The 57,671-nt window shown below is 63.1% G+C and carries 42 protein-coding genes (2 of these 42 cut by a window edge); 33 read left to right on the top strand and 9 right to left on the bottom strand.

Going from position 1 to position 57,671, the window contains the following annotated elements:
* The 8 genes from ABLE86_RS17070 to ABLE86_RS17035 form a co-directional block, all read right to left on the bottom strand.
* On the bottom strand, positions 1-1,012 hold the 5' portion of the coding sequence (locus ABLE86_RS17070; protein ID WP_348780164.1) for a hypothetical protein. It extends 980 nt beyond the left edge of the window; only the first 1,012 of its 1,992 coding nucleotides appear in the window; the start codon lies at positions 1,010-1,012; its stop codon lies off the left edge, out of view.
* 220 nt (positions 1,013-1,232) lie between these two features.
* A complete protein-coding gene (locus ABLE86_RS17065; RefSeq protein WP_348780163.1) occupies positions 1,233-1,967 on the bottom strand; it encodes a hypothetical protein in 735 nt (244 codons plus the stop codon).
* An 11-nt stretch (positions 1,968-1,978) separates the two neighbouring features.
* Positions 1,979-3,235, bottom strand: a complete 1,257-nt coding sequence (locus tag ABLE86_RS17060; protein ID WP_348780162.1) for a glycosyltransferase family 4 protein — start codon at positions 3,233-3,235, stop codon at positions 1,979-1,981.
* A 2-nt stretch (positions 3,236-3,237) separates the two neighbouring features.
* On the bottom strand, positions 3,238-4,077 hold the full coding sequence (locus ABLE86_RS17055; protein ID WP_348780161.1) for a class I SAM-dependent methyltransferase: 840 nt from the start codon (positions 4,075-4,077) through the stop codon (positions 3,238-3,240).
* Entirely contained in the window at positions 4,074-6,326 is a 2,253-nt protein-coding gene (locus ABLE86_RS17050; protein WP_348780160.1) for a glycosyltransferase family 2 protein, read from the bottom strand. Before ABLE86_RS17050 ends, ABLE86_RS17055 begins: the two co-directional genes overlap by 4 nt.
* Positions 6,327-6,415: 89 nt before the next feature.
* Positions 6,416-7,183, bottom strand: coding sequence for a calcium-binding protein (locus tag ABLE86_RS17045; protein ID WP_348780159.1), 768 nt, complete (start codon positions 7,181-7,183; stop codon positions 6,416-6,418).
* Positions 7,184-7,542: 359 nt separating this feature from the next.
* Positions 7,543-8,955, bottom strand: coding sequence for an HlyD family type I secretion periplasmic adaptor subunit (locus tag ABLE86_RS17040; RefSeq protein ID WP_348780158.1), 1,413 nt, complete (start codon positions 8,953-8,955; stop codon positions 7,543-7,545).
* The gene (locus ABLE86_RS17035) at positions 8,952-10,721 is read right to left on the bottom strand and encodes a type I secretion system permease/ATPase (RefSeq protein ID WP_348780157.1); all 1,770 of its coding nucleotides are present in this window, start codon (positions 10,719-10,721) and stop codon (positions 8,952-8,954) included. Before ABLE86_RS17035 ends, ABLE86_RS17040 begins: the two co-directional genes overlap by 4 nt.
* Before the next feature lie 193 nt (positions 10,722-10,914).
* Between ABLE86_RS17035 and ABLE86_RS17030 the strand changes: the two genes are divergently transcribed.
* The 12 genes from ABLE86_RS17030 (at position 10,915) to rfbD (ending at position 25,238) form a co-directional block, all read left to right on the top strand.
* A complete protein-coding gene (locus tag ABLE86_RS17030) occupies positions 10,915-11,484 on the top strand; it encodes a MarR family transcriptional regulator (protein ID WP_348780156.1) in 570 nt (189 codons plus the stop codon).
* A 42-nt stretch (positions 11,485-11,526) separates the two neighbouring features.
* A complete protein-coding gene (locus ABLE86_RS17025) occupies positions 11,527-12,747 on the top strand; it encodes a glycosyltransferase family 4 protein (RefSeq protein ID WP_348780155.1) in 1,221 nt (406 codons plus the stop codon).
* A gap of 211 nt (positions 12,748-12,958) precedes the next feature.
* The gene (locus ABLE86_RS17020; protein ID WP_348780186.1) at positions 12,959-14,431 is read left to right on the top strand and encodes a DUF6212 domain-containing protein; all 1,473 of its coding nucleotides are present in this window, start codon (positions 12,959-12,961) and stop codon (positions 14,429-14,431) included.
* Entirely contained in the window at positions 14,418-17,090 is a 2,673-nt protein-coding gene (locus ABLE86_RS17015) for a glycosyltransferase (RefSeq protein WP_348780154.1), read from the top strand. The genes ABLE86_RS17020 and ABLE86_RS17015 overlap by 14 nt, the downstream gene beginning before the upstream one ends.
* 41 nt (positions 17,091-17,131) lie before the next feature.
* Positions 17,132-18,310 (top strand): polysaccharide pyruvyl transferase family protein, encoded by a 1,179-nt coding sequence (locus ABLE86_RS17010; protein ID WP_348780153.1) that lies wholly within the window; start codon positions 17,132-17,134, stop codon positions 18,308-18,310.
* 46 nt (positions 18,311-18,356) lie between these two features.
* Positions 18,357-19,529 carry a polysaccharide pyruvyl transferase family protein gene (locus ABLE86_RS17005; RefSeq protein ID WP_348780152.1) on the top strand — a complete coding sequence of 391 codons (1,173 nt, stop codon included), beginning with the start codon at positions 18,357-18,359 and terminating at the stop codon, positions 19,527-19,529.
* A gap of 43 nt (positions 19,530-19,572) precedes the next feature.
* Positions 19,573-20,652 (top strand): glycosyl hydrolase, encoded by a 1,080-nt coding sequence (locus ABLE86_RS17000; RefSeq protein ID WP_348780151.1) that lies wholly within the window; start codon positions 19,573-19,575, stop codon positions 20,650-20,652.
* Positions 20,653-20,757: 105 nt separating this feature from the next.
* Entirely contained in the window at positions 20,758-21,783 is a 1,026-nt protein-coding gene (locus ABLE86_RS16995; RefSeq protein ID WP_348780150.1) for a hypothetical protein, read from the top strand.
* A gap of 42 nt (positions 21,784-21,825) precedes the next feature.
* A complete protein-coding gene (gene rfbA, locus ABLE86_RS16990; RefSeq protein ID WP_348780149.1) occupies positions 21,826-22,707 on the top strand; it encodes a glucose-1-phosphate thymidylyltransferase RfbA in 882 nt (293 codons plus the stop codon).
* Positions 22,700-23,263 carry a dTDP-4-dehydrorhamnose 3,5-epimerase gene (rfbC, locus tag ABLE86_RS16985; RefSeq protein ID WP_348780148.1) on the top strand — a complete coding sequence of 188 codons (564 nt, stop codon included), beginning with the start codon at positions 22,700-22,702 and terminating at the stop codon, positions 23,261-23,263. Before rfbA ends, rfbC begins: the two co-directional genes overlap by 8 nt.
* Entirely contained in the window at positions 23,260-24,339 is a 1,080-nt protein-coding gene (gene rfbB / locus ABLE86_RS16980; protein WP_348780147.1) for a dTDP-glucose 4,6-dehydratase, read from the top strand. The genes rfbC and rfbB overlap by 4 nt, the downstream gene beginning before the upstream one ends.
* Entirely contained in the window at positions 24,336-25,238 is a 903-nt protein-coding gene (rfbD, locus tag ABLE86_RS16975) for a dTDP-4-dehydrorhamnose reductase (RefSeq protein ID WP_348780146.1), read from the top strand. Before rfbB ends, rfbD begins: the two co-directional genes overlap by 4 nt.
* Positions 25,239-25,514: 276 nt before the next feature.
* On the opposite strand, the gene ABLE86_RS16970 is transcribed toward rfbD, so the two are convergent.
* Complete coding sequence (locus ABLE86_RS16970) at positions 25,515-26,456, bottom strand: helix-turn-helix domain-containing protein (protein WP_348780145.1); 942 nt, start codon at positions 26,454-26,456, stop codon at positions 25,515-25,517.
* Between the two features lie 220 nt (positions 26,457-26,676).
* Here ABLE86_RS16970 and ABLE86_RS16965 point away from each other — a divergent pair, with 220 nt between their 5' ends.
* From ABLE86_RS16965 to ABLE86_RS16865, 21 genes are all read left to right on the top strand, one after another.
* Positions 26,677-27,651 (top strand): ABC transporter permease, encoded by a 975-nt coding sequence (locus ABLE86_RS16965; RefSeq protein ID WP_348780144.1) that lies wholly within the window; start codon positions 26,677-26,679, stop codon positions 27,649-27,651.
* A 24-nt stretch (positions 27,652-27,675) separates the two neighbouring features.
* Positions 27,676-28,671 (top strand): sugar ABC transporter substrate-binding protein, encoded by a 996-nt coding sequence (locus ABLE86_RS16960; protein WP_348780143.1) that lies wholly within the window; start codon positions 27,676-27,678, stop codon positions 28,669-28,671.
* Positions 28,672-28,736: 65 nt separating this feature from the next.
* On the top strand, positions 28,737-30,851 hold the full coding sequence (locus ABLE86_RS16955; RefSeq protein ID WP_348780142.1) for an SMP-30/gluconolactonase/LRE family protein: 2,115 nt from the start codon (positions 28,737-28,739) through the stop codon (positions 30,849-30,851).
* Positions 30,848-31,948, top strand: a complete 1,101-nt coding sequence (locus ABLE86_RS16950; protein ID WP_348780141.1) for a strictosidine synthase — start codon at positions 30,848-30,850, stop codon at positions 31,946-31,948. Before ABLE86_RS16955 ends, ABLE86_RS16950 begins: the two co-directional genes overlap by 4 nt.
* Positions 31,945-33,441 (top strand): sugar ABC transporter ATP-binding protein, encoded by a 1,497-nt coding sequence (locus ABLE86_RS16945; protein ID WP_348780140.1) that lies wholly within the window; start codon positions 31,945-31,947, stop codon positions 33,439-33,441. The genes ABLE86_RS16950 and ABLE86_RS16945 overlap by 4 nt, the downstream gene beginning before the upstream one ends.
* Complete coding sequence (locus ABLE86_RS16940; protein ID WP_348780139.1) at positions 33,441-36,116, top strand: AMP-binding protein; 2,676 nt, start codon at positions 33,441-33,443, stop codon at positions 36,114-36,116. Before ABLE86_RS16945 ends, ABLE86_RS16940 begins: the two co-directional genes overlap by 1 nt.
* 142 nt (positions 36,117-36,258) lie before the next feature.
* The gene (locus ABLE86_RS16935; RefSeq protein WP_348780138.1) at positions 36,259-38,061 is read left to right on the top strand and encodes an acyl-CoA dehydrogenase; all 1,803 of its coding nucleotides are present in this window, start codon (positions 36,259-36,261) and stop codon (positions 38,059-38,061) included.
* 165 nt (positions 38,062-38,226) lie between these two features.
* Positions 38,227-39,486, top strand: a complete 1,260-nt coding sequence (locus tag ABLE86_RS16930) for a TetR family transcriptional regulator (protein WP_348780137.1) — start codon at positions 38,227-38,229, stop codon at positions 39,484-39,486.
* An 87-nt stretch (positions 39,487-39,573) separates the two neighbouring features.
* Complete coding sequence (locus ABLE86_RS16925) at positions 39,574-40,365, top strand: SDR family oxidoreductase (RefSeq protein ID WP_348780136.1); 792 nt, start codon at positions 39,574-39,576, stop codon at positions 40,363-40,365.
* Between the two features lie 51 nt (positions 40,366-40,416).
* The gene (locus tag ABLE86_RS16920) at positions 40,417-41,304 is read left to right on the top strand and encodes an SDR family NAD(P)-dependent oxidoreductase (RefSeq protein ID WP_348780135.1); all 888 of its coding nucleotides are present in this window, start codon (positions 40,417-40,419) and stop codon (positions 41,302-41,304) included.
* A gap of 127 nt (positions 41,305-41,431) precedes the next feature.
* A complete protein-coding gene (locus ABLE86_RS16915; RefSeq protein WP_348780134.1) occupies positions 41,432-42,634 on the top strand; it encodes an acetyl-CoA C-acyltransferase in 1,203 nt (400 codons plus the stop codon).
* A gap of 725 nt (positions 42,635-43,359) precedes the next feature.
* On the top strand, positions 43,360-44,952 hold the full coding sequence (locus ABLE86_RS16910) for a long-chain-fatty-acid--CoA ligase (RefSeq protein ID WP_348780133.1): 1,593 nt from the start codon (positions 43,360-43,362) through the stop codon (positions 44,950-44,952).
* Positions 44,953-45,097: 145 nt separating this feature from the next.
* Positions 45,098-45,787, top strand: a complete 690-nt coding sequence (locus tag ABLE86_RS16905; protein WP_348780132.1) for a TetR/AcrR family transcriptional regulator — start codon at positions 45,098-45,100, stop codon at positions 45,785-45,787.
* A 104-nt stretch (positions 45,788-45,891) separates the two neighbouring features.
* Entirely contained in the window at positions 45,892-46,269 is a 378-nt protein-coding gene (locus ABLE86_RS16900; protein WP_348780131.1) for an SDR family NAD(P)-dependent oxidoreductase, read from the top strand.
* A 307-nt stretch (positions 46,270-46,576) separates the two neighbouring features.
* A complete protein-coding gene (locus ABLE86_RS16895; RefSeq protein ID WP_348780130.1) occupies positions 46,577-47,605 on the top strand; it encodes an ABC transporter permease in 1,029 nt (342 codons plus the stop codon).
* Between the two features lie 27 nt (positions 47,606-47,632).
* Positions 47,633-48,622, top strand: coding sequence for a sugar ABC transporter substrate-binding protein (locus tag ABLE86_RS16890; protein WP_348780129.1), 990 nt, complete (start codon positions 47,633-47,635; stop codon positions 48,620-48,622).
* 84 nt (positions 48,623-48,706) lie between these two features.
* Complete coding sequence (locus tag ABLE86_RS16885) at positions 48,707-50,839, top strand: SMP-30/gluconolactonase/LRE family protein (RefSeq protein ID WP_348780128.1); 2,133 nt, start codon at positions 48,707-48,709, stop codon at positions 50,837-50,839.
* A gap of 38 nt (positions 50,840-50,877) precedes the next feature.
* Positions 50,878-51,879: a hypothetical protein gene (locus ABLE86_RS16880; RefSeq protein WP_348780127.1), complete on the top strand. Its 1,002-nt coding sequence runs from the start codon at positions 50,878-50,880 to the stop codon at positions 51,877-51,879.
* Positions 51,880-51,884: 5 nt separating this feature from the next.
* Complete coding sequence (locus ABLE86_RS16875) at positions 51,885-53,381, top strand: sugar ABC transporter ATP-binding protein (RefSeq protein ID WP_348780126.1); 1,497 nt, start codon at positions 51,885-51,887, stop codon at positions 53,379-53,381.
* 508 nt (positions 53,382-53,889) lie between these two features.
* The gene (locus ABLE86_RS16870; protein ID WP_348780125.1) at positions 53,890-54,810 is read left to right on the top strand and encodes an AraC family transcriptional regulator; all 921 of its coding nucleotides are present in this window, start codon (positions 53,890-53,892) and stop codon (positions 54,808-54,810) included.
* A gap of 277 nt (positions 54,811-55,087) precedes the next feature.
* On the top strand, positions 55,088-57,671 hold the 5' portion of the coding sequence (locus tag ABLE86_RS16865; protein ID WP_348780124.1) for a hypothetical protein. It continues 5,387 nt past the right edge of the window; 2,584 of the gene's 7,971 nt are visible here — the first part of the coding sequence; it begins with the start codon at positions 55,088-55,090; its stop codon lies beyond the right edge, outside the window.

Genomic DNA, 57,671 nt, shown 5'->3' with positions numbered 1-57,671 from the left:
GCAATGTAAGTTCCAGGTAGAGGGCCGAAGACGGATCGCCCCCCGGTAGCCGCGCATGGGCGACGAAGCCATGCCTGTGGCCGCCGTGGCCGAATGCGCGCGAGAAGGCGGGGTGCTCTGCGAAGGCATCGGTCACATCGGTTCGGTCGAGCCGGCTCCAGCTGTCGTCGAACCGTGCTTCCCGGTTGTGACGGCGCAACTTCACGCTTTGGACATGACCGTCGGGGTCAAGCAGCCAGCCGGAGACAAGAAATCCCGCGCCGTCGACCTGGAATACGCCGTCTACACCCATGCGGACCGGAAGCGGCAGGCTCGACACCGTCTCGGTGCCGTCGAAACTGTTGGCTGCCGCGCGCAGACGGAGCAGAGCTTGCGGGGTGCTGTTTGCCCGCAGCAGCACCGAGCGGACGTGGCCAGGTGTTTCCAGCGGTCCTGCAATCAGCTTGCGCTCGTGGACGGCCACATGACGCCAGCCGTGGCGGCCGCGCCAGACGAGGCCCTCGATGCCGCCAGGACTGATCGCGCCGTCGGCATTGAGAAGTCCGGCGAAGGCCGAGGCTCCCTGGGGAAGGTCCTGCCGTGCGTAGACGGCAATTGCGCTCTCCGCGACGGAAGGCCTCTCGCCGTCGGCCACCGCGGGGCCCATGCCAGGCATGACGTCGTGGGCCCAGCCCTGGATGAAGGTTTCCCCGTGCTGGCCTTCGCCGAGCAACTCGATGAAGCCGTTGCTCCCATGCGCCGCCTTGACCAGGGTGACGATGGCCGACAGCCTGTGAGGGTCGGACGGAGCCGCGATGAGCAAATCCGCCAGGGCGTCGATGGTCGCCGCCAGTCGGCTGCCGCAAAGCTCGGCCAGCAGCGCGGCAGCTTCGTTCACCGAGACTGTTCGAGGCGTGAAGACGTAGCGCTTGGGCGCGCCTTCCAGCTCGAACTGCACGGTCGCGAAGGCGATATCGGCGCTGTTCGTGGGCAGAAGGGCCGCGAAGCCGTGCGTGGCGGTCGGCAAGGACATCCCCAATCGCCAGCTGACGACGGCGGCAGACGAGATCCCGGCGGGATCGTCATTGAGTGTTGCAGGTGCCGCGCTTGGCATCGGGCCGCCCGTGCCGATCACGAGCAGGGTGGAACCGCCGATCGGGCAACCGGTTACCCTTCCGGCCCTGGGGATCCTGCCGGTACGCCGGGGCGCGGCGGTCAGGGATGGGGGAGGTCCATTTTCCACGGCTAGCATGTCACATCCTGGCAAGGAGCGTCATGGCAGCACCCGCCGCAAAACCCACCAGGACGAAAAGCAACAGCAGCATCGGCTTCAACTCCCCGTTGGAGCGCTTCTGCAGTCCGCTCAGGGTCTTTTCCATCCCCGCGACCACGCCGTCGAGCCGCATCAGATGCACGTCGAGATCGCTCAGCCGCTGCGTGATCTCGATGCGGAGGCCGGCAACGGCGGTGCTGATGTCGATGAGCCCGACCGTCTCGGCCTCGCCGGTGTCGTCGATCTGCTGCGTCCGCATGACGGAGCGCTGGGAGATCTGCAGCTGCCGCTGCGCCGCCATCAGAACGTCCAGCTTGTCGAGGACCTTGGTGAGCGGCGCGGCGATTAGGGCTTCAGCGGCCTGCTCGTCGGGGAGGGGGACGCGCAGCGCCTGCTCATTGTCCGGCCCGTTCACCGCCACCACGACGAGATCGGAAGCGCGCGAGGCCGCTGGCTCCGGCAGCGCGATCTCAAAGGCGTGCTTGCCATCGCCGATGCCGTTGCGCCGCAAGTCGGGACGATCGCGGTCGGCAGCCGCCTCGGCTATCGTCTTGCCGTCCAGGACAACGCGGATCGCCACCCGTCTGTCCGGCTCGGCGGGGTCGAAGGCCCAGCCGAAGACGCGGCCCTGGTCGATGGCGTCGACGCGGCCATTCACCGGCTTGGTGTTGTTCTGCTCGGCCATTGCACTTGGTTTCTCGGCACCAACAGGCATTCAGCTGTTCCTCATGCTGCTTGGACACGTGCGGGCTCGATCGCCTCGATCAATTCGAGGTAGCGCCGAGCGGTCGTGTCGATGTCGTCGGGCCGGCGTGCGTTGCTGGAAAGCCGACGCCGCAGTTCCGGCTCTTCAGCGATGCGGCGCATCGCCGAGGCGAGCGCGCGCGGATCGTTGGGCGAAACCCCCAGGCCATTGACCCCATCTTCGACCAGTTCGGCCATGCCGCCGATGTTGCTGGCGATGACGGGCCGCCCTTGTGCCTGGGCCTCCTGGATGACGAGCGGTGCATTCTCCCACCATATCGACGGCACAATCGTGCAGTCGACGTCGGCAACGAACTCGGCGACGTCCTCGCGCCGATAGGGCCCGCGCCTCTGCACCGTCGGCGCGGTGTCGCTGAAAAGGCGGTCGATCTCGGCGACAAAGGCGTCGCTTTGGAACGGTGTTCCGCCGTGGACGCGCAATTCGAACTCGAGCCCTTCGGCGATGAGCAGCCGGGCGGCCTCGAGCAGAACGGTTGCCCCCTTCCAGGGATTGAGATTGCCGAAATAACCAAACACCGTCGGACGTCCGGCGCCGTCTGGCGCGGCCGCAGGCGTGGGCCGAAGCGGCAGGCCATTGGGGATCACGCTTATGGCCTCCTCGGCAAGCTCCCAGTCGACAAAGCGCTGCCGCAGGAACCGGCTCGGCGCGACGAAGTGGTCGACCGTGCTCAGCAGGGCCTTCAGATGGCGCTCCCGCAACGCAAAACGATCGAGAGGGATGTCCTTGAAGCAGGCGTGGCAGCGGTCCGGGCTCGCGGCGTGGCAGAGCTCCTTGCCGCTGGTGCGGACCATCAGGCCGTCATGGTGGCAGATCGGATAGTAATCATGGAGCGTCATGACGATGCGGCAATCCGGCAGCGTTCGCCGGACGATATGCGGGAACTCGGCGCCGATCAGCAGCAGGTGATGGATATGCACCACGTCCGGCCGAAAGTCGGACAGCAGCTCCACCAGATCCGGAACGACCCCGTAGAGATCGATCTGGCTCATGTAGAAACGGTCGAAGTGGCCCGACCACAGCAGCACTTCGTCTGCCGCATCGCCGAGCCCTTGGAAACTCGTGCCGGGCCGGATCTGGCGATGGACCTGGTTCGTCGCGCCGAGGAAGAGCGCTTCGTGGCCGGCGCGCTGGTAGGCGCGGAAAAGGTCGTGCGCGAAAATCTCGGTACCGCCAGGATGGAGGGCCGGATGGTTGTGCGCCGCTACAAGGATGCGCATGCTTACCGCTGGGCTCCCCGGCATTCGGCCACATAGAGGTCCTGGTAGTGGTCCGCGTCCTGGCCGCGCCAGTGGCCGAAGGATTTGAGTGTGATCACCAGCCCGGCCCTTTCCAGGGCCTGATCCAGGAAGCCGTCGTCGAACCCGACGGCGGCGAGCGGCGGCATGTCGGGAACAAACCAGCAGGGCCCGTCGCCATCGCGCACGAAGCCAAGCCTGGGATCGCGCCTGCCGGATGTGTTCTCGGCAGCGATGCCGTCGACCACAAAGGCGGTCATGAACAAGCGCCCGCCCGGTTTGAGCAGCCTGGCGACCTCGCTCAGGTGAACGAGAACCTCGTCGGGCGGCAGGTGCGTGACGACGGAGGTCATGATCACGAAATCGAATTGCCGCTCGGCGTAGGGGAGTTTCAGCGCCTCGCCGCTGATCTTGCCCTGGGGGTTGTAGAGCTTGTGCGCAATGTCGAGCCGCTGGAACGTGAAGTTGGGATAGGCAGTGGTGATGAAACGCCGGCACCAGGCTATGCCGCCCTCGACCGGGTCGAACCCGCTGTAGCGTCCCTTCTCCACATCCAGATACTGGGTGAGCGGAACGGCCATGCGGCCAATGCCGCAGCCGATGTCGAGCACGCGGTGTTCCGGCCGCAGGCCGCCCAGGCGGATGAAATGGCCCAGAAACTCCGCGCCGACGGCCCGGAAATCTCCGTCCCCGACGAACACGCTGCCCGCATCCGGCTGCGGCAGAAAGCGATTGCGCAGGACCGCCTCCATCAGCCAGGCTACGCGATCCTCCTGGACCGTCGCTGCCGGCCCGATTTCATGGCGGAGAACCGCTTCGCTCATGCGGCGTTCCTTTCCCTCGCTTGGATTTCGATGGAGACGCCCGCCCCGTGTGCGCCGTCGCAGTAGGCAGGCATCAGCGCGGCGATGTCGTCTTCCCAGCGCTGGGTGTGCAGCCAGGAATTGTATTGGCTGGCGACGCCGCGCATGTAGTCCTGGCTGCGGCGGATCGACCGGCGCTCGAAATGATAGAGGCAGGCCGCCGGTTCATAGGCGATCTGCAGACCCAGCCGCCGGATCTTGAGGCAGAGGTCGCTGTCTTCGTAGTCGCCTATGACATAGTCCTCCGTATATCCGCCGACCCGCTCGTAAGTTTCCCTGCGCGTCACAAGGCATGCGCCCGTGACGCCAGGAACGGTGCGGGCGACCTGCGCCGGCGGATAGCGTCCCGGCATCCCCTTATAGAAATGGTGGTTGAGCCAGATGCTGCGCTGGTCGCGGCCGAAATAGAGCCCGGCATGCTGCAGCGAGCCGTCCTCGAAAATCAGCTTGGGGCCGATGGCACCGAGCTTCCGTTGTTTGATCAGCGGTCGCGCCAGTAACTGGAGCCAGCCCGGTTCGCGTGGCACGACATCGGAGTTGAGCATCACGAGAACCGTGCCGCGCGCAAAGCGCGCGCCCGCGTTGCAGGCCCGGGCATAGCCGCCATTGCGGTTCATCACGACGAGCTTCATCGGCAGGCCGTGCAGGATGTGAAGCCCGCCCAGCATGTGCTTCGTCTCGTCCTCGATCTCGGGGGAATCCAGGACAAAGATGATCTCGGCATTTTCCGCCAGCCAGGGATCGGTGGCCATGCCGGACAGTTGAAAACGGAGGAAGTCGAGGACCCGATAGAGAGGCACCACGATCGAGACGAGCGGCGCCTTTCGAGGCTGGCCGTAGTCCTTCGTGTGGTCGACCCCTATTGTCTTGCCCAGTTCACGTTCGGCACACTCGAGGGCCGGGGCAAGAATGGTCCGGAACGCTTCGTCCACGGCATGCTGTGGGGGTACGGCGCGCAGGATGCGGTTGCGCTGCGCTACTGGCTCGAAGGGCTGCGGCTTCGGTACGAGCGGTTTCACCGCGCCTGAGGCGAGCCGTATCTGGAAGCGAGGCTGGAGCAGTGGGCCAAGCGGCTCGTCCAGCGGAAGCCAGGCGATGAAGCCGGTCACGTCGGTCTTTGCTTTGGTCCTCGCGTCACGGCTCCAGGCCGGGAACTCGTACCAGTTGCCGTCGAGGGGCAGGACCGTACCGTCCTCCCTGAGATAGTCGATGCCGGCAAGGGTGACGGTCGGATCCTTGGTCCAGCCACCCGCGAGCAGGCCGCCTTGCAGCGAGAGGGCGAGATCGATCTCGGCAGCGGCATGCGTCTGCGAGCTGGCGACCCGCCGGGCCGGAAGCGGAGCCCGCAGCTGGAGGTCGATTGCAGCTGCCGGGCCGCTGCCGGGCAGGTTTGACAGTTGCCGCACGACGAAATCGCGCAGGCCAGAGTCGCCGCGCTGCTCAGCCCACCATTTCTGAAGACCGGGGAAGCGCGGATTGCAGTTCGGCAGATTCCGGACTGCGATGCCCCTTTTGCCCAGGAACATGATGTGAAGCGGCCGGGCAGGCTGCGGCGAGTCGAGAATGAAATGGCAGGACTGCCACCCCCGCCCCGAACTGTTGCCGATGACAAATTGCGACGGCAGCGGCAGAACGGAACTGGCGCCGATGGCATAGATGCCGCTGATCTCCAACTCAGGACTGATGTCGGTCTCGACGAGATAGCGCCGCGGAGCGATCTGGCAGACGGAATTGGCAAGTCGCGGCGCCGGCACAAGGGTGAAGACGGCATCCTCGACGACAGTGCTGAAAAGCTCGTCGCGGGACAGCCGGAAGGCACTGCGCCATACGGTCAGAAGATTGTTCAGGAACTTGACGCGGCCCTCGGGCGAGAGGTTGCCCAGCAGGGCCTCCACGTCGAGGAGCGGCAGCCGTGCGGTCGGTTGGAGCGCGAATGCCTGCAGCGTGTTTCCGTCCGCCGCGGCAATCTGCGCGTCTTCCGCCTCGCTTCCCGGCTTCATTGCCCACAGCACGCACTGCCCGCCATCGGCCCGCGGTAGAGTCATGCTGACAAGCGGGACCGGCTGGGATTGCATGGCCAGGGTGAATTTGCCCAGGGCTGGTAGCTGCGGGGGCATGTCCCAGACCACGACAGCCACCTCCGAGCAAAGCTGGAAGGCCTGCGCAAAGCTGGAACCGCCGCCGGCGACCTTCGAACAGTCGGACGTCACGCGTTGGTCCTTTGGATCGTCTGGAGGGGATACGGCGCGCCTCGCCCGGGGGGGGGGAGGGGGGGAGGGCGGGGCGCGCCGTCTCAGGCTCAATGAACCGTGAAATATTGGTCCGGATGAGCCTGCATGTCTTTGGCGTCGACGTTGATCAACGTCAGGGTGTCGCCATGACCGAGATCGATCACGACATTGCCGCCGACCTTGATGATCCGCGCAGCCAGATCTTCCGGGGAGGAAATGTCGAGGCCATTGATGTTCTTCGCTATCTGCAGCATGTCTTCGCCGGGGGTGAAATCGAGGATGACGTCGTTGCCGCCGCCGCCTTCGAAGACAAACAGGTCACTGCCCTTGCCGCCGACCAGGATGTCGTCGCCCGCGCCGCCATTGAGGATGTCGTTTCCGTCGCCGCCGAACAGGAAGTCGCTACCCTTGCCGCCCATCAGGATGTCGTTTCCGGCGCCCCCGATCAGGATGTCGTCGCCGTTTTCGCCGTAAAGTATGTCGTCGCCGGCACCGCCGATCAGGATGTCCTTGCCGTTTCCGCCATAGAGGATGTCGTTTCCGGCACCACCGGTCAGGATGTCGTCGCCGTTTCCGCCAAAGAGGAGGTCGTCGCCGGGCCCACCGTTCAGGATGTCGTCGCCATTTCCACCATATAGGATGTCATTGCCGTCGCCGCCGAACAGAATGTCGTTTCCATTGTCGCCGAACAGCACGTCGTCGCCGCCGTTCCCGAAAATGATGTCGTTCCCGTTGTCTCCTTTGATGAGATCATCGCCGCCGAGGCCGCGAATGATGTCGTCAAAGCGAGTGCCAAACAGGACGTCGTCATATGCGCCGCCTTCCAATGTGGCCATTTGCTTTTCCTCTTCGCCGTTTGAATGCGTGCATCGTCGGTGGGATCCGAGGATTACGCGAGACCATTGTGCAGTGCAAAGAAGATAAGTGCAACACGTTCAAAAGCATAAAATGATGTTTTTTGATAAAAGATTGCACCATAGAAGTAAATGCATCTAATATGAAAAGAAAGCATAGAAACAATACAAAGACTATAATTGTGAATTGCACGCAAAGCACTTCAAAATTCAAACTAAATTCCTGGCGCGTTCGTTGATCGGCCACGCGCCGCCAGCCCGCGTGGGGAGCCGCCAGAAGGCCCCCAGGCTGGGGTGGATTTGGCCGGCGACCCGCAAGCCCAACTCACGCAGCGGTGGGGCTAGTCTTCCCTGAATGCGCGATTGAAGCTGTCGGCGATAGGAGAAACCAGGTAGTCGATCGCCCGGCGCGGCTTGTGCACGATCAGCACTTCCGCCGGCATGCCGGGATAGAGGCGCATATCCGGATTCGCGGCCAGCGAGTCCGGGTCGACCTGGGCTCGCGCGACGAAGTAGGCCACATTCGATTTTTCATCGACCGACTGGTCGGCAGCCACATAGATAACCTTGCCGGCCACGGGCAGGTGCGAGCGCTGGTTGTATGCCGTCAGCCTGATCTGGGCCTGCGAGCCGACCGCGATGCTGTCGATATCGCGCGTGCTGACATGCATCTCGATGAGGAGCGGCTCGCTTTCCGGCACGATGTCGAGCAGCGGTTCGCCGGGCGTCACGGCACTTCCCGGCGTGCGCACGCGGATGTTGGTGACGATGCCAGCCTGGGGGGAGCGGATCTCGAGGCGGCGCAATACATCCTTCGCTGCGACGATCCTCTCCTCGGCATCTGCGAGTTCGAGGCGGGCTGTGGTGATCTCGCCGGCGATTTCCGACTGAAAGTCGCGTTCGATTCCCGTCAGCGCAAGTTCGGCGCCTGCCTTGGCTTTCACAGCTTGTGCTCTTTGGCCGGCGAGCTCGCCGCGCGAGGCCGCGAGTTGGCTGAGCCTTGAGTCAATCTCTATGAGCTTGGCGCGCTGGGCAAAGCCTTTTTCCACCAAGGTTGCGATGGCAGTTCTCTGTTCGTTGACGAGGCCGATCTGCCGGTCGACGGCGTCGATCTGGATCGTCAGGAACTTCGACCGCTCGGCAAACTCCTCGATCGTCGTCCGCTGGATGCCGCTGCGCCCGGTCTTGGACTCGCGGCGCTTCTCGAAGTATGCATGTTCAGCCGCCATGGCGTCATGGATCGCAGCGTCGCCGCCGCCGCCAAATTCGTCGGGAAAGCTTATCGCCTCGGTGCCGGCCTGCTCCGCCCTTAGTCGCGCCAGCTTGGCAATCAGGCCGATACGCCGGCTTTCCAGGCCTTGGAGGTCGGCGCGGGCCCGCGTGTCCTCGAGTTTTATCAGTGGCTGTCCGGCGGCGACCTGATCGCCCTCCTGCACCAATACGCGGCTCAGGACGCCGCCCTCGAAATGGCTCACCGTCTTGCGCTTCGAATCGACAACGACCGTGCCGCTGGCTACCGAGGCGCTGCTGAGGTCGGCGAAGAACGCCCAGCCGAGAAATCCGCCGAACGACACCATGATTGTCGTGAACCCCGCTACGACAAGGCGCCGGAGCGGCGAACGGCCTCTGCCCTCGGCTATCTCCAGTTCCTCGGCGGTTGCAAGTCGCGGCGCCCGCGGGTGGTGGTCCGGGGCATCGGGCCTGCGGGCAGGCTGAACCTCGGTCCGTGCCGACTGAATCGACTTGCGCATCATGATGCCACAACCTCGCGCGACGATTGAGCGGACGCCATCGAAGCCACCACGTCCGTGCGTTCCCCGAACTGGGTGATGCGCCCGTTTTCCAGGACCAGCAGCTTGTCCGCGACCTCCATGATTGTCGGCCTATGGGCGATCATCACGACAATGGCGCCATCGTCTCGGGCCTTTTCGACCGCGCGGACAAGCGCACGCTCGCCTACGGCATCGAGATTGGCGTTCGGCTCGTCCAGCACGATCAGGCGGGGACGGTCGTAGAGGCAGCGGGCCAGTGCGATGCGCTGCTTCTGTCCGCCCGAAAGCGTCAGGCGGCCGTCGCCGACCGGCGTGTCGTAGCCCAGGGGGAGGCGGCCGATCATGTCGTGGACATCCGCCAGCCGTGCGGCCTCGAGTACCCTGTGCGGATCGCCGTCTTCCATCCGCGAGATGTTGTCCCGGATCGTCCCTTCAAGCAGCGAAACCGATTGCGGAAGATAGCCGGCCACACGGCCGAAGGAGCCGCGTTCCCAGAGATAGACATTGTTGCCGTCCAGGAAGATGCCGCCCGACGTGGGCTTGAGGACGCCGACGAGCAGCCGCGCCAATGTCGATTTGCCCGCCGCGGAGGGGCCGACCAGGCCCAGCACCTCGCCGGGGGAAAGGGAAAAGGAAATGCCCTTGATGATCGGCACGTCCATGCCCGGCGCCGCGTAGACCAGCTTGTCGACGACGAGGTCGCCGTGTGCATGTGGCGTCGGCATGGCCTGGCGCACCGCCAGATCCTCGTTCAGGGTCGCCTCGAGCCGGCGCCAGCCGGCGATCGCCAGAACCCATTGCCGCCAGTTCTCGATGATGGAATCGAAGGGCACGAGCAGCCGGCCGACAAGGATGTTTGCCGCCATTATGGTGCCGGGGGTGACTTCCTGTTCCAGCACGAGCAGGACGCCGGCTGCGAGCGTAACCGCCTGGATGATGTAGCGGAGCACGCGGGTGATTGATGACATCGCCCTGCTCCTGCTGCCGCTGCTTTCAAGCGCTTCCAGCGAATGCATCTGTGCGCCGCGCCACCGGTGCGCCAGCGCCGGCAGCATGCCCATCGCCTCGATCGCCTCCGCGTGGCGTAGTGACGCAGCGATTTTCGACACTGATTCGATGTTGGCCTGGCTTGCCTCTTTCATGAGCTGGCGCGTGAGCAGGTCTGTAACGACACCGCAGCACAGAAGCAGTGCCACCGAAATCGCGCCGACTACGCCGAACAAGGGGTGCAGCAGGAACAGGGCGCCCAGGAAGATCGGCGACCAGGCGGCATCGAGAGGGGCGCTGACCGCTGGTGAGGTGAGGAAACTGCGCAGTTCCATCAGGTCCCGCAGGGATTGCGTTGCCCGGGAAACCCCCTGGTTGACGGAGGCCTGAACCGCGGCCGTCAGAAGCGGCAGGTTCAGCCCCCGCGTCACGGCGCTGCCCATGGCCTGAAACGAAAGGGCACGGATGAAATCGAGCACGCCGTAGACCACCAGGGCGCCGACCGCCAGGATCGTTAGCATGACGAGGGAATCTATGCTCTGGCTGTTCAGCACCCGGTCGTATACCTGCAGCATGAACAGGGGCATCGTCAGCTGCAGCAGGTTGATACAGGCACTCAGCAAGGCTGCATAAAGGAGCGTCACGGCAAACACACGCCTTGCCTGCAAAACGAGCAACCTCGGATTGAGCGTCCCGTTTTGGGCGACAGCCGACCCATTTTGGCCCTTGCCAACTGGGTTTTTTCGAACAGTATCAAGCATGGGCGATTTGGCCTGGGGCAACCGTGTTTAGTGATTTGAGGGTGTTATCCGCGTAGCATGCAGAACATATTGCAGTATCGCTGTCGTCAGTGTGACACAACAATGATGGCATTCTCAAGAGCGGGAATTATGGGTGGGGCGTTATTGAATTTTACTTCAAATTTTGAAGTAAATTACTGAAATGGAGAGAGGGATGACACAAGGACTTCTCCACCCATCCATGGGTTTGGAAGATGCAGTACTACTACGGAACGGGAGCGATAGACTGCATGTCGCCCCTGACGAGCCGCGCCGGGACGAGAACAGCGATGGCCCGCAGGTGTCATGTTTCGACCTGGCTCGTCTGCTCGAACGGTCCAGCCGGCGCTTCTCAGGCCTGATAGGCGCGGAGCTTACGCGGCGCGGCGTCGACGACATCGGGCCGGCCCAGGTGATGGTTCTGTTGGCCATTGGCGATACCGAGGTCTCTGTCGGCGAACTGCTCGATCGCGGCAACTATGTGGGCTCGAACATCTCGTACTACCTGAAGCAACTGACCGATGGCGACTACATCGAGCGCGTCACCTCCCAGCGTGACAGGCGCTCGGCCCGAATCAGGCTGACCGAGAGGGGCAGGCAGCTCTGTGCCGACCTGCGGGACGCGGCGAAGGCCTTCGAGCGCAGCTTTTGCGTGGAGCAGGACCTGCGGGATCTCGCAACCGCCTTCCAGGCGCTGCACCGGCTCGAACTGATGTGGGCCAATGCCGCACGCTACGGCGTCTGACGTGCGCCTCAAGGGCGGCTCCTTGTCGCGGGCTTGCCAGGCATGCATGTAGCATTCGTGCATCGGCGCGGTTTTGGCCAGTTCGCCGCCCTGGCTGCCCATCTGGCGCAGTCGGGGAACGAGGTGAGCCTTGTAGCCGAGACGGTGGACCAGCGGATCCCCTCGGTTCGTGTCGTGCGGCATCGGACGGAGGCGGGTCCGCGGGCGCATCCGCTGATGGCCCGCCATCTGGGCATACCCGACCACCATGTCCGGATCGGGCACCGAGTCGCCGAGACGTTCGACGCGATGACGGGTCAGGGTCAGAGCCCGGACATCGTCATCGGGCACATCGGCTGGGGCAGCATGATGTTCGTGAAGGACGTGCTGCCGCGTGTGCCTGCGCTCGGCTATTGCGAGTTCTTCTACCAGGCCGAGGGGGCAGATGTCGGATTTGCCCCTGATGATCAGCCTGATCTGGAGACACGCAAGCGGCTAAGGCTTCGCAATATGGCGCAGCTCATTTCGCTGGAGGCGCTGGAAGGCGGCATCAGCCCGACCCAGTGGCAAAGGAGCCTTTATCCGGCCGATGCGCGAGCGCGCATTGCTGTGTGCCACGAGGGGATAGACACGCGACGCTTCCGCCCGGATACGGCGGCTTCCTTGACGCTTCCGGACGGACGCGTGCTCAAGGCCGGCGATCCTCCCATCGTCACCTTTGTCGCACGCGACCTGGAGCCCTACCGCGGCTTCCCGCAGGCGCTGGAAGCTGCATCCAAGGTCATCCGGAAACATCCCGACGCCTTGTTCGTCTTTGTTGGCGGGGACGGCGTGAGCTATGGAACGCCACCACCTGGCGGGGGGCCATGGAAGGAGCACCTTCTCGCATCGCTGGATCTCCCAAGAGACAGGGTGCTTTTCCCCGGCGTGGTCCCACACCCGGTCTTGCGTCAGCTTTTCCAGATTTCCGCGGCTCACGTCTATCTGACCTACCCTTTCGTCCTTTCCTGGTCGGTCCTGGAGGCGATGGCCTGCGGCGCTCTCGTCATCGCCTCCGACACTGCTCCCGTCCGGGAAGTCATCTGCTCGGGCCGCAACGGCATCCTGGTGCCGTTCTTCGACGCGGACGCTCTTGCCGAGTCCATCCTGGAAGCGTTGAAAAGCCCGGACAGCTTCGCCGAACTGCGGATCGCCGCACGTCGGACGATCGAGCAGCGCTTCGGGCTGGACGAGTGCATCGCGAGCCAAGCTGCCCTGATCGGAAAAATGATGGGCGCGGATTGAATTCCCGCCGGTCAAGCGCAGATTGCGCGAATATTACTTCAAATTTTTAAGTATAGTTGGCCGAATTTATTTCGGCGCTTTTGTTGTTGTCTCGCGATATATTTATTGATACGTGTCCATTGGAGTGGATTTCCAAGGCATTATCGCGATCGATTGCCAACTAATAGTTTCAACGTGTAATGCTGTTTCAAGGATTTGCGTGAAAATGTTGATGTCTTCTGGCGGGAAGCAGTCGACGACAAGTATAAAGCTGATTGCCGCGTCAGATATTGACCGGGCCAATATTGAAAAGGCCGGAATTGAACATCTGGTCGTCTTTCTTGGCGGCGGCGCACGTTCGCAACCGACCCTGAAGAACAGCTTTCCTCTCCTTGGCGTCGCCTTTTCGGAGGAAGCTGAAGCTGATTTGAGGGATTCTCTCGTCTCGCTCCGACGGCTTGCCACGGTGCCGGAAGTCCCCGTCCAGCGGCTCGATGCGCGAAACGGCGCCGAGATGTGCGCGCTCATCCGTACGCTTGCCGAGGGCGGCCTGGAGCGGCTGTCCCGGTTCGCCACCTCGATGACCTCGGAACTGGCCATGCTTCGCCGGGAGCGCGAAGTGCTGTTCGAAAACTACCGCGCGCTCGAAGACGCGTTTCAGACGCACAACTGGGAGCCCGTGGCGGAAGTTTTCGGGCACGATCCCCATGTCGACCCAAAGGACGAGGGCATCGGACAGTTGCTGTCGAGCGCCTATGTCGAGCAGCTTCTGCCGGTCTCCAGCCGGGGCGTGGCCGGCGTCGCCCTCCATCTCAATTCGGTTCCGAAGGACGGCGCCGTGCTCGTCGTCACGCTGAGCTATGTCGAGAGTCGCGAGGGCGTCGCCGAGTGGAGCGTCCCCGCTTCAAAGCTCGTCTCGAACTGGAATTTCTTCTCGCTGCCGCGGGCATGCGGATCTGGGGCGAAGACATTGCGGCTGCGGGTGTCGACCACGGGTCCCGAGACGGTGGGGCTGTCGCTCGGCTTCCCGATTGCCAGCGAGCGCTACACGGCGCGGTCGGAAGTCTCGCATCCCGACCTGGATCTCAGGCCGCTGGCATTCCGCGTGTTTACGGGACTGCCCGGCGTCAGGCCAACCCGAATACCCAACATGATCGCGCCCACCGAGCTGCTCGACGGCCAGTTCATCGAAGACTACCGCCTGGCGCCGGACCTGCTGAGCCGAATCGTCGATGTTTCTGTCTCGCCGGTCGTGCCCGAGTTCCAGACCGTCCGCTTCCTCGAGCACGAGCACGCGGTGGTGTGTCATCCGCTGCAGAGCGGAATTTCCGCCGGCGCCGTCAGCCGCGCAGTCGAGCCCGGAACCATTTCGTTCTCGGCGAGCGCCGTGATCGACCATCCGGAAGGAGCTCCGGCGGCTGTCAGTTTCCTGCTCGCCCCGGCCAATTCCAACGCACGGTCCGAGGTGGCGGAGTTGGTGCGCACGGGCTCGGCAAAACCGTCGGCCTTCTTCAGCGGCTGGCGTGAGGTCGGCCCCGATCGGGCGATCAACATCAATATCCAGATGGACGAGCCGGTGCGCGCGCCCATGGATCTCATGATCCTGAGCCGTGCCGTCACCGATTCAGTCGATTTCTCCTGGCTCAAGGTGTCGGGCTTCCGACTGGTCAAGCAGTCGGGGGAGGCGGCCAATGTCCGCCAGTAAAGACGATCTGATCGCGGTGGCGATGCCGCTTTACGGCCATGCGGCGCTGGCCCTGGAAGCGCTGGAATCCGTCCTTGCTTCGACGGCTTCCAACTGCAGGATTGCCATTGTCGTGTCCGTCGACGGCGACCCGCGGCACGAGGCCTTCGACCTGCTGCTGCTTTATGCCGCCAGGTATCCTGACCTGCATGTGGTGTTCGGCCCGAATGCCGGACCGGGCGGGGCGCGCAATCGCGCGATCGACTACGTGCTCGAAAACCTGCCGGAGGCCAAGGCAGTCTATCTGCTCGATGCCGACAACAGGGTCCTGCCGGGCACCATCGAAACCCTGTACCAGCAGCTTCTCTCGAGCGGCTGCGGCTGGGTCTACACCAATATCGACACCTTCTCGGTGAACTGGCGCGCGCACTACGGCAACCGCTATTCGCGGCTTGTCCACTGCATCACCGACAACATTTGCGACACCGGCTCGATGATCTCCATCGACGTCTTCCGGGACGGCGTGCGCTTCAACGACGACCGGCAGAACGGGTTCGAGGACTGGGAGTTCTGGCTTTCCTGCATCGAGCAGGGCTTCGTCGGCGTCCCATCGCACGACACGACCTTCGAATATCGGCTGCGGGCGGAAAGCCGCTTCAAGGAAGCCAATCGCGAACGTGCCACGTCCGTCAGCTTCCTCAGGAAGCGCCACAAGGCCTTGTTCCAGCGCCCGATGCTTGTCGAGTTCGAGCATGAGGAGTGCCCGCGCTATCTCTTCGCGCGGACCGAAGATGCCGCCATCTCGTTCTTCACCGACCCCACCAAGCCGCCGAAGATGCTTCGCCTCGATGACATCATCCCGGATTTCTGGGCCAGCATCGGTGAGCCGGACAATGTCCACTTCCCGCCTTTCCTGATGGCGGGCAGCGGCGCGACGCTCGACCTCTTGCGGCGGTCGCGCATGCTGCCCAACGTGCTTTGCCACCTGGAGCGCCTGAGCGAGAAGGCGAATATCGTTTTCGTCCAGCTCGGCAACGACGCGACGCAGCGCAAGATCGAACCAATGTTGCTGGAGTCGGGGGCATCGCAAGCCGCGTCGGCAGACCTCATCTTCATTCCCACGTCGCTTGTTCGCGAGGTGATCCAGAACAATGCCCTGGACTGGTTCGCCTCGATCGGCAACGAGCAGATCTGGCCTACTTCGGCCATCCTGAAGGTGCGGTTCCCATTCCCGCGGAACCTGCCGCGGCGGTCGCGGATCACGCCCCAGCAGGTGATGATAAACTGCATCAACGCCATTGCCACGAGCCCGCTGCGCCGGACTGCGGGCGGGCGCTGGACGTGGCGGCCAGCCCGGCTCGTGCCTTTTGCGGATCTGTACAAGTCGCTGCGGCAGGAGATCGGCGGCTCGCCCGTCCTGCCGCTTGGCCACAGCGACGGCAAGCGCACGGCGGCCCTGCTCGTCCCCAATGCTTCGTTCGGCGGCGCCGAGAAGGTGGTCTATGCGGCCGCGCGCGAGCTGAAGAGGGCCGGGTACGAGACCCACCTCTTCGTGCTCGGCACGCAGCGCATGGACGTCATCGACGAATTCGATGCGAGCTTCGATCACATCCATTTCTGGAGCGAGGGCATTCCGGCCTGGGGAGGCTCGGGCCAGTTTCTCGGCCAGGACTTCATCGCCGAGCACCACGAGGCCGACTGGGGCGCTCTGAAGGGGCAGCTCTCGGGCTTCGACCTGATCATCAACAACCACGTGATGTCGGTCCATCCGCTGATTGCACGGCTGCGCTCGGAGGGCGCGCGCACGGTCTGCTATCTCCACGTCGTCGACAACACCTCATTCAAACGGCCGGCCGGCCAACCTTTCGCGGCAATCGCCCATGAGCATTGCTACGACGCGTTCCTGACCTGCTCGGAGCAGCTCAAGATCTACCTGCGAAGCTTCGGTGTCCCCCTCGAAAAGGTCTTCGCCGTGCCCAATGGCGCGAGTTTTACGGTGCCCCCCAAGGCGCTTGCCGAAGTGCTGTCCGCACGGAGGATGGAACGGAAGGACGACCGGCTGCGGCTCCTCTACATGGGACGGTTCGACCAGCAGAAGGGCATCGACCGCCTGGCCGCGACAATCGCCGAGCTGCACGCCGGGCACGTCCCTGTCGACATACGGGCGATCGGAGGCGAGATCCTTGCCGATTCCGCCGTTTCCTGGACGGAGCAGCTGAAGGACCTCGGCGTCGACGTGCATCCCCCGGTCTTTGCCAGCAAGGAACTGATCAAGGCGCTGGGCTGGGCGGACGTGCTGGTCATGCCCTCGCGCTGGGAAGGCGCTCCATTGATGATCGCAGAAGCGCAGCAGCTCGGCTGCGTTCCCATCGCCACCGGCGTTGGCGCCGTGGGCGAACTCATCACCCATGGCGAAGACGGCATCCTCATCGATGCCGAGGTCGATTCCCAGGTGGTGCGGCAGATGGCCGGTGTCATCGAAGAGGTCGCCCGCGATCGCCGCAAGCTCGCTCCGCTCATGGAAGGCTGCCTCGACTCGGCGGCGCGCCGATCGTGGACGAGCTCGTTTTCGGAATTCCTCGGCTGGTGCGATGGCGCGGTGAGCAATTCATCGCTGTCGCGTGCCGCGGTCATGCGCCGGCGCGAGGCGTCCGACGCAGAGGTCGCGGCGGCCGGCTGAAGGGCTTCCACCAGTTCTAGCAAGCAGAAAGGTCTAGTTGTATGCGTCCAAGGATCCTCGTGACGGGCATTCCTGGCCACTACGCGCGTCTTGCGAACGGCGCCAACGGATTGGCCGTCTCCTATTCGGAACGGCAGAAGCAACCCGAGACGAAGGACGAGTTCCTCCAGGAACTGCGAAACATCAGCAATACCGGCAATTATCTGATCGGCGAGGGGGCCTTGCGTGCGCTTGCGCCCCACGCACAGCAGATCCCCTTCTGGCATCTCTACAATTGCAGCCGCAACGGGGATGGGTTCGAGCAGTTCAATTCCAACTTCGACATCTGCGTCTTCACCTGCGCAAACCTGTTGCGCAAGGGGCTCTCCGCCGATGCGGAAGCCGATGTGCTGGGCAAGCTCAAGATGCCGATCGTCATGCTTGGCATCGGTCAGCAGAACCGCAAGGATCTCGAAAATGCGCTGCCGGAGGGCACGAAGCGGCTCTTGGGCATCCTCAAGGAGCGCGAGCACTATTTCCTGACGCGCGGTTTCGAGACCAGCGGCTTCCTCAAGGACCAGGGCTTTTCGTCCGTGCAGCCGACCGGCTGCCCGTCGGTGTATTTCATGCCGGACAACATGCGCCGGGCGCTGAAGAAGCTACCCTCCGTACAGGTCGGCAAGGCGCGGACCATCTTCTCCGGCTATCTCGGCGGCAACCAGGATGCGATTCTCGACGCCAATGCCCTGAACCCGCAGGATTTAGTGCCCCAATATGTCGTCCAGGACGAGTTCCTTCACTTCGACATGCGGGTGGAGCCGAATGCCGAAGGGCGCGTCTATGACTCAGCCTCCGGAACGATGATCGGCGACGTCGCCTATCCGGGCACCGAGCGGCTCAAGAACCCGTTCGAAGTGCGCACCTTCTTCGACACGAACCAGTGGCGCGCCTGGGCCTCGTCGATGGACTTCAATTTCGGGCGGCGTTTCCACGGCTCGATCATTGCCATGCAGGCGGGGGTGCCGAGCCTCATGGTCGCGGTGGACGACCGCATGCGCGAGATGCTGGGCTTCACCGGCTTGCCGGCTGTCGACGCGACCGACCTCGACAAGGCCGAGAACCGGGCCGAGTTCGTTGCGGATCATCTGGCCGGCCTCAACGCGTCCGAATTGGTCGACCGCTACTCCGATCGCGAGCGGAACTTCCGCACGGCGCTGCGCGAGATCGGCATCGGGCAGTAGCCGCTCGCCGACATCCAAGGTCTCAGGCAAAAATTCAAGGAATATCATGCGCATCCTGCTTACGGGCATTCCGTCATATCTGCAGCGAACCGTGGCGAGCGTATCCGGGACGGAGGTTCGCCACAGGCCCTATTTCGACGACATCCACACCAAGGCGGAGCTGATCGAGCAGGTCAGGAAGATAGCCAACACCGGCAACTACCTGATCGGGGAGGGCGCGGCCTACAGCCTGAAGGCGCATGACGTCACTTACGTGCCATTCTGGCACCTTGCCCGCAGCTGCGGTTCGGAGGACGTCTACGAGCGCCTGAACCAGGAGTTCGACATCTGCGTCTTCGCCTCGGCCAATCTGCTGCGGCCCGGCTATTCCGCCGACCTGGAAGCGGAAGTGTTCGAGAAGCTGAACATGCCGGTCGTGGTCATGGGCATCGGTATCCAGCGCAAGGAAGGCCTCAGGGAGAACCTGCCCGCCGGCACCCTCAAATTCCTCGATGTCCTGAGGCGCAAGGAGAGCTTCTTCCTGACCCGCGGCTATTTCACTGCCGAGTTCCTGAGGGAGCAGGGCATGAAGTTTGTGAAGCCGACCGGCTGTCCGTCGCTCTATTTCAACCCGGCGGGGATGCAGCGCTCCCTCACGGCCCTCGCCAACCCTGAGCTGGCGCACGCGCAGAAGATCGCCTTCGGAGGGTATCTCGGCAGCGTTGCCGATACGATTGTTGACGCTCATGCGCTTCTGAAGCCGACGAGCGTCGCAAGCTATGTCGTGCAGGACGAGGTGATCGCCTACAACCTGTCCTTGACCGCCGACGATCATGCGCCTGTCTATGACAAGGCCAGCGGCCGCATCACCGGAGCGACCTCCTACAAGCATTCCGAAAAGTGGCAGAGGGACCATGAGCTCGTGGTCTTCTTCGACACGAACCAGTGGCGAAGCTGGATCGCCTCCCGTGAGCTCTGCTTCGGCCGCCGGTTCCATGGCTGCATCATCGGCATGCAGGCTGGCGTGCCGGCACTCATGATAGCTGTCGACGACCGCATGCGGGAAATGCTGGAATTCGTCGGCTTCCCTTACATGGAAGCGGCGACGTGGAACCGCGAGGCCGACAAGAAGGCCTATCTTGCCAACTTCCTGTCCAAGATCGACACGCAAGCCGTCACCGACCGGTACTCGGCCTGCGAAGCCAACTTCCGCAGCGCACTCAGCCATGTCGGCCTCTAGCTTCAGGGCCAGGAGGACAAGGCCAGGCAGGCTTCTGCCCGGCATGTTGCTGGCGCTCTTGGGCTTCGCCCAGGCGCCGCTCGCTCATGCCGCTGAGATCAGGGCCGCCCGCATCGGGATCAACCGCCTGAACCTTGCCTGGCTCTCGCGAAGCGACCAGGACAGGGTGCTCGGGGAGATGGCGGCGAACGGCATCACGCACGCCCGTCTTTCGCTGTCGCGGCCGGTCGACAAGAGCATCGAGGGCCTCGAGATCGCAAGCCGCCTGGGCATCCGGATCCTTCTCGAGGTCCAGCTCACGAACAAGAGCTACTTTCCCGAGACGGCTCGTCCCCGGACCGGCTTCGGCCGTATCTGGGATGTCCACCGGCTTTCGGAACTCGATCTCGACCGGTACCGCATGGGGTTGCGCGACGCACTGCGCCGCATCGATGCCCTGGGCATTCGGCTGGAGGCGATCGAGCCCGGAAACGAGATCAACTTCAGCGCCTATAACGGCGATCTCCTTGTCTATCGCCAGCCTGGCGAACGGACCCCGCGCAGCATCGCCGACCTGGCCGGCCGGGCGGCCTTCGAGCAAGGCCTCGACAAATATGTGGAGGCCCTGAAGATCACCCGCGAGGAGGTGCGGCGCACCGTTCACAGCAGCGACGCCGCCATCGTGTCGGCCGGCCTGTCCGACCTGAGTGCCGACTGGGCCGACGGGCGAGGCATGGAGCGCCTCGATCCGGGCGAGGTCATTGCGCTGCTGCGCAAACGGGGCATCGACAGCCTGGTCGATGCCTATGGCATCCACGTCTATCCGGGACAGAAACGCGCTTCAGCCCTCGCCGACCGGGTGAAGGGTGTTCTCGACTTCTGCCAGGCGGACAATGCGGGCCGGCCCTGCTGGGTGACGGAATGGGGGATAGCGAACACGGCACGCGACTGCCCCGTCGACGACCGGAAGCGGGAAGACGCAGTGCGCACCGTGCGCGCCGTCTTCCAGCAACTGATGGATGAAGGGCGGGTGACGGCAGCCTTCTACTACGATTGGGACACCGAGCAGTCATACAGCCTATGGCGTTGCGGCCGGTTAAGTCCTGCCGGAGCGCTCGCCGTCACGCCGGCCGGAACCGAGTAGGCAGGGGCAGTGTTGCCTTGCGCGAGGCACTCTTCCTGCAGACGGAAAATATAGTGAAGCGGCAACCGGTATTGCCGGAGTATTTCCAATATTCGGGAGTTGGACTTGCTGATCTATTCCGACGAAAACCTAGAGGTATTTCATAGGCCGGGATCGTCTACCTATGTTCTGGCAACCTTCAACGAAATGGAGATGCAGGCAAACGGCAGCCGCTTCTGGGGGCAGCGGTTTTGCGAAAAGGCGGACATCACCGCCCTCGGTTTCATCAGCCGGCGTCCAAACTGGTTCCCGGCGACAAGCATGGCGAAGGCCAGTATCGCGGCAGCGCCGATCCTGCGGATGGCATCCGAACGCATCCTCTACGGCCACTCCCAGGGTGGCTACGCGGCACTGCGCTACCGCCGGGCCCTTGATGCCGATGTTGCAATCGCCTTCTGTCCGCAGATCTCCATCGATCCCAGGACGGTCCCCTTCGACGGCCGCTTCAAGAGCCACTTCACGCCCTCGCTTCATGAAGACATGGAGATCGCGCCCGAGCACGCAGCCGGCCGCGCCTATGTCTTCCATGATCCATTCCATGCCGTCGACCGCGAGCACGCGGAGCGGATCGCGGTGCTGCAGCAGGGGACACGTCTCGTCCCGGTGCACATGACCGGCCATGGCACTGTCCGGGCCTTCGCCGGAACCGCGCGCGGGCTGGCGCTTATCGAGGCCTGCCGCGCAGACGACTTGCCAGGCCTCTGCACGCTCGCCCGCGCGGTTCGCGTTGGAGACCCCATGCGGGCCTACCAGGTTGCACTCACCGCGATCGCTCGCCATCCCGCCTGGGCCGACCGGCTCTACACGCGCCTTGGCAATGGCTTTTCGTCCGTGCAGCGAGCCAACTTCCTCTACCACCGGGCCAACCGACACATCCGCGATGGAGAGTTGGCGACCGCGCGCGAGATGCTTGTCGAGGCCATAGCCCTTCAAACAGGCAATGCCGGGCCTGCTCGGCGCCTGCAGGAACTCGACGCGCGCATCGCCGGCACGATCCGGACGGAATTCCTTGAGCAGTACCCGGGATGCTTGGGCTCGCTTAGCGTCCATGCCACATCAAAGTACCCGGTCCAAAATCACAGTCCATGCTGATGATGGGCCGAGCAAGAAGCAAAGCAGGGGAAGGAGCCCTCCGTGAAGGGTATAATTCTAGCCGGCGGTAGTGGGACAAGGCTTTACCCCGCTACACTCGCAGTATCGAAGCAGATACTGCCGATCTACGACAAGCCGATGATCTACTATCCGCTGAGCGTCTTGATGCTGGCGGGCATACGGGAGATTCTTGTCATCTCAACGCCGCAGGATCTGCCGCAGTTTCAGCGTCTTTTAGGCGATGGTTCCGCGTTCGGCATTGCGCTGTCTTATGCCGAGCAGCCTACGCCGAACGGATTGGCCGAAGCCTTCATCATCGGAAGCGAATTTATCGGCGATGATCCAGTGGCGCTCATACTTGGCGACAACATCTTTTATGGCGATGGCCTTTCACAGCACTGTCGGGCAGCTGTGAGGCGAACCAGCGGAGCCTCTGTCTTCGCCTATCAGGTCGAGGATCCGCAGCGCTATGGCGTGGTGTATTTCGACCGTGAAACCCAGCGGGCGCTCTCCATCGAAGAAAAGCCGGCTCAACCACGTTCCAACTGGGCCGTCACCGGACTCTATTTCTATGACAACTCGGTCGTCGAGATCGCTTCGTCAGTCAGGCCTTCGGCAAGAGGCGAGCGCGAGATCACGGATGTCAACAGAGCCTATCTCGACCAGGGCAAGCTGCATGTCATGCGGCTTGGCCGAGGCTACGCCTGGCTGGACACGGGGACGCACGACAGCTTGCACGATGCGTCGTCGTTTGTTCGTACTATAGAGCTTCGTCAAGGCATCAAAATCATGTGCCCCGAGGAGATCGGCTTCGAACTGGGCTGGTTGAGCGAAGCCGAAGTGCTGGCGAGAGCCGCCTCCTTGGGCAAGACCGACTATGCACGCTATCTTGAGCGCCGGGTTCGGGAACTCGCCCATGGTTGATGTGCTGAGCCTTGGGTTGGAAGGTGTTTTTGAGATTCGCCCTCCAAAGTTCGATGATGCGCGAGGCTTCTTCTCGGAAACCTGGAATGCTGCGAAACTTGCAAAAGCCGGCATCTCGATCGATTTCGTGCAGGACAATCACTCGTTTTCGCGCACGCGAGGCGTAATGCGGGGCCTGCATTTTCAGATGCCGCCATTTGCGCAGGACAAACTCGTGCGCGTTCTTCGCGGCTCCGTGTTCGATGTCGCAGTCGATATTCGCCGAGGCTCGCCGACATTCGGAAAATGGATCGCCGTCACGCTTTCAGGTCGGCAATGGAACCAGGTCCTTGTGCCCAAGGGCTTTGCGCACGGCTTCGTCACGCTCGAGCCCGACACAGAGGTCGTCTACAAGGTCTCGGCTCCCTATTCGGCTCCTCATGACAGGTCCATCCGCTTCGATGATCCCGATATCGCGATAGACTGGCCAGTCCCGGCGACCGACATGGTTCTCTCCGCCAAGGATGAAGCCGCGCCGTTCCTGGCCGATCTGGAAACCGGATTTGTTTACCAGTGAAGCACGCCTTGCCAACAGTCCTCGTTACGGGCGGTGCGGGTTTCATCGGCTCTGCCGTCTGCCGCCATCTGATCCACACCGAGCGCTATCGCGTCGTCAATCTCGACAAGCTGACCTATGCCGGCAGTCTCACATCGCTACGCGACATCGAGGGGCATCCGAACTATGTCTTTCACCGCGCAGATATTTGCGACACCAGGTCCGTGAGGCGGATTCTGGCTGCCGAAAAGGTGGATCGGATCATGCATCTGGCGGCTGAAAGCCATGTCGACAGGTCCATCGACGGGCCCATGGTTTTCGTGAACACCAATGTCGCGGGAACGGTAAGCATGCTTGCCGCCGCGGCCGATCATTGGCGTAAGCTTGGTGATGACGCCCGCATGGGCTTTCGCTTCCACCATGTTTCCACGGACGAAGTATTCGGAGACCTGCCCTTCGATTCCGGTGTCTTTACCGAGCAGACCCCTTACAAGCCGTCCTCGCCCTATTCTGCGTCGAAGGCGGCGTCGGACCATTTTGTCCGCGCATGGCGCGAAACCTATGGGCTGCCGGTCGTCATCTCGAATTGCTCGAACAACTACGGCCCGTTTCATTATCCGGAAAAGCTTATACCGCTCATGATCACAAACGCCCTCGATGAGCGTCCTCTGCCCGTGTACGGACGGGGCGCCAATGTGCGCGATTGGCTGTACGTCGAGGACCACGCTCGCGCGCTTGAAGCGGTAATGAGCAAGGGGCGGGACGGCGAAAGTTACAATATCGGCGGCCGGGCGGAGCGGACCAATCTTGAGGTGGTCCGAACCATTTGCGCGCTGCTCGACGCAAGGCGCCCGCGAATGGGAGGAGGTTCATATACGGATCTTATAACTTTCGTCGCCGACCGACCGGGGCACGACCGGCGTTATGCCATCGATCCGGCCAAGAGCGAGCGCGAATTGGCTTGGCGTCCGCTTGAAACCTTCGAAACGGGACTCGCCCGTACGGTCGACTGGTTTCTGGACAATAGCTGGTGGTGGAGACCAATCCGTGAGCAGTTGTTCGACGGGACTCGTCTGGGACTGGCGAGCGCTGGATGAAAATCCTCGTCACCGGAAAGAATGGGCAGTTGGCTCGTTCACTGGCGGTCCGGGCGCAGGGCCGAGGCATCGAAATCGTGCTCGCCGGCCGGCCGGAGTTGGATCTTGAGAACCCTTCGGCGTTCGCCTCGGTGCTGAAGTCCGTCGCGCCTGATATGGTCATCAATGCAGCCGCGCATACCGGAGTTGATCAGCAGGAAGATGAGCCTCAGCGAGCATTCAGGATAAACGCCGAAGCCCCCGCCGAATTGGCGCGACTGACTCGAATGGCGGCTATTCCCATCATCCAGGTTTCGACTGACTATGTGTTCGATGGCAAATCTGGTGAACCGTATGTCGAGTCGGATGGGCCCAATCCACAAACAGTCTACGGGTGCAGCAAGCTCGCGGGCGAACTGGCAGTCCGCTCGCAGAACCCGGATCATCTGGTTGTTCGAACGGCATGGGTCTTCAGCCAATATGGTCGAAACTTCGTCAAGACCATTTTGTCGGCGGCGCAAACGCGGAAGAGGCTTCAGGTGGTCGCGGACCAATTCGGGAACCCCACTGCAGCGCACGATCTAGCTGACGGTTTGCTGGCGGCAGCACGCTTCCGGCGCGACCACCAAGGCTTTCCGCAAGGTCTGTATCACCTTGCCGGGCAGGGCAGGGCGAGCTGGTATGAGTTGGCAAGGCAAATCCTTGAGATTAGCAAGGCAGTGGGTGGCCCGATCGCCGATGTCGAGCCAATAGCCAGTGATCAGTGGGTGGCCATGGCCTTGAGGCCGGCGAATTCCGAGCTGAATTCAGAGCGCTTCGCCAACGATTTCGGCTACCGCGCTGGAGACTGGCGGGATCGTGTCTCTTCCGTGGTGGGAAATATTATAAAAGACTCAGTGACTGGCCAGGATAGTCGATGAGACCTGCTGCGCCGGTCAGTCGTCGGCTCGCCGGTCGGCTCGGGACGATTTCGTCGAGAACATAGCCGTCCTGATCGACGCGCGCCACGGCCGGTCTTCCTTACGCCAGTCGTTAAACCGGCTCATTCGAATGCCACACATCGCGGAGGCTCGGTGGCGCATAGCCGTCGGTGAGCGGTCTCGCTCGTCCTCGAATTCTACCGGGGCACCTATACTGCGAGCCTGTTCCAGCTTCGGCACTGCTCAAGGTCAGCACGGCGCCTGCTAGCCGCCCGGCTATCCCCGTCGGCTCACATCGCGCGGCGAGGCGCCGTATTTGCGGCGGAAGATCGTGGAGAAATGCGCCGAACTGCTGAAGCCGTGGTCGAAGGCGACGGAGGTGATCGACCGCGAGTCGCCGCGCGCTAGGCAGTCATATGCAAGCTGCAGGCGGCGGTTCCATATCCATTCCGACGCAGACATCTCGCAACCTTCGAAAAGGACGTGCAGATAGCGCAGCGATACGCCGTTGGCGGCCGCCACCTTCTCCAGTGACAAGTTGGGATCGTCGACATGTTTCTCGATCCAAAGCTGGATCGACCTCAGGCGCGCTTTCTTTATCGAACCTTCCGCCTCTGCCATGTTGCCTTCGGAGCTCAGCATGGTGAAGGCCAGCATGTCCATCAACTGGTTACCGAGGCTCGCCCGCACGTCTTCGTCGAGCCTGGAGCCTTCGGTGGCCAATGTCGCGCAGAACTCCGTCGCGATGCGGCCCAATCCCTGGGTCGTGTTGATTATCGCCGACACGGGGATGCGCTCGCGCGGGAAACGCTGGGCAAAATCGTCGCTCGGAATCTCGAGATAGAACGAGCGTACCTCGCCGTGGCCGTAAAGCACATATTGCTCGGTGGCCGAAAAGATGGCGCCGCGGGCGGCGTTCGAATTATGCGTCTCCCCCCGCTGGAGCACGCTGATGCGCCCCTTCAGCAATAGCTGCAGATAATAGCAATCCTTGTCGAGCCGCGCGATGTGCCTGTTGTTGCGCTGAATACGCTGTTCGGACAGCAGGATGTCGGTCAGCACGATCTCGCCGAACTTCGCCTCGCGGATAAAACCGCGATAGCGTTCGGGATCCGCCGCCTTGACGTCGACATTGACATAGACATCGCATATCGCGTCGCGCCAGGCACGATAGCGATCCGACGACGGAAGACTTTCCGTCGAGAAAACAAGGTCCATGGGTCCCCCCAACCCGTGGCAACGCTTCCGCCTGCTCGAGGCGAACCTTCCCCTTCGCATTCCCACATTTGGATGGATGATAGTGGCCGCGCAGCTGGTCGTCCAGCGCCGCCTCGCCGACTGCGCTCTCAGGGAAAAGCTGTGCATCCTCACGCAAGAAACAGGCGGCCGCCGTCGCTAGTTTCAGGTTGCGGGGCGGTCGCATGGGAGGGAGGCCGGTATGCCGTTTTGGGGACGCATGAGCCAGGAGCAGATTGTCTTCGGTCTCGCCTTGCTGCTGTGCCTTGGTTTCGCGCTGGCCCTCCCGGGCTTTCTCACCGCGAACAATCTGGTCAATCTTGTGCGCAGCGTCTCTGTCCTCGGAATACTCGGCGTTGCGATGGGCATCGTGGTGATCGGTCGCGGCATCGACCTGTCGCTGGTCGCGCTTATGGCCATCTCCGTCGCGTGGACACTCAGCCTGATCTCGGGCGGCATGCCCATGCCGCAGGCGCTCGCACTCGGACTGGCTTTCGCCCTTGCGATCGGGGTGCTCAACGGCTGGCTCGTCGCCTATGCGGAAATTCCGGCCATCTTCGCCACGCTCGCCATGGGAACCCTCGTCTACGGGATAGGCCGCTATTTCCTCTTCAATATGGAGGTTGCCTATATGCCCAAGGCGGCGGACACGCTGCTGTGGGCCGGGCAGGGTTCGCTGTTCGGGGTTCCTGTGCCGATCTTCCTGTTTGCCGCGGTATGCCTCGCCGGCCATCTCTTCCTGCGTTATGCGAAGTCGGGCCGGTACCTGCGGGCAGTGGGCGACAACATCCTCGCCGCGCGGATAACCGGGATCGCTGTTCGGCCTGTGATCGTGCAGCAATACGTCATTTCGGCGCTGATAGGCTATGTAGCCGGCATCATAACCGCCGCGTCCGTGGCGAGCATGAACACGCGGCTTGCGCTGTCCACCTATATCTACGACGTGATCCTGGTGGTCGTTCTCGGGGGAATAGGTCTCTCGGGCGGAAGTGGCGGTATCCGCAACGTCATAGTCGGCACCCTGCTGATCGGCGTCCTGCTCAACGGCATGACGATCATGGACATCCAGTACACCGTCCAGAACGTCATCAAGGGCGTTCTACTTCTCACGGCGATCGTGATCGACACGGTCCTCAACCCGCGCGACGAGCAGACCGCGCAGCAGGGTGACATCTAGCCATTTTCTCAAGGGAGGAGAGATATGAAACTGTTCAAGACCGGCATCATCGCCGCAGCATTTGCCCTCTGTGCCGGCGCTGCCGTGGCGCAGGAGGGCATCGATGATCCGACCCGGTCGTATTACGATTCGTTCAAGGGCAAGCGCATCGCCTTTCTGCCCGTAGCCATGGGCATCGACCTTACGGAAGGCTGGGCCGCGGGTCTCAAGGAGGCCTTCGCGCCGCTCGGCGTGACGTTCGACATTCGCGACCCGAACTTCAACACGGACGCGGGCGCGCAGGCGCTCACCGCGCTTATCACCGAGAAGCCGGACGTCATCGTCGTGCACAATCCCGACGTCCAGTCCTATGCACGTCTGCTCAAGAAGGCTGAGGAAGCGGGCATCTACGTCGTGCAGGTGAACATGCGTTCCGCCTACTCGACCGACGTGTTCGTGGGCGCCGACTATGTCGCTATGGGCGAGCAGATCGGCCAGCGCCTTTTGGACAAATGTTCCCCGGCCAATGGCGGAAGCGGCAAGGTGGCGATCACGCAGGGCGTGCTGACGGCCGCGGCAAGCGTCTACCAGATGCAGGGCATCAACAACGTCCTGTCGCAGCATCCCGACATGCAGATCGTCTCGAACCAGGCGGCGGACTGGGATTCGACGAAGGCGAGGAACATCACCGCGACCGTCATCCAGCAGCACCCTGATCTCTGCGGCGTCACCGGGTTCTGGGATGTTATGGACATCGGCACGGCGGCGGCCATCAAGGAATCCGGCAAGGACGTCTACATGCTGACTCAAGGTGGCGGCAGCCGCCTGGCCTGCGACGGGCTCACCGACGGAAGCTATTCCGAGGTCGCCGTCTTCTTCGTGCCGGGACAGGCGCGCGACATGGCGACCATGATCAAGCACCTGCTGCAGCAGGGCCAGGCGCCCGGCAGCACCAGGACGACGCTTTTCACGCCGCTGACCTTCCTGACGAAGGACAACATGACGCCGGCTTCCTGCTGGGACATGCCTGAAAAGGGCTGACCTTTGACAGCGGCACTGGCAGCGACAGGCTGTCGGTGCCGCATTTTTCAATCCGAGCATAGACCATGGCCCTTTCAGACAGCGTGGTGCGCTGGCGCTACCGCCTCGTGCCCGATCACCTTCTCGGCGAGATACTCACCAAGCGTTGGGTCGACAACGCGATCCCGCTCCTGATCCTGACGGCGGTGGTGGCCGTCTTCGGATCGCTGATCCCGGATTTCTTCGACGCCGCCAGCATTTCGAACCTGATGCGGCAGTGGGGCGAATTCGGGCTCATCGTGCTGGCGCTGACGATCGTGATCGTGGCCGGGGGGATCGACCTGAGCGTTGGTTCGACCTTCGCACTCGGCAACATCGTCGCGCTCGCGCTGTTCAGCGTGGCGGGGTGGCCTGTCGCGGCGGTGGTGGCGGCGACACTTGCCTGCGGCGCGGCCGTCGGTCTGGTGAACGGGCTGCTCGTCGGTTATCTGCGACTGCGCGCGTTTCTCACCACGCTCGTCACGCTGATCATCGTGCGTGCGGTGGTCGACATGCTGCTCCTGAAATATGCGGTGGCGATCGCGACGGCGTTTCCGGATTCCGACCTCTGGTACTGGTTCGGCGAAGGTTACCTGCTCGGCCTGCCGTTCAGCGTCGTCGTCGCCCTGGTCGTCGCCTTTGCCGCCCATCTTGTGCTGAGCCGATCCAGCGCTGGCTGGCATGTGCTCGCGGTCGGCGGGTCGCGGCGCTCGGCGCACAATGTCGGCATTCCGGTGCGCAGGGTCGTCTGCGCGACTTACGTGGTGTCCGGCACGCTGGCCGCTCTCGCCGGCGTGCTCTTCGCTTCGCGGCTGGGCGCTGCCGGCTCCGACATCGGCAACGGCCTCGAGATTGCGGCGCTGACTGCGGCCGTGCTCGGCGGCAACAGCCTCGGTGGAGGCCGCGGCTCCGCTGCCAAGGCGATCATCGGCTCCATCACCGTCATGATCATGGTCAACAGCCTGGTGCGAATGGGTGTCACCAGCGGCGCGAACTCGTTGCTGCTCGGCATGGTGCTGCTGGCCGCAGTGGCGGTCGACGTGCGCTTGCTGAAGAACCGCCACAAGTTCCTGTCGAAAGTCTACGTGTCCCCCACCTATGCCGAGTTGCCTCCCGCGCCGGCAACGGACGGCGCGTCGCCCTATGCTCTGAACGATCGGCTACGCCCGGTCGAAGCGATCGGGCTCGGCCGTATCGACGGGCCGGAAGACGTCATCCTGGACGAGGACGACAACATCTATGTCGGCAACCGAACGGGCGACATCGTTCGTTTCCTGGCGCCGGATTACGAGCGGCAGGAGGTCTTCGCCCATGTTGGAGGAAGGCCGCTGGGCCTGGCCATGGCGCGTGACGGCTCGCTGATCTGCTGCATCGGCGGCATGGGCCTCTACCGCGTCACTCGGGACCGGAAGATCGAAAGGCTCACCGACGAGACCAACCGCTCCTGGTTCTCGGTCGTTGACGATTCCCGCCTGCGGCTGGCCGACGATCTCGACATCGCGCCGGACGGACGGGTCTTCTTCAGCGAGGCCACCGTTCGCTACGACATGCACGAATGGCCGGTCGACTGCCTGGAATCGCGAGGCAACGGACGCATCATCTGCTTCGATCCGAACACGGGCAGGACGCGCACGGTGCTGAAGAACCTGGTGTTCCCGAACGGCATCTGCATGACCCATGACGGGCAGTCCTTCCTGTTCGCCGAGACCTGGGCCTGCCGTATCAGCCGCTACTGGTTCGACGGACCGAAGAAAGGAACCGTCGAGCCCGTGATCTCCGATTTGCCGGGCTATCCCGACAACATCAACCGAGCTTCGGACGGCACATACTGGCTGGCGCTGGTCGGTATACGGACACCCGCGTTCGACCTTGCACTGAAGATGCCCGGCTTCCGCCGGCGCATGGCCCGGCGCGTCGCACCCGACGAATGGCTCTATCCCAACATCAACACCGGCTGCGTGTTGCGTTTCGATGAAGCGGGCCGCGTCATCGAGGCGCTGTGGGATCGCGGCGGCGAGAACCATCCGATGATCACCTCCATGCGCGAGCACAAGGGCCACCTTTATATCGGCGGCATCGTCAACAACCGGGTCGGGCGGCTGAAGCTCGAAGGCGTCGACCCGAACTGGACGGCGCAGCAATCCTACTGGGGGAAGGCATGATCCGCGGTCTGACACGTGCATTGGACAACCTGTTCGGTCGCGGCGACGCAGCGGTCACAGTACCGCCCCTCGACGGTGCGCTTCGTCCCAACCGTGTGCTGGACGAGGCGACCTCGCGCATGGCGCTCGATGGTGCGGACTGCCTCGCAGTGCGCGGCGAAACGCTGTTCGCCTCGGCGGGAGACAGCCTGTTCGCGCTCGGTCCCGACGGCACCTGGGAGCAACGCTCTTCCCATCGCGAGACGATAGCGGGTCTGTGCCCGGTTGGTGAAGACGGCCTGGCGATCGCGCTGGCCGACGGCAGGATTCTCATCGAAGGCGGCCGCTTCGACGGTCGCAGCTATCGCGCCGGCGAGGGGACCGCCTGCATCACCGCGCTGGCCGCAAATGGTTCGAAACTCTACGTCGCCAACGGCTCCGCAACAAATGCAGCGGATGACTGGCAGCGTGACCTGCTCGAACGCAATGCCTCGGGAAGTGTATGGTGCATCGACCTGGCAGGCGGAGCAATTACCCGGATTGCGGACGGCCTCGCCTGGCCCGCGGGTCTGGTCGTCGACGGCAACGGGCTCGTCGTTTCGGAAGCCTGGAAACACCGGCTGGTGAGGATCGATCCCTCGCGGCCAGGCAGCAATGCGGTTCTGCATGGCGATTTGCCGGGCTACCCCGGCCGGATCGGGCCTGCGCAAGACGGCTATTGGCTGGCGCTGTTCGCGCCGCGCAGCCAGCTGGTCGAGTTCGTGCTGCGCGAAGACGCCTATCGCAAGCGCATGATGGCGGAAGTGCCGCAGCAATTTTGGGTTGCGCCCAAGCTCCGATCCGGCCGCAGCTTCTATGAGTCGCTCCAGGGCGGCGGTGTGAAGCAGCTCGGCATGCTGAAGCCATGGGCGCCAACCATGTCGGCGGGCTTGTGCGTCAAGCTCGACCGTGGATTTCAGCCGCGTTTCAGCCTGCAAAGCCGCGCGGACGGTCGGACGCACGGAGTGACATGCGTAGCCGAGTACAGGGAACAGGTCTTTGTGACCGCGCGTGGCGACGGGGTGATTGTCTCGCTTCCAATCGCGGATCCGACGAGGGCCGGAGGAGACACGCAATGAGGCCGATCGTTGAACTGCGCAACGCGACCAAGCAGTATCGTGGTATTCCCGCTGTCAAGGAGGTCTCGTTCAGCCTTCGTCGCGGTGAGGTGCACGCGCTTCTCGGCGAGAACGGTGCCGGCAAGTCGACGCTGACGAAGATGATCGCCGGTGTCGTTGAGCCGACATCCGGCGAAGTCTGGATCGACGGGGCCAAGGTCGAACTGGCATCGCCGTCGGACGCGCTGCGTCGAGGAATTGCGATGGTCTACCAGGAAACCAGCCTGGTACCGTCCCTGACCGTGGCGCAGAACATCTATCTGACTGATGCGAAAAGGTTCCATCGGTTGCGCGGCATCTATATCGCCGGCCAGCAGTTCCTGCAGTCGCTCAACTTCCATGTCGATCCGACCGCGATGGTTTCGGGCCTCGGTGCGGGCCAGAAGCAGATGGTCGAGATCGCCAGGGCCGTGCATCACAACGCCCAAGTCATCATCTTTGACGAACCGACAGCGACGCTGACGCCCGAGGAGAAGCATCAGTTCTTTGCTCTCGTCGAGCGTCTGAAGCAGCGTAACGTCTCGATCATCTTCATCTCGCACGCGCTGGAGGAGGCGCTGGCGATCGCCGACCGCATCACCGTGATGCGCGACGGCGAACATGTCGTCACCGACGACGTGGAAAAATTCGATCGCGAGAAGATCGTGCGAGCCATGGTCGGCCGCACGCTGACAGGAGAGCTCTACGGCTCGTCCAGGAACCGCGCGGTGCGGGAGGCGGGGGAAAAGGTGCTGAGCGTGCAGAACCTGTCCATGGGCAGCCTCGTGCGCAACACGTCCTTCTCCATATTCGCCGGACAGATCACAGGCGTTTTCGGCCTGATCGGCTCCGGTCGCACCGAAGCCGCGAAGGTGGTCGCCGGCGTGCTGAAACGCGACATGTTCCATGGCGGACAGATCCGCCTGGGCGATCGCCCGGTGCGCTATCGGGTGCCGCGTTCGGCTGTCGGCGACGGCATCGTCTACGTGACCGAGGACCGCAAGGTCGAAGGCTTCTTCGAAACCATGTCGATCGCCGAGAACATCCACATTGCCGCGCTGGCCGGCGGGCGCACGAAATCGGCCACCGTGAGCATGAGCGAGATGCGGGCGCTGGCAAGCGAGTGGATCGAAGCGCTGAACGTGAAGGCGATCAACGCCGATGCCCGCGTCATCGAGCTGTCAGGCGGCAACCAGCAGAAGGTCGTCGTGGCCAAGGCGCTGGTACAAAAGCCCCGGCTGGTCATCTTCGATGAACCGACGCGTGGCGTGGACGTGGGCGCGATCGCGGAAATTCACCACCTCATCAACAGGCTGGCGGACGAGGGAATCGCCGTGATGGTCATCTCGTCCTACCTGCCGGAAGTCCTGCAACTGTCCGACCGGATCCTCGTATGCCGCCAGGGTCGCATCGTCGAGGAATTCGAGGGCAACAGAGCAGACGAGGAAACGATCATGTACGCGGCGGTGCACTGATGGAACGGCAATTGAAGACGACGCGCCCCGTTCGCGAGGTGCGGACCATCGAAGATGTCGTGGCCATCGAGCGCCAGCCCTATCAGGAGCTGGTGACCGCGCGCAATCTGTACGACCTGTTCCTCGCGACCGCCCGGCACGGTGGCGAGCGCAAGGCGCTGACGGTACTGCGATCGCCCGATCCCGCCGACGTCGGCGTCTCGTTCACGCACGGTCAGCTTCTGGAGGAAATCACACGCGCGGCGAATATGTTCAGGCGGCTTGGGCTGGCGCCGGGCCGGGGCGTCGCCGCCTTCCTGACGCCGACGCTGCCGGAGCTTCCGGCGCTCCTGCTTGGCGCGCAGGTGGCAGGCGTGGCCAGCACGCTGAACTATCTGCTGAGCCGCGAGGCCATCGTCGACCTGCTGAATGCGGAGAAGGCGACCATCCTCGTGCTGTCGGCGCGAGAGCTGGACGAAGACTGCTGGAGGAAGGCCGATCGCATTGTCGAGGAGGTGCCCAGCCTGAGCCATGTGATCGTCATCGGCGGCAACGGGCCGTTGGCAGCCGGATATTCGGCCTTGAGCGAGGTGCTGGCGGGGAACCGGGGCGACGGTCTCGATTTCGAGCCGACCAGCGATCCCGACACGGTCTGCGCCCTGTTCCACACCGGCGGCACGACGGGTCGCCCGAAGCTGGTGCAGCTTACCCACGGCAACCAGATTCATGCAGCCTTCGGCTTTGGCCAGGTGTTCGCCTATGACGAGAACGATACCGTCATCAACGGCTTTCCGTTCTTCCACGTCGGCGGCACGATGACGGTCGGCCTGTCGGTGCTCGCCGCCGGCGGGCACATGGTCGTGCCGTCGCCCTATGGGCTGCGGCCACCAGCGGTGGTGGAAAACTACTGGCGCATCGTGCAGCATTTCCGCGCTACCGTCATTGGCGGCGTGCCCACCTCGATCACGGCTCTGACCAGCAGCTTCGATCCCAAATACGACGTCTCGACCGTGCGCATGGCGGGCACGGGCGGCGCCGTGCTGCCGAGGGAGATCGGCGCAAGGTTCGAGGCGGCCACCGGTATCCGGCTGTTCGAAACCTACGGCATGACGGAGACGGCGGCGGCGATCGCCTTCAACCCCGGCCGCGGCGAGCCTCTGGCAGGCAGCGTCGGTTTTCGCGCCCCCTTCTCGCAAATCCGTATCCTGCGACTGGGCTCTGATGGGGAGCCGTGCGGGCCGGGTGAGAGCGGCTCGGTAGAGGTGCGCGGACCGCAGGTGTTCCCCGGTTATGTGGACCCGAAGCACAATCTCGGTACGCTCAGCGACGACGGCTGGCTGACGACGGGCGATGTCGGCTACCTGACGGCTGATGAGCGCCTGGTGCTGACCGGTCGCGAGAAGGACCTCATCGTGCGCAGCGGTCACAACATCGACCCGGCGGCGATTGAGGACGTGGCAAACAGGTTCCCCGGTGTGCAGATCAGCGCTGCCGTCGGCATGCCCGATCAATATGCCGGAGAGGTGCCGGCGCTGTTCGTCGTGCCGGCGCCGGGCGCACGGATCGATGTGGAGGCGCTGAAGGGGTATCTGGAGGCGAACGTCCATGAGCCCCCGGCGCGACCGCGCAGCGTGCTCGTCATCGACTCGCTGCCGGTGACGGCTGTGGGCAAGGTGTTCAAGCCGACCTTGCGCGACCTCGCGATCAAGGAGAAGGTGCGTCTTGAAGTGGAACGGATCTGCGGGCCGGGCGCTTCTGCGACCGTAGAGGTCTACCTCGACGGTCAGAAGCGCACGCTGGCCGAGATCGCGCTTTCAGGGGCCAGCACAGCGCAGGCGGCGCAAGTTGAGGCCGCGCTCAGGCCGCTGCCGCAGAGCTATGTGCTGCGACGTGTCGAAAAACAGGATGCCGAGCCCGTCCGTCTCGACGTCGAAGACGGCATAGCCACGCTTACATTCGACCGCCCCGAAAGCTTGAATGCTGCCTCGGAAGCATTGATGCAAGCGCTCGAACGGCGGCTTCGCGCCCTCAGCGAGCTTCCGGGATTGCGTGTGGTGATCCTGACCGGCGCGGGACGGGCCTTTTGCGCGGGCGGCGATCTCATCGAGTTCGAGGCGGCTCTGAAAGCTGGCGGCACCAGGCTGATCGATACGCTGAGATACAATCAGGACGTCATCCAGATGGTCGAGGACCTGCCTGTTCCGGTGGTCGCTGCGGTCAATGGCGTGGCGGTCGCGGGCGGGCTCGAGTTGTTGCTGGCCTGCGATGTCGTCATCGCCGCCGAGGACGCGAAGATCGGCGACGGACACGCGCGATATGGCATCGTTCCTGCCGGAGGCGCGACAGTGCGTCTGGCCGAAAAGATCGGGCCGCTACGCGCGTCGCAACTCTTCTTCACCGCGTCCTTGATCGACGCCAGGACCGCTGCCGCGTGGGGTCTCGTCAACGAAGCCGTGCCGAAGGAACGGCTGATGGAGCGGGCAAGAGAGCTTGCGCGCGAAATCTGCCGGTGCAGCCCGCAGGCGCTGAGGCACATCAAGCAGCTGACCCGCCCCGAAGCGGGCGACGAACGGCGTCACCGGCGACTGCGCGCCGAAATCGAGCATTTCGCAAGCCACGTCCATGGTGCCGATCTCGCCGAGGGACTTGCCGCCTTCGCGAGCAAGAGGCAGCCGGTGTATCGAGACGCTGGATGACGACAGGGCCATTTGGCGGGTTGCCGTTGGTTATCGTCTCGATGGATACTCCTGCATAAAATCAGTACAAACGTACAATTAATGTCGACACTGGCGAAGCGCTGCGCTATTGGGGGGGCATCTTCATTCAGGGGAGGCCGCCATGTCGATGGTCGTCGATCGGCGCGAACTGGACTTCGTCTTGTTTGAGCTGCTCGACATCGAGCGGCTGCAGTCCCACCCGCGATTTGCCTCCTACGATCGCAATGCGATGTGCCAGATTCTGGATGCGGCGCAGCGCATTGCCGAGACGGAGTTCCTTCCGATAGCTGCCAGGGTGGACGCCGACGAGCCTCGCTTTGTCGACGGCGGCGTCGTGCTGCCCGCAGGCATCGACCAGGCGCTCGGCGCCTATGCGCAGGCGGGCTTTTTTGCTCTGCCTTTCAAGGCGGAGCTCGGCGGCCTGCAGGCGCCGTGGGTGCTTCACACCGCCGCCAGCGGCATGTTCACCTGTGCCAACACGGCCGTCACGAACTACGCCTTCCTGACGATCGCCGCCGCGAACCTTTTGAGCGCATTCGGATCGGAGGAGCTGAAGGCTCGCTTCCTGCCGCCGATGCTCGAAGGCCGATGGTTTGGCACCATGTGCCTTTCGGAGCCGCAGGCCGGCTCGTCGCTTGGCGACATCCGCACCACCGCCATGCTAGGCGACGACGGCCTATATCGCATCCGCGGCAGCAAGATGTGGATTTCGGGTGGCGAGCAGGAGATCTCGGAAAACATCGTCCACATGGTGCTCGCCAAAATTCCCGGCGGCCCCGCCGGCAGCAAGGGCATCTCACTGTTCCTCGTGCCGAAGCGACGCGTGCTGGCCGACGGCTGCATCGTGGAGGCGAACAACATCGCTCTCGCCGGTCTCAACCACAAGATGGGTCAGCGCGGCACCACCAACTGCCTCCTCAATTTCGGCGAAGCCGGAGAAACGCTCGGATACCTCATAGGCGAACCGCATCGCGGCCTCGAATATATGTTCCATATGATGAACGAGGCGCGCATCGGCGTCGGCCATGCCTCGGTCATGGCTGCTCTCGGCGGCTACCTCTACGCATCGGACTACGCAAAGACCCGGGCGCAGGGACGGCGAATCGACCAGAAGGACCCGCTTGCAGCGCCGGTACCGATCATCGAGCATGCCGACATACGTCGCATGCTGATGGCGCAGAAAGCGGCGGTGGAGGGCGCGCAGGCATTGTGCCTCTATTGCGCGACGCTCGTCGACGAACTGGCGGTGGCCGAGGATGCTGAAACCGCCGAATGGCTGGCCGCGCTGCTGGGGCTGCTCACCCCCGTCGTCAAATCATGGCCGTCTGAACATTGCCTCGAGGCCAACAAATGGGCGATCCAGGTGCTCGGCGGCTACGGCTACACGCGCGACTATCCGCTGGAGCGGCTCTATCGCGACAACCGGCTCAACCACATCCACGAAGGCACCTTCGGCATCCAGGGCATGGACCTGGTCGGGCGCAAGGTCAGCGCCGACAAGGGTCGGACGATGCGGCGCTTTGTCAATCTTGCGCACGAGACCGTCACGGCGGCCGGCAAGATCGAGCGACTTGCCGAGGAAGCCGCAATTCTGTCGGAGTGCCTTGGCGTTCTTTCCGAGACGACCGACACCCTGCTCGGCTGCAGCGACCTGGCGGCCCGGCTTGCCAACGCTACCCTCTACCTCGATGCGTTCGGCCATGTTGTCGTAGGGTGGATGTGGCTGAGGCAGGCAATCGTGGCGGCCGAGGCCATCGCGGCGGGTGACGGTTCGGAAGCGGGACGAGAATTCTACGAAGGCAAGATGGCGGCATACCGATACTTCAGCCGCTACGAGTTGCCACTGGCGATCACGCGACTGAGGCTATGCAGCGCGCTCGACAGGACCTGTCTCGACGCGCCGCCGACCATGTTCGGCTGCTAGACCATCGTACCGAGAAATGAAATCCGGCTTTCGGAAAATTGGACGCTCAAGCAAGGGGATGGATTGCCCAACCGCGTCCGTCAGGACGCATGGTGATCTAGGCTTGTCCGCCCGACTGCGCTATCCAGTCGGTCGATGGAGATCGCGAGGCCAGCAACGAAAGACATGCGCGACAGCGGCACGGTGATGAAGCGCGCGGTGCAGGAAAGGACCCTGAGAACGCGCCGGAAGATCGCGGAAGGCGCGATAAAGGTGCTGGCATCGCGCGGCGTCTCCGGTCTGACCCACCGGGCGGTCGCCCACGCCGGCGGGGTGAGCCTGGCCGCGACGACCTATCACTTCGGGACCAAGCAGGACATTCTTGCGGAAACCTCGCGAACCCTCATGGAGGGCTATCTCGACGCTTTCCGGCGTCTGCAGCAACGTCTGCGCGCGAATGAGGAAACCGAGATCCGTTCGCTGGACGATCTTGTCGTCCGCGTTGCCGCCACTGCCCTCGGCCGCGAGCGAACGCGTTCCCTGGCCTGGTGCGAGCTGATGCTGCATGGCGGCCGCAACAGCGAGGGGCGGGCGATGGCGCAGCGCTGGTATTCGGAGCTGGATGCGATCTGGGCCGGAATCGCCGACGCCTTCCCGGGCGCTTCATCGCTGCGTCCCGGCGCCGCGATCGACATCACCGTCGGCTTCACGGTCCTGCTGCACCCCCTGATGCTGGATCAGGAAACTGTCTTCGACTTGCTCTACGGTCGTGTCGGCCTCGATCAATTGCCGGCGATCGAAGCTTTGGCCGCGAAAGGACGTTTACCTCGGGCGCCATCGCTTGAGGCGCTTCGACCGCGGCAGTTGGAGACGCGAAACCGGTTGATCGAGGCGGCAATCGACGTGCTCGTCGCCGACGGGGCGGCGGCCGTCTCCCATGCCAGCATAGCCGAACGGGCCGGAATGGTCCGCAGCGGCCCCAGTTATTATTTCCCGACGATCAGCAGCCTGCTGGAAGCCGCCCAGACGACCATGTTCGAACGCGCCAAGGCCCGCTACCGGGAAGGCATCGGGGCCGTCGCGGTGGCGGACATGGATCGGGCCCGGCTCGTCGACCTCACCACGACGATCTTCTTTCGCGAGCTGCTCGAGTTCGCGCGTGAAAATGTCGGCTACTACTCGGTCTGGATGGGCGCCGCCCAGGATGCGGAGCTTCGCGGGGCAGTGAGCAGCGCCCTTCTCGACCAGCAAAATGCATGGATGCGACGGCTGGCCGCGATCTCCGCCGGCGGTGCCGTCGTGGCTGGAGCTCCCCTGCAATTGCAGGCCCTGTTTGTCGGAAAGCTGATCCGCGGCACCGTCGCCCAGCTCGACACGACCAATCTTTCCCATTCCCGGCAGGATTTTGCCGCTGCCATCGGCAAGAGCATCGCCGAACCAGGTTAATAACAGTACATTCGTACAAATTCTCTTGTCATCGTGGCCGCCTCGGCGTAACAGGCGGCAAGCGATCCATGGAGTTGGGGGACATTCATGCTGGACATCGCATCACTCTTTTCGCTGGAAGGGCGCGTCGCGCTGATCACCGGCGGATCACGCGGCATCGGCAGGATGATCGCGGAGGGTTTCCTGGCGCAGGGCGCGCGCGTCTATATCTCGGCCAGAAAAGCCGACCAGTGCGAGGCGGCTGCCGGGGAAATGGGGCCGCGCTGCATTGCGCTGCCTGCCGACGTCTCCACGGTCGCCGGTGCACAGGCGCTGGCCGCCGCACTCATGGAGCGTGAGCCTGCGCTCGACATCCTTGTGAACAATGCAGGGGCAGCCTGGGGCTCCGAATTCGAGACCTTCCCGGAAGGCGGCTGGGACAAGGTCTTCAACATCAACGTCAAGGCGCCGTTCTTCCTGGCACAGGCGCTTTACCCGGCGCTCAAGGCGGCCGCCCGGCCGGATCGGCCGTCGAAGATGATCTCCATCGGATCGATCGACGGCCTGCGCATCAGTCCCTGGGAGACCTACAGCTACCAGGCCTCGAAGGCGGCCGTGCATCATCTGGTGCGCCGGATGGCCGCCCGGTTGATCCGCGACCACATCGTCGCGACGGCGATCGCGCCCGGCGCCTTCCCGTCGGAGATGAACAGGGCGGCCCGCGATCATGGCGAGGACTATCTCGTCTCGATACCGGCGGGGCGTGTGGGTCGGCCGGAGGATATTGCGGCGGCGGCGGTCTACCTGGCCAGCCGCGCCGGTGACTATGTCGTCGGCGAGGTGCTGACGGTCGACGGCGGCGTGGTGCATGCCTGCCCGCCAGACATGATCGACCCGTGACGGACATTTCCGCAGGAACCCAAGAGCAACATAACGAGAGTTGAAGGCAAGATGATCGATCTTTCAGGCAAGGTGGCCATTGTAACCGGTGCGGGCTCGGGACTGGGGCGCGACCATGCGCTGCTTCTGGCCACGCGCGGGGCGAAGGTCGTCGTCAACGATCTGTCCGAGGCCGCCGCGGAAGGGGTGGCAGAGGAAATCCGCCAGGCTGGTGGGGAAGCGATGGCCGTCGGCGCCTCGGTGACAGATTTCGACGCCGTGCAGGCGATGGTCGACCGCACGGTGGAGCGTTGGTCCAGGGTCGACATATTGGTCAACAATGCCGGCATCCTGCGCGACAAGACGTTTGCCAAGATGGATCTGGCGGACTTCCGGTTGATCATCGACGTGCATCTCATGGGTTCGGTCAATTGCACCAAGGCCGTGTGGGAGCACATGCGGGCGCAGAACTACGGGCGTATCGTCATGACCACGTCGTCGTCCGGCCTCTACGGCAATTTCGGCCAGTCCAACTACGGCGCAGCAAAGATGGCGTTGGTCGGACTGATGCAGACGCTCGCGCTGGAAGGCGCGCGCAACAATATCCGCGTCAACTGCATCGCGCCGACTGCGGCTACGCAGATGCTCGAAGGCCTGTTGCCGCAGGCGGAACTGGATCTGTTGCAGCCTGCCCACGTCAGCCCGGCCGTGCTGGCTCTCGTGCACGAGGATGCGCAGACGCGGACGATCCTGTGCGCGGGTGCCGGCTCGTTCGAAACGGCCCATGTCACGCTGACTTCCGGCATCTACCTTGGAGGCGGCGCCGATGTGGCCGACGAGATCGTCGAGAGATGGAGCGAGATAACCGATCGCCAGGGCGAAACGGTGCCGGATGCCGGCGAGCAGCAGGGCAGGCTCGAACTCGCCAAAGCCGGCTACCAGCGGGCACCGAAAGGCTGAGGGCCGACGTGGCTGCGACAGATCCGATACCTGGGGCGGCGGGAACGCTGCCGGATTGGAAGCTTTCCATCGGGCGCTTTCTGCTCCCACTCAACCGTTGCAATAGAACCCTGGAAAGGCATGCCATATGAGAGAAGCTGTTATCGTTTCGACGGCTCGGACGCCGATCGGCAAGGCGTATCGGGGCGCCTTCAACGACACGCAGGCCCAGGAACTGGCCGGCCACGCGATCGCGAAGGCGGTGGAGCGGGCCGGCGTCGAGCCGGGGGAAGTGGACGACGTCGTGGTCGGCGCTGCCATGCAGCAGGGCTCCACGCACATGAACGTCGCGCGGCAGGCGCTGGTAAGGGCGGGGCTGCCGACCAGCGTGGCCGGCATGACGCTCGACCGCCAGTGCGCCTCGGGCCTGATGGCCATCGCAACCGCAGCCAAGCAGATCATGCATGACGGCATGACGGTGACAGTGGGCGGTGGAGTGGAATCTATCTCGCTGGTGCAGACGCCGAAGATGAACCTCGACCGGTTCGAGGACCCATGGCTGGTCGCGCATCAGCCGGACCTCTATATGTCGATGCTCGAAACCGCCGAGGTGGTGGCAGCCCGCTATGGCATTTCGCGTGAGGCGCAGGACGAGTATGCCCTGTCTTCCCAGATGCGCACAGCAAAAGCCCAGGCCGAAGGCCGCTTCGACGCGGAGATCGTTCCGCTGAAGAGCGTCATGAAGGTCAAGGACAAGGCGACCGGCGAGGAAAAGAGCGTCGAGGTGACGCTGGAACGAGACGAGGGCAATCGCCCCGAGACCACGCTCGAGGGGCTGTCGAGCCTCAAGCCGGTGTTCGCCGGAGGCAAGTCGATCGCAGCGGGCGGCTACATCACGGCGGGCAACGCTTCACAGCTTTCGGACGGCGCCTCGGCGAGCCTCCTCATGGAGGCGCGAGAGGCGGAGAAGCGAGGCCTTCAACCGCTGGGCATCTATCGCGGCATGGCGGTGGCAGGCTGCGATCCCGACGAGATGGGGATTGGCCCGGTGTTTGCGGTTCCGAAGCTGCTGAAGGCGCATGGGCTGTCGGTCGACGACATCGGCCTGTGGGAACTCAACGAGGCGTTCGCAGTGCAGGTCCTCTATTGCCGGGAACGGCTCGGAATCGACCCGGACAAACTGAACGTCAATGGCGGCGCGATTTCCGTCGGCCATCCTTACGGCATGTCGGGGGCCCGCCTGGTCGGGCATGCACTGATCGAGGGCAAACGCCGCGGCGCCCGCTACGTCGTAGTCACCATGTGCGTCGGCGGTGGCATGGGCGCTGCCGGCCTGTTTGAGGTCAACTGAGCGGCGCGATGGGAAGCGGGTTCATCGGTTTGCCCTTCGCCGAGCGCCCGCCGGGCACCGCAAAGTCAACTTGGCTTCCTCGAGAGAGGAGCAAGAAGACCGTGAGCGCTTGAGCGGGCCCGCACCGTCAAGCGCAAGTCACACAGGGTGATGAAAGGCTCTGCCCCACGCCAGGATGGGAAGATTTTGTCGGTTCTGACCATGTGCTGTCCCCCGACCGGGCCCGCCCCGCAGAGGATGTTGACGGGAACATTCGGCTTGCCGACTCTCGTCGGCGGGCGGAAGCCGGCCGGGCGCGCATGTTTACCTGGAGCGCCGTTCGAACCGTAGTCGTGGCACTTGAAGAGGCGCGTCTGGCCAGGCAACGCGTGCCAGCATGCCGCCTCTGGCGTAGCAGGCGCGGCCCATCTTGATGCAGTCATGGCCGTAGCGATGGCCCATGGAACTAGCGTGCAGAGCCTCTTTCAGTGAGGAACAACACGACAGACAGTTCCAGCCCGATCGTGCCGAGCCGGTACCAAAATGCCGAGAACATATTAACGCACACGATAGTGAATGTTGACTTGTTTGTCGCACCGAGCCATTGATGTCAGCTCTGTCGGGGGAGTGCCGAGCCTGATCATGGTAGCGGAACGCTGCGTTCATGAGGGTAACGGCCTGGGAGGAGCTTTGATGTGTCCTGTTGGTGATGGGTCTGTTGGTCCGGGCTACCGGTGCCGCTCGCGATGAACGACGGAGCCATGCAATTCCATGCGCTGACGCTAGACAAATTTCTCGAGCATGCAGCGAAATGGCATCCCGACACGGAAGTGGTGACTGCGCGGGCGGATGGCGTCAGTGCACGGATCGGCTATTCCGCTTTGGCGCAACGGGCGCGGCGCATATCCGGCGTGTTGGCTGGTTTCGGCGTGCGGCATGGTCGGCGTGTCGCCACGCTCGCCTGGAACAGCCAGTCTCATCTCGAAGCCTGGTTCGCAATAATGGGCATGGGAGCGACCTGCCACACGCTCAACCCCCGCCTTACAGCCGAGCAGACGGCGGCGATGTTGCGGCAGTCTCAGGCGCAGATCCTGATCGTGAGCGCCGATCTCCTGCCGCTGGCGCGCGAAATCGCCGCCGAAGCCCCGGTGCAGCATATCCTCGTCATCGACGGCGATGCCAAGGAAAGGGCCGGCGAACCCGCCATTCAAGCGCTCGAAGGCTTGCTTGCTGACGCGCAGGATTTCGCCTGGGGTGGCTTTGACGAGAACACGGCGTGCGGCCTCTGCTTTACGTCCGGCACCACCGGCCAACCAAAGGGCGTGACCTACACGCATCGGTCGAGCTATCTGCACACGCTGAGGCTCCTGATGGCCGATGTGATGGGCATCACGGCCAAGGACGCGATCCTTCCCGTCGTGCCGATGTTCCACGCCAATGCCTGGGGAATGCCTTTTGCCGCCGCTGCAGCCGGTGCGAAGCTGGTTCTTCCCGGTCGCCATGCGGACGGCAAGAGCTTGGCCCGCTTGATCGCGTCAGAAGAGGTGACGATCGCAGCGGCGGTCCCGACAGTCTGGCTGGGGCTGGTCGAGCATCTCGAGGCAGAGGGCGGCGAACTGCCATCATTGAAGCGTGTCATCGTCGGCGGGTCGCCCATGCCTCCGGCGCTCATGAAGCGTATAGAACGGCGTCTCGGGGTAGCAGTGCAGACCAGTTGGGGCATGACCGAGCTTTCCCCACTCGGAACCATGGCGCCGCCGGATCTGGAGGATCGCGATGCGGGGCTGTCGGGACGCCCGGCCTTCGGAATAGACCTGCTTCTTACCGATGCCGACGGGCGCGCCCTCGCGCAGCAACGAGACACGGAAGGGCATCTGCATGTGCGCGGTCCGGCGGTGGTCGAGCGCTATCTGGGGCAGGCCAGCCCAGCCACGGATGCCGACGGCTGGTTCGACACGGGCGATCTTGCCCGCATCGACAGCAAAGGCAATCTCGTCATCACTGGCCGGGCCAAGGACTTGATCAAATCGGGCGGCGAATGGATCAATCCGGCTCAGATCGAAGTGGTGGTCAGCACGTTGCCTCAGGTTTCGCTTGCCGCCGTGGTCGGGCGCGCAGATCCGAAGTGGGGTGAACGCCCGCTTCTTTTGGTGGAGTTGCGCAAAGGCGAGGAACTTTCTGACCAGCAGTTGCTAGAGCCCTTGCAGGGGCGGGTGGCGCCTTGGTGGATACCCGACGAAATTGTGCGTTTGCCGAAAATGCCGACTGCGGCAACGGGCAAGGTTGATAAGATGCTCTTGCGATCACAATACGGTCAGGCCGAATTGCGGGCCGAATAGTATCGACCGGTTGGATTGGCGCGCAGGCGGCATATCACCATGCGCGTTGGCGGCGGCATGGGGCGCGACCGGGCTTTTCGAGGTGAACGCTTAGGTAGTATGGGCAGTCGCCGGTTCCGTCAGTGAATTCAGAAGGGCTCAGAAGTTGATCGAGAACAAGACGTCCCGCCGTAAAGGTTCCACCAAGGCCGAACGGCGCGCCGAGATGACCGAGCAGATACTCGATGCCGCCGAGTATCTTTTTTCGCGGCACGGACTCTATGGAGTTACGCTCAAGGACGTGGCGAAACAGGTCGGCGTGCACCACACGCTGATGAACTACTATTTCCAGGACAAGAAGGCATTGTTCGACGCGGTGTTCGCACGCCGTGCTGTCGTGACCAGCGAGCGACGTATGCGCATGCTGGAGGAATATGAAAAGTCTTCCAATGGAAAGCCCACTGTGGAGGGCGCGCTGCGTGCCTTTCTCGACACCGACCTCGATCTCTATACGGAGGGCGGTGAAGGCTGGAAGAACTATGCTGCGCTTGGCGCCCAGGTGGCGAACACACCCGAATGGGGTGCGGAACTGATGGATCAGCATTTCGATCCGGTGGTTCTGCGCCTGATCGGTATACTCAAGAAAGCTCTGCCGGACTGTGCCGAAGAGGACATCTTCTGGGGTTATCATTTCGTGACCGGCGCGCTGATGCTGACGTTGGCGCGAACCGGCCGCATCGACAAGCTTTCCAACGGAATCTGCCGCTCCGACGATTTTCTGGCGGTCAAGCAACGCATGGCGACATTCATGTCGGCCGGCTTCCTGGCGTTGTGCCGAAGGGAGCGGCCGACCTAGGCCTGGCGAGGCCGCGATTCCGCCCCTTCGAGGACTATCGGCATGCCAGTTGATGGAAAGAAAGGCTTGCGGGAATCTAATTAATTATCTAGTGAGTGAATAGAGTGGGAAATGTAGCCGAAGAGGCCGCTTCGATGCTGGGAGGGCGCATCGCGATCGTGACCGGAGCCGGCGGCGGGCTGGGGCGTTCGCACGCTCTGCAGCTAGCCAGGTTGGGTACGAAGATCCTTGTCAACGACATTGGTGTCGCCTTGGCGAAACAGGTTGCCCGTGAGATCGAATTGGCCGGCGGCGAGGCGATCGCCTTTGCAGCATCCGTCAGGGATGAAGCTCGTATCGAGGACATGGTCGCCCGCGCCATGGACGCTGGGGTCGTGTGGCTGGACTGCGCCGGCGAGGTCGTGCCTGACTACGGTTTCATGCCGATGGAGCGCGAGCTGGCCGGTGGGCCGGGCGCGGAGTTGAAAGCCGCCAACAGCTAGGCGGCAGGATGGCATGGCGGCATTCGTAGGGAAGCCGCCGCGCCGCAACTGAAGCGCTGGGAGCGCAGCGGTTGAAGGAGGAGGGCGTGTCGGTATCCGCAGCATGGCGGAGCCGTCAGCAGCAAGCGGAGCCGGATCGACCGGCCTGTCGAAGGGGAGGGGATGTCAATGAGCAGACTGATCGGATCACTCGCCTTGCCCGCATGACGAGGCGGGGGCGGAACATGTTCACGGCAAGGACGGCCGCGCGGTATGCGGACGAGAGCCTTCATTATGCGTGGCTTGCAGCGTGGAGGTCACCGGAACAATGACATCGAGCGGGGCAATCCAGATCGAGGGAGCGGCGCCGCTTGTGCGGAATGCCGGCAGGAAGAACATGCTGGAGCGCGTGGTGGCTCTGGCAGCGCTCGTCTTGGCGGTTGTGTTCTCTTTCACCATCGACGGCTTTGCGACGCTCGGAAACCTGCGCGTCATCCTGTCGAACAGTTCGTCTCTGGCGATACTCAGCTGTGGCATGGCGGTGGTCATCATTTCGCGCGGGCTCGATCTTTCGCTGATTGCGCAGATGATCGCAGGGGCCACCATATTCGGCATCCTGATCGGTAACGGGGTGGCCGCTCCCGCCGCGCTTGCCGTTGCCATCTTAGCCATGGTCATCATCGGCGCGCTGAACGCCTGGCTTATCGCCTATGCCGAAATCCCGGCCATGCTGGCGACGCTGGCGTCGTCGATGTTCCTGGTCGGTACACTGCGCTTCGCGGTCCTGCGCGGAGAGTTCCTGCTGCTGCTGCCGAAGTCGGATCCTACCGTGGCATTTTTGGCCGGCGAGATTGTGCCTGGCCTGTCGGTGCCGGTCCTGCTCATGGCCGCGACGCTTCTGGCGTGCTGGTTCCTGCTCAATCGCCTCACTGCCGGGCGCATCATCTACGCCATGGGCGACAACTTCCAGGCCGCACGCCTTGCCGGACTGCCGGTGCGCACGACGACCATCGTCGTCTACGTGTTCGCCGGCCTGACTGCGCTCGTAGCCGGCCTGATCATGGCGGCCGCCAGCGGCGCGGTCGACTTCCGAACTGTCACCAACGGCACGCTGCTCTTCGACGTCATTCTTGTCGTGGTGTTGGGCGGCATCCCGTTGCGCGGCGGGCGGGGCGGCGTCCGCAATATAATCGTCGGCATCGCGCTGATCGCGATCATGCGCAACGGCATGACGTTGATGAACTTTTCGACGCAGACACAGGACATGCTCAAGGGGCTCGTCCTGCTGACCGCCATCGTCACCGACAACTATCTCAACCCCAGGGACGCTGAAACGGACACCGTGGGCGATCTCTGACCATCGCATCAAACCAGGGAGGGAAGCATGTTCTACAAAATGGGAAGCGCATTTCGAACCACGGTCGCTTGTATGCTGATGGGGGCCTGTGCCCTCATGGGCGCCACGGCGAGCGCGCAGGCAGACAGCAACATCGCCGGCAAGAAAGTGATCTTCATACCGATCTCGATGGGCATTTCGCTGACCGAGGGCTGGGCCCGGCGTATGAACGAGCATGCTGCGATCTACGGCTACTCGTTGGATGTGCGCGACGCCGCCTTCAATACCGGCGTCATGTCGGAGCTTGTGGCCAAGGCCATCAGCGACAAGCCGGATGTGCTGGTGGTTCACAATCCGACCGTGCAGTTACTGTCGCGCCAGATCAAGCAGGCGGAAGCGGAAGGCATCAAGGTGCTGCAGATCAACCTGCAGTCGAACCAGCCTTCGTCCGGCTTCGTCGGAGCCAACTGGGAGCGCATCGGGCGCGAGATCGCCGAAGACATCGTCAAGGAATGCGGCGCTGGAGCCGGCAAATCCGGCAAGGTGGCGATCATTCCCGGCCAGCTGACCGCCGCCGACAGCGTGATCATGAACGAAGCCGCGTTCAAGGTCTTCGAGCAGCATAAGGAGATTCAGGTCGTCTCCAATCAGGCCTCGGACTGGGAGCCGGAAAAGGCTCGCCAGATTACCGCGACCGTGCTGCAGCAGCATCCCGATCTCTGCGCCATCTTCGGCCATTGGGACGTCCACACGATGGGCGCCGGCAACGCAGTGAAGGACGCCGGCAAGGCGGACGACGTGCTGGTCTACGCGACCGGTGGCGGCGACAGCGTGGCGTGCAAGGCAATCGAGGACAAGGTCTTGGACCGTATGTGGAGTTATGATGCCGACGGCCAGGGCCGCGACGCCGGCACGATGATCGACCTTCTGCTGCAGGGGGCCGCGACTGCGGACGGTTCGATGATGATGGTGGAATCTCCGATGAAGATCATCAAGGCCGGCGACAGCTACGACGCCTCGCTCTGCTGGAAGATGTAACGGCCGAGCCTGTTCGTGAACCGCACAGCAATCTGATGCGGGGCTCCGAGGAGCCCCGCTTCCACTCCTCCTTGGAAAGTCGTGATGGCCGCTGAGATCGATTTTGACAGCCTGCCCAGGCAGCGTGTGCCACGCCTCGTGCTTTCGCCGCGCCGCGTCCTGGCTGATATATTGTCGAAGGGCTGGGTGGAGAGCCTGATCCCATTCGTCGCGCTCCTGTGCGTCGTGGTGGGCCTGCTTATGCTGACGAGCGGCTATTTCTCCGCGTCGAACATGCGGAACCTGACGCAATATGCGGCCGATGGCGGGCTGGTTGTGCTGGCGTTGCTGATCGTCGTGGCGGTCGGCGGGATCGATCTGTCGGTTGGCTCCAACTTCGCCATGTCGGCCTTTGTGGCGCTGTTCTGCTTCCATATACTCGGTTTGCCGGTCCCCGCGGCGCTGGTTCTGACTCTGGCGGCGGGAGCCCTCATTGGCACGGTCAACGGCGTCATCGCCGGCCTGCTCGGCTGCGGTGCCCTTCTGACCACCTTGGGCACGATGATCACCGTGCGTGGCCTCTACACGCTCGCCTCGCAGGCACAGCTCGTGGAGATTTCAACGTCCGCGCGCGTGGACGACCTTTGGGACTGGATCGGTTTCGAGAAGGTGCTGACCTTGCCGATCGGGTTCTGGACGCTTTTGGTCATCGCGGCCTTCGTCCTGATCATGTTTCGCCAGACGCGGTTTGGCTGGCATGTCCTCGCCGTCGGCGGCAACCGCAAGGCGGCGCGTCATGGCGGCATCCGCGTCAAGTCCACGATCTTCTTTGCCTATGTCCTCGCAGGCCTGATCGTGGGTCTCGCCGGCTTCCTGTTCGCCGCACGTCAGAACAGCGCCGGCTCCGATACGGCGATAGGCATGGAATTCTTCGCCCTCACGGCGCTTGTCGTCGGGTTGGGCGGTTTCGTGCCGGGGCGCGGCGCTGTGGTATCGGTGCTGATCGGCTTCACGACCATCTACCTGCTCAACAATGCGATGGTGAACGCCGGATTCCGCGGCGATTTCGTCCAGCTCAGCATGGGCGCAATCATCATCCTCATCCTCGTCATCGATGTAAAATTCCGCAAGAACCGACATCGGCTGCTTGCCTCGACCTATCTTGATCCGGTCGCTTTCGACACGGGAAGGGTGCAGGGCATGCAGGGCCTGATGCCCGACGAGATCGCGCCGAAACTGAAGGCTGCCGAAATCCTGGTCGCGGGACAGATCGACGGGCCGGAAGACGTCCTCTTGGACGAGGCCGGCAATGTCTATTGCGGCAGCCGTGACGGTTATCTCTTCAGGATCCCCGCGCCGGATCATGCAAAGGCCGAGGTTCTGGCCAAGATCGGCGGCCGCCCGCTCGGCCTCGCGCTGGATCGCGAGGGGCGCATCGTCGTTTGCGTCGCCGGTATGGGGCTTGTCCGCGTGACGATGGACGGCAAGGTCGAGCTCCTGACCGACCAGACCGAGCGCAGCCTGTTCAGCGTACAGGACGACACGACCATCCGCATGGCGGACGATCTCGATATCGCGCCGGACGGCACCATCTATTTCACCGACGCGACCAAACGCTATGACATCGAAAACTGGGGTCTCGACCTGCTGGAGGGTCGCCCGAACGGACGCCTGCTCTCCTATGACCCCGCTACGGGCAGGACGCGCACAGTCTGCGACAATCTTCGCTTCCCCAATGGCGTCTGCCTCACCCATGACGGAAAGCATCTTCTGGTGGCGAGCACCTGGGAGTGCTCGGTCATGATCTTCGATCTGGCGCGTCTCTCCGACGGGCCCCGCGTTTTCGCCAGCGGCCTGCCGGGCTATCCCGACAACATCAACCGCGCCTCGGATGGCGGGTACTGGGTCGCACTGGCGGGCATGCGCAACCCTGTCTTCGATATGGCCATGCGCCATCCCAACCTGCGCAGGCGCATGACGAAACGCGTGCCGCCGACCAACTGGCTTTTCGGCAATCTCAACATCGGCGGAGTGCTGAAGATCGATGGCAATGGTCATGTCGTCGATGCGCTGTGGGACGCACCGGACGGCCCGCTCTACATGATCACGTCCATGCGCGAGCATGAAGGCTCGCTGTATCTCGGAGGTGTCACCAACAACAGGATCGGACGCCTCAAGCTCGACGGCGAAAACGAGAACTGGCGCGGCCCGGAGAGCTACTGGGGGAAGGCGCGATGATGTCATTCTTCGGGGCACGGCGGCGGGAAACGCCTGCAATGACGCTGGAAGGTGTGCTCGGCCCGAACGGCAGGCTGGATGAGGCCCTGGGCATGAAGGTGGAGGCACCCGACGCGTTGTGCGTCGCAAGCGATGGCCGGCTTCTTTGCAGTTCCGGTTCACACATTCTGGCGCTTTCCGGTTGGGGCGGCACGTTCGAGCGGTGGGCCAAATTCGACGCGCCGGTCACGGCTTTGTGCGCCGGACCGGGCGGCCTCGTCGCGGTTGGCCTCGCGGGCGGGAGCGTCGCTGTCCTCGATCCTTCGGGCGCCCCGACAACGGACTGGTCACAGCCGCCCGGACGGCTCACGTCTGTGGTTGACTGCGTGTTTCGGTCCCCGGATGAACTGCTGTTGGTTGACTGCGGCTATGGCGCGAACGACAACGTGCTGGCACTGGCGGCGTGGGACGACGAGGCGCGCGGGCAACTCGTGGCGCTGAACCGATCTGGCGGCGCAAGCGTCGTAGCTTCCGGACTGCATTGTCCGATGGGTATCAGCCTGGACGGCCAAGGCGGTGCGATGGTGTCGTTGCTCGAGCACGCGGCGATCGTCGATGCCACCGGAAAAGTCAGGCAGTCGGGCTATCCCGGCTATCTGGGGCGCCTGCGCCGGATTGCGGGCGGCTACGCCCTGGCGTGTCTCTCGCGGCGCGACCCGCTGATCGAGTTCTTGAAGACGGAGCATGCCTTTAAAACGGAAATGAAGGCGAAGATCGCGCCTCGCCACTGGATCGCCCCGCGCTCGAACCCGGAGTTCAGCCATGATCTTCCCATCGAACTTGGCGCGACGCGCCTGTTTGGCGAGGTGAAGCCCTGGGCTCCATCCTTCTCATATGGCCTGCTCATCCGGATGGACGAGAACATGATGCCGGTCGGGTCGGCGCAGTCGCGGGCCAATGGCCAGCGCCATGCGATAAGCGATGTTGCGGTGTGGAACGGCGATCTGATCGCGATCAGCAAGGCCAGCGGCGAGATCGTCAACCTTGGCAGGGGGGCGTGACGGAGATGACAGTACAGCCCGTTGTGAGTCTTCAGAATGCCACCAAGACCTATGGTGGCATCGCGGCGCTGGCCGAGGCGAATTTTCAGCTCTATCCCGGCGAGATCCATGCACTCGTCGGCGAGAACGGGGCGGGCAAGTCCACGCTTTGCAAGCTGATCGCCGGCGTCATCGCCCCTTCGGAAGGCGAGGTCCGCGTCGACGGGGAAGTGGTGGCCTTCTCCGCGCCGAAAGATGCCAATGCGCGCGGCATCTCCATGGTCTATCAGGAGACCAGTCTCGTCCCGCAGCTCACCGTGGCGCAGAACATAGTGCTCGGCCGCGAACGCGCCTTCAATTCGGTGCGCAAGGTGCGCAATGCCGCACGGCAGGTGCTGCAGCGCCTGAACTTCAAGGTCGATCCCGCGCAACTCGCCGGCTCCCTGTCCGCAGCCAAGCGGCAGATGGTCGAGATCGCGCGCGCCGTGCTCAACGAGGCGCGCATCATCATCCTCGACGAGCCGACTGCGGCGCTTACGCCGGAGGAGACGGACCATCTGTTCGATTTGATGAGGTCGCTGCGGCGCAGCGGTGTTGCGATAATCTTCATCTCGCATGCGCTGGAAGAGGCGCTCAGCCACGCCGATCGCATTTCGGTCCTGCGCAACGGGCGCATGATTGTGACCGGGCCTGCTTCCGATTTCGACCGAGGCCGCCTGATAAGGCACATGATCGGCGAGGAACTGAATGAGCGGGTTCCAGCCCCAACGGTCGCGCACAAGCCGGCCTCGGCCCTACCGGTGCTGCGGGTGGAGAACATCCGAATGGGCAGCATGGTCAACAACATGTCCTTCTCCATCTTTCCGGGCGAGATCACTGGTATCGCCGGCCTGATCGGCTCTGGCCGCAGCGAAGTGGCCAAGGTAATCATGGGCCACACCAAGCGCAATTTCAGTGGTGGCCGCATCTGGCTTGACGGCAGGGAGGTGCGCTACGCCATCCCTGCCCACGCGGTGGCTGACGGCATCGCCTATGTCAGCGAGGACAGAAAGCTCGACGGGTTCTTCGACACGCTGAGCGTGTCGGACAATATCGGGCTTGGATGGCTGGCAAAGTTCGGACGACGCACGTTGCTCGCTCCGCTCGGCCGCATGCGCCGCATCGCGCGCGAATGGGAAGAGAGGCTGACGATCCGCAGGATCGGCGAGCACCAGCCGGTGCTTTATCTGTCGGGCGGCAATCAGCAGAAAGTGGTAATAGCCAAATCGCTCGCTCAGCAGCCAAGGCTGGTCATTTTCGATGAGCCGACGCGGGGCGTCGACGTCGGAGCCATCGCCGAGATCAGGCAAATCATCAGGGACATCGCCGACAGCGGTGCTGGCGTGATCCTGATCTCCTCCTATCTGCCGGAGATACTTGACCTTTCCGATCGGATACTGGTGGCCAAGGGCGGCACCATCGCCGCCGAATTTTCCCGCGCAGAAGCGACCGCAGAGCGAATTCTGCACGCAGCCGTTCACTAGGGTAGGCAGTCTGCGACACCGATTTCCTTGACGTGCACGGGCGTTATCCTGTGGTCATCGGAATTGAGCAGCCGTTCGAATTGTCGGTCTGGCCTGACTCTACGAAAGCGTTCGTCATTTCGGCAACGATATGATCGAGCTCGTCTCACGAGTTCGATTGAGGCACGCGGGAACGCCGTCTTGGCTATCGTCGGCAGGAAAAAAGTTTCAAATTTAATTAATAAAATGCAAATAAGCTACTATAGACTAAGTTAATATATGTAACGCATGTGTACTAAATATAATAACTTTCGAATTTTGCATTAAGTTTTGACTTATTTTGGAATGACTATTTCTAGCATGGCGTTCTGGCCATCTCGGCCTCCGATTTTTGGGTTTGGCGGGCAAAATCGTTTCCGCATCAGAGATTTGCGTCGAGTGATCGCGTCCCGCAAGCGGCGAGCCGGCGGGCAAACAGTCGGTTCTTTCGGCGAAGGGAGCGACGTCTGGCCGCGACGGTCGATACGCAATGCGTGATGCGGCCGACGCTATCATCGCGCACCACGCAGAACCCGACATTGCCGCCAGTTCTCGAGATGGTCGTGACGCGCTCGATTTCATTCCGGTGTGCTCAGGGCCCCGTCTGGCGACCTTCAGGGGCGGTGCCGTCCATCTTGATCGTCCGGCGGGATCGATGGCCTTCGTCGCCGAAAGCCACTATGCGACAGTCTTTCTTTCCCCGCTCCTGGGCGCGCTTTCGGCCGTTGGGAGCAGTAAATTGCGTGTATTTGATGCTCCCGTGGGGATGCTCGGCATCGTGCCGGCGGGCGTTGATGGGTCCACAATCTGGCCCACGGCACGCGAAAGCGTCTCCATTGCCATAACCCCCGCCAGCCTGCTCGAGCTCGCCGAGCACGAACTTGATGCGGGGGGCGTCGACCTGCAAGCGCTGAACTCGGTTGTGGTTGATCCGACTGCGCATCGAATTGCGGAGCTGTTGAAGGCGGAACTTAGAGACAAGCCGGCGGCGAACGAGCTCTATGTCGATTCTTTGATCACGCTGTTCGGCGTGCATCTGCTCAGAAACTATTCAGGGATAGACAGGCCGCAGTCGCCCATTCGGGGCGGATTATCACCCCACAACGCCCGTCGAGTGCGCGACTATCTGGTCGAGCATTTGTCCGACAAATTGTCCATTGCCGAGCTCGCTGCACTTTGCGGGCTGTCACCCAGCCATTTCATCAAGGCGTTCGCGCAAACCTTCGGCCAGCGGCCCTACCAATATCTGACCAATCTGCGCCTGGATCACGCCGTGCGTCTGCTGGAAGAACAAGGCATGACGATTGCGGAAATTGCGCATCTCAGCGGCTTTTCCAGCCAAAGCCATCTGACCTCGACGCTCAGGAAGCACCGCGGCCTGACCCCGGCGCAGTTGCGCCGGCGCAGCTAGCAGCAGGTCCTGGAGCCGATGAAGTTTAGACGTCGATTTTCCCAGTATTCTGACACTGCCGACATATCCTGAAAGATCGGCCGGTCCAATTGTGATCTCTCTCTAGCTACGGGTGACCGGTCTGCGTGGGCCGGTTGCCCGAGGCGTGCTGCTGGTGCCCGGGCAGGAGAGGTTTTGGGCGCTTCGCAAAACGTTCTTGGCATGTGCAGGCCCTTCTTCGATCGCATCCGCCTTGGCGGGTGCCAATGGGGCATCGCGTGATCGATCGGGGGCGAATATGCGATTTTGCGAGCGCGTCAGGTTTCTGAAGCTGGTCTCGGCCCACTTTCGCAAGACCATGCAGGCGGCGCTTTCGGTGCTTCTTGTGCTCAGCGCGCAGATCGCCGTCTCGGCCGGCGTCTTTTTGAGCGGTGGCGTCGCGCCCGCAAATGCCCAGTTCAGCGGTTGCGATTCCCGCATGTGGCTGGTCCAGTACGGCACGCTCTATAACGTATCGACCACCACCAACCCGTTCACCTTTTCGCCGGTCGGCACCGCCGCACCCACCAACTATAACGGTGCCGACTATAATCCCGCCGACAATTTCATCTATGCGATGAGCTTTGAGAGCGGGAAGACGAACCACGTCTTGCGCGTTCGTCCCAACGGCACCGTGCAAGATATCGGCGCGGTCAACAATCTGCCCCTTGCCGGCAATTACCGTAGCGGCGCGTTCAGCCCGGCCGGCAATTTCCTTTATGTCGTCGGAGCCAATTCGTCCAACGTCCTGCACCGCATAAATATCGCAAACATGAATGCGATCGCGGTGTCGTTGAGCCGCAGCATCGATATTGCCGACCTGGCGTGGGTCGGCGGTCTTCTTTATTCGGTCGAGCAGAACGGCCAGCTGGTTTCCATCCATCCGACGACTGGCGTGGTGCAGAACATCGGTGCGCCCGGTCCCTCCGGATATATCGGCGCAATGTTCGGCGCCCCGAACGGGCTGTTCGGTTCTCGCAACAGTGGCGGTTTCTACCAGTTCGACCTGACCACCGGCGCAAGGACGCTGCTGTCTGGATCGCCGGCCGCCGACAGCAATGACGGCATGCATTGCCCGGCCGCCAATCTGGCTTTCGGGGCCGAGCTTGCGGTGACCAAGACCGACGGTTCGCCCACCTACACGCCGGGCGCAAAGAGCGTCTACACGATAGAGGTCACCAATTCCGGTCCGTTCGGAGTCCAAGGCGTGACCGTCTCGGATCCGCCGCCGGCCGGTATCCCCGCCTCTGCGATCAACTGGACGTGCTCCGCCTCCGCCGGGGCAAGCTGTGCGCCGAGCGGTACGGGCGGAATTGCCGACAAAGTGAATGTGCCTGTCGGCGGGAAGGTGACCTATCAACTGACCATCGATGTTCCGTTGAACTTCGCCGGGCCATTGACCAACACCGTCACGATCACGCTGCCCGATACAGTGATCGGTGATAATCCCAGCAACAACGTGGCCACCGACATCAACGTTTCGGTGCCCCGCCTGACCTTGCAAAAGCAGGTGTTGAACGACCATGGGGGAACCCGAACTCCCCCGGATTTCGTTCTTCGCGCCAGCGGGCCAACGTCGATTTCCGGAGCCCACAACAGCGCCGCAGTCACCTCCGCCCCCGTGGTCGCAGGCACCTATACGCTGAGCGAAACCGGGCCGAGCGGCTACACCGGTTCAGACTATGTCTGTTCGATCGATGGCGGGCCGCAGGTGACCGGCAACACCATCTCGCTGCTCAACGAGCAGGTGGCCGTCTGTACCGTCGTCAATCGCGACCAGCCGGCGACACTGACGCTCGCGAAGGTCGTCCAGAACAACCATGGCGGCACCGCCGTGCCGACCGACTTTACGCTGTCGGCCGCCGGTCCGACTCCGATCTCCGGTGTATCGGGAAGCCCCCAGCTAACCGCCGCGACGGTCCACGCGGGCGTCTACACGCTGTCGGAAACGAGCCTTGCCGGCTACTCCCAAGGCACCTTCATGTGCGCGATCAACGGCGGCGCTGCGGTTGCAGGCAACATGCTGACTGTCGCCAATGGCGACGCTGTGGTCTGCACCGTTACCAACAGGGACCAGCCGGCGCGGCTTACGCTGGTCAAGGAAATCGTCAACGACTACGGCGGTACGGCGACACTCTCGGATTTCACCCTGTCGGCTACGGGTCCCACGTCCATTTCCGGCACCTCCGGCAGCGCGGCGGTGACGTCTGCGGCGGTTGCGTCGGGCACCTATACGCTCAGCGAAACCAGTTTCCCCGGTTATGTGGACGGAGATTACAGCTGCTCGATCAACGGCGCCGCCGCCGTCCCGGGCAACAGCGTGACCCTCGCCAATGGTGACGATGTGGTCTGCACCGTCACCAACACCGTTCAGCCAGCCCGGCTGACGCTGGTGAAGTCCGTCACCAACAGCCGTGGCGGTACGGCGTCGCCTGCCAATTTCACCCTGACGGCCACCGGCCCAGTGGTCATTTCAGGCGTTACCGGAGCCCCGGCGATCACCGATGCATCGGTGCCCGCCGGCAGCTATGTGCTGCGCGAGACCAGCATCCCCGGCTACTCCGGCGGGGACTATTCCTGCGTGGTGAATGGCGGCGCGGCCATATCGAGCAACACACTGAACCTGGCCAATGGCGACGAGGCGGTCTGCACCATCGCCAATCAGGATCAGCCGGCAACGCTGACACTGGTCAAGACGCTCGACAACAGCCATGGCGGCATCGCCGCGGCAACCGATTTCACGCTTTCGGCCACCGGTCCGGTGACGGTCTCGGGTCCAACAGGCTCGGCCCAGGTGACCCGCGTGTCGGTTCCGGCTGGCGTCTATGCGCTGTCCGAAACCA

The sequence above is a fragment of the Mesorhizobium sp. KR2-14 genome, assembly GCF_040049255.1.
Classification (GTDB): Bacteria; Pseudomonadota; Alphaproteobacteria; order Rhizobiales; family Rhizobiaceae; genus Pseudaminobacter.
This window is presented reverse-complemented; position numbering and strand designations above follow the sequence as displayed.

Excerpts from the sequence above, each read along its gene's own strand:
- ABLE86_RS17010 (WP_348780153.1), top strand. The coding sequence starts at position 17,132 with ATGCGTCCAAGGATCCTCGTGACGGGCATTCCTGGCCACTACGCGCGT.
- ABLE86_RS17000 (WP_348780151.1), top strand. The coding sequence starts at position 19,573 with ATGTTGCTGGCGCTCTTGGGCTTCGCCCAGGCGCCGCTCGCTCATGCC.
- ABLE86_RS16950 (WP_348780141.1), top strand. The coding sequence starts at position 30,848 with ATGATCCGCGGTCTGACACGTGCATTGGACAACCTGTTCGGTCGCGGC.
- ABLE86_RS16955 (WP_348780142.1), top strand. The coding sequence starts at position 28,737 with ATGGCCCTTTCAGACAGCGTGGTGCGCTGGCGCTACCGCCTCGTGCCC.
- rfbC (WP_348780148.1), top strand. The coding sequence starts at position 22,700 with ATGGTTGATGTGCTGAGCCTTGGGTTGGAAGGTGTTTTTGAGATTCGC.
- ABLE86_RS16930 (WP_348780137.1), top strand. The coding sequence starts at position 38,227 with ATGCGCGACAGCGGCACGGTGATGAAGCGCGCGGTGCAGGAAAGGACC.
- ABLE86_RS17025 (WP_348780155.1), top strand. The coding sequence starts at position 11,527 with ATGCATGTAGCATTCGTGCATCGGCGCGGTTTTGGCCAGTTCGCCGCC.
- ABLE86_RS16880 (WP_348780127.1), top strand. The coding sequence starts at position 50,878 with ATGACGCTGGAAGGTGTGCTCGGCCCGAACGGCAGGCTGGATGAGGCC.
- ABLE86_RS17065 (WP_348780163.1), bottom strand. The coding sequence starts at position 1,967 with ATGCCTGTTGGTGCCGAGAAACCAAGTGCAATGGCCGAGCAGAACAAC.
- ABLE86_RS16960 (WP_348780143.1), top strand. The coding sequence starts at position 27,676 with ATGAAACTGTTCAAGACCGGCATCATCGCCGCAGCATTTGCCCTCTGT.
- ABLE86_RS17020 (WP_348780186.1), top strand. The coding sequence starts at position 12,959 with ATGTCTTCTGGCGGGAAGCAGTCGACGACAAGTATAAAGCTGATTGCC.
- ABLE86_RS16910 (WP_348780133.1), top strand. The coding sequence starts at position 43,360 with ATGAACGACGGAGCCATGCAATTCCATGCGCTGACGCTAGACAAATTT.
- ABLE86_RS16895 (WP_348780130.1), top strand. The coding sequence starts at position 46,577 with ATGACATCGAGCGGGGCAATCCAGATCGAGGGAGCGGCGCCGCTTGTG.
- ABLE86_RS16870 (WP_348780125.1), top strand. The coding sequence starts at position 53,890 with ATGCGTGATGCGGCCGACGCTATCATCGCGCACCACGCAGAACCCGAC.
- ABLE86_RS17015 (WP_348780154.1), top strand. The coding sequence starts at position 14,418 with ATGTCCGCCAGTAAAGACGATCTGATCGCGGTGGCGATGCCGCTTTAC.
- ABLE86_RS17055 (WP_348780161.1), bottom strand. The coding sequence starts at position 4,077 with ATGAGCGAAGCGGTTCTCCGCCATGAAATCGGGCCGGCAGCGACGGTC.
- ABLE86_RS16940 (WP_348780139.1), top strand. The coding sequence starts at position 33,441 with ATGGAACGGCAATTGAAGACGACGCGCCCCGTTCGCGAGGTGCGGACC.
- ABLE86_RS17030 (WP_348780156.1), top strand. The coding sequence starts at position 10,915 with ATGACACAAGGACTTCTCCACCCATCCATGGGTTTGGAAGATGCAGTA.
- rfbD (WP_348780146.1), top strand. The coding sequence starts at position 24,336 with ATGAAAATCCTCGTCACCGGAAAGAATGGGCAGTTGGCTCGTTCACTG.
- ABLE86_RS17045 (WP_348780159.1), bottom strand. The coding sequence starts at position 7,183 with ATGGCCACATTGGAAGGCGGCGCATATGACGACGTCCTGTTTGGCACT.
- ABLE86_RS16925 (WP_348780136.1), top strand. The coding sequence starts at position 39,574 with ATGCTGGACATCGCATCACTCTTTTCGCTGGAAGGGCGCGTCGCGCTG.
- ABLE86_RS16945 (WP_348780140.1), top strand. The coding sequence starts at position 31,945 with ATGAGGCCGATCGTTGAACTGCGCAACGCGACCAAGCAGTATCGTGGT.
- ABLE86_RS16920 (WP_348780135.1), top strand. The coding sequence starts at position 40,417 with ATGATCGATCTTTCAGGCAAGGTGGCCATTGTAACCGGTGCGGGCTCG.
- ABLE86_RS16875 (WP_348780126.1), top strand. The coding sequence starts at position 51,885 with ATGACAGTACAGCCCGTTGTGAGTCTTCAGAATGCCACCAAGACCTAT.
- ABLE86_RS17035 (WP_348780157.1), bottom strand. The coding sequence starts at position 10,721 with ATGCTTGATACTGTTCGAAAAAACCCAGTTGGCAAGGGCCAAAATGGG.
- ABLE86_RS16965 (WP_348780144.1), top strand. The coding sequence starts at position 26,677 with ATGCCGTTTTGGGGACGCATGAGCCAGGAGCAGATTGTCTTCGGTCTC.
- ABLE86_RS16915 (WP_348780134.1), top strand. The coding sequence starts at position 41,432 with ATGAGAGAAGCTGTTATCGTTTCGACGGCTCGGACGCCGATCGGCAAG.
- ABLE86_RS17040 (WP_348780158.1), bottom strand. The coding sequence starts at position 8,955 with ATGATGCGCAAGTCGATTCAGTCGGCACGGACCGAGGTTCAGCCTGCC.
- ABLE86_RS16885 (WP_348780128.1), top strand. The coding sequence starts at position 48,707 with ATGGCCGCTGAGATCGATTTTGACAGCCTGCCCAGGCAGCGTGTGCCA.
- ABLE86_RS17005 (WP_348780152.1), top strand. The coding sequence starts at position 18,357 with ATGCGCATCCTGCTTACGGGCATTCCGTCATATCTGCAGCGAACCGTG.
- ABLE86_RS16935 (WP_348780138.1), top strand. The coding sequence starts at position 36,259 with ATGTCGATGGTCGTCGATCGGCGCGAACTGGACTTCGTCTTGTTTGAG.
- ABLE86_RS16890 (WP_348780129.1), top strand. The coding sequence starts at position 47,633 with ATGTTCTACAAAATGGGAAGCGCATTTCGAACCACGGTCGCTTGTATG.
- ABLE86_RS16970 (WP_348780145.1), bottom strand. The coding sequence starts at position 26,456 with ATGGACCTTGTTTTCTCGACGGAAAGTCTTCCGTCGTCGGATCGCTAT.
- ABLE86_RS17060 (WP_348780162.1), bottom strand. The coding sequence starts at position 3,235 with ATGCGCATCCTTGTAGCGGCGCACAACCATCCGGCCCTCCATCCTGGC.